This window comes from Saccharothrix sabaoui, from assembly GCF_051756985.1.
In the GTDB taxonomy this organism is placed as follows: domain Bacteria; phylum Actinomycetota; class Actinomycetes; order Mycobacteriales; family Pseudonocardiaceae; genus Actinosynnema.
This window is the reverse complement of sequence record NZ_JBPKJK010000062.1, coordinates 1-48,468: the sequence shown is the minus strand read 5'-3', so window position 1 is coordinate 48,468 and position 48,468 is coordinate 1. Positions and strand designations below refer to the sequence as shown.

At 75.0% G+C, this 48,468-nt stretch carries 43 protein-coding genes; 27 read left to right on the top strand and 16 right to left on the bottom strand.

Going from position 1 to position 48,468, the window contains the following annotated elements; all coding sequences use genetic code 11:
* Positions 1 to 103 precede the first annotated feature (103 nt).
* Complete coding sequence (locus ACR807_RS20560; protein ID WP_438922982.1) at positions 104 to 565, bottom strand: heme-degrading domain-containing protein; 462 nt, start codon at positions 563 to 565, stop codon at positions 104 to 106.
* Positions 562 to 1,581, bottom strand: a complete 1,020-nt coding sequence (locus ACR807_RS20555; RefSeq protein WP_438922981.1) for a Gfo/Idh/MocA family protein — start codon at positions 1,579 to 1,581, stop codon at positions 562 to 564. The genes ACR807_RS20560 and ACR807_RS20555 overlap by 4 nt, the downstream gene beginning before the upstream one ends.
* Before the next feature lie 54 nt (positions 1,582 to 1,635).
* On the opposite strand from ACR807_RS20555, the gene ACR807_RS20550 reads away from it, so the two are divergent.
* Genes ACR807_RS20550 through ACR807_RS20540 form a run of 3 tightly spaced genes read left to right on the top strand, consistent with a single transcriptional unit; the run spans position 1,636 to position 4,470 of the window.
* Complete coding sequence (locus tag ACR807_RS20550) at positions 1,636 to 2,676, top strand: ROK family protein (RefSeq protein ID WP_438922980.1); 1,041 nt, start codon at positions 1,636 to 1,638, stop codon at positions 2,674 to 2,676.
* A gap of 55 nt (positions 2,677 to 2,731) precedes the next feature.
* On the top strand, positions 2,732 to 3,481 hold the full coding sequence (locus tag ACR807_RS20545) for a PP2C family protein-serine/threonine phosphatase (RefSeq protein ID WP_438922979.1): 750 nt from the start codon (positions 2,732 to 2,734) through the stop codon (positions 3,479 to 3,481).
* Positions 3,466 to 4,470, top strand: a complete 1,005-nt coding sequence (locus ACR807_RS20540; RefSeq protein WP_438922978.1) for a hypothetical protein — start codon at positions 3,466 to 3,468, stop codon at positions 4,468 to 4,470. Before ACR807_RS20545 ends, ACR807_RS20540 begins: the two co-directional genes overlap by 16 nt.
* A gap of 138 nt (positions 4,471 to 4,608) precedes the next feature.
* Here ACR807_RS20540 and ACR807_RS20535 read toward each other — a convergent pair whose 3' ends face one another.
* Positions 4,609 to 5,283 carry a winged helix-turn-helix domain-containing protein gene (locus ACR807_RS20535; RefSeq protein ID WP_438922977.1) on the bottom strand — a complete coding sequence of 225 codons (675 nt, stop codon included), beginning with the start codon at positions 5,281 to 5,283 and terminating at the stop codon, positions 4,609 to 4,611.
* 57 nt (positions 5,284 to 5,340) lie between these two features.
* Here ACR807_RS20535 and ACR807_RS20530 point away from each other — a divergent pair, with 57 nt between their 5' ends.
* Entirely contained in the window at positions 5,341 to 6,639 is a 1,299-nt protein-coding gene (locus ACR807_RS20530) for an isocitrate lyase/PEP mutase family protein (RefSeq protein WP_438922976.1), read from the top strand.
* Here the strand turns inward: ACR807_RS20530 and ACR807_RS20525 are convergent.
* Positions 6,620 to 6,982 carry a YybH family protein gene (locus ACR807_RS20525; RefSeq protein ID WP_438922975.1) on the bottom strand — a complete coding sequence of 121 codons (363 nt, stop codon included), beginning with the start codon at positions 6,980 to 6,982 and terminating at the stop codon, positions 6,620 to 6,622. The genes ACR807_RS20530 and ACR807_RS20525 overlap by 20 nt on opposite strands.
* 97 nt (positions 6,983 to 7,079) lie before the next feature.
* On the opposite strand from ACR807_RS20525, the gene ACR807_RS20520 reads away from it, so the two are divergent.
* Both ACR807_RS20520 and ACR807_RS20515 read left to right on the top strand, forming a co-directional pair.
* Complete coding sequence (locus tag ACR807_RS20520) at positions 7,080 to 7,985, top strand: LysR family transcriptional regulator (RefSeq protein WP_438922974.1); 906 nt, start codon at positions 7,080 to 7,082, stop codon at positions 7,983 to 7,985.
* 140 nt (positions 7,986 to 8,125) lie between these two features.
* Positions 8,126 to 10,258, top strand: a complete 2,133-nt coding sequence (locus ACR807_RS20515; RefSeq protein WP_438922973.1) for an NB-ARC domain-containing protein — start codon at positions 8,126 to 8,128, stop codon at positions 10,256 to 10,258.
* Here the strand turns inward: ACR807_RS20515 and ACR807_RS20510 are convergent.
* A complete protein-coding gene (locus tag ACR807_RS20510) occupies positions 10,192 to 11,886 on the bottom strand; it encodes a hypothetical protein (protein WP_438922972.1) in 1,695 nt (564 codons plus the stop codon). The genes ACR807_RS20515 and ACR807_RS20510 overlap by 67 nt on opposite strands.
* Positions 11,887 to 12,070: 184 nt before the next feature.
* Between ACR807_RS20510 and ACR807_RS20505 the strand changes: the two genes are divergently transcribed.
* Positions 12,071 to 12,910 (top strand): helix-turn-helix domain-containing protein, encoded by an 840-nt coding sequence (locus ACR807_RS20505; protein WP_438922971.1) that lies wholly within the window; start codon positions 12,071 to 12,073, stop codon positions 12,908 to 12,910.
* A 165-nt stretch (positions 12,911 to 13,075) separates the two neighbouring features.
* A complete protein-coding gene (locus ACR807_RS20500; RefSeq protein ID WP_438922970.1) occupies positions 13,076 to 13,285 on the top strand; it encodes a DUF397 domain-containing protein in 210 nt (69 codons plus the stop codon).
* 73 nt (positions 13,286 to 13,358) lie between these two features.
* Here ACR807_RS20500 and ACR807_RS20495 read toward each other — a convergent pair whose 3' ends face one another.
* Both ACR807_RS20495 and ACR807_RS20490 read right to left on the bottom strand, forming a co-directional pair.
* Positions 13,359 to 14,645, bottom strand: coding sequence for a PepSY-associated TM helix domain-containing protein (locus ACR807_RS20495; RefSeq protein ID WP_438922969.1), 1,287 nt, complete (start codon positions 14,643 to 14,645; stop codon positions 13,359 to 13,361).
* 73 nt (positions 14,646 to 14,718) lie between these two features.
* On the bottom strand, positions 14,719 to 15,240 hold the full coding sequence (locus tag ACR807_RS20490) for a hypothetical protein (protein WP_438922968.1): 522 nt from the start codon (positions 15,238 to 15,240) through the stop codon (positions 14,719 to 14,721).
* 407 nt (positions 15,241 to 15,647) lie between these two features.
* Here ACR807_RS20490 and ACR807_RS20485 point away from each other — a divergent pair, with 407 nt between their 5' ends.
* Positions 15,648 to 18,326, top strand: coding sequence for a helix-turn-helix transcriptional regulator (locus ACR807_RS20485; RefSeq protein WP_438922967.1), 2,679 nt, complete (start codon positions 15,648 to 15,650; stop codon positions 18,324 to 18,326).
* Positions 18,327 to 18,434: 108 nt separating this feature from the next.
* On the opposite strand, the gene ACR807_RS20480 is transcribed toward ACR807_RS20485, so the two are convergent.
* Positions 18,435 to 19,538, bottom strand: a complete 1,104-nt coding sequence (locus ACR807_RS20480; RefSeq protein WP_438922966.1) for an MFS transporter — start codon at positions 19,536 to 19,538, stop codon at positions 18,435 to 18,437.
* A gap of 65 nt (positions 19,539 to 19,603) precedes the next feature.
* Here ACR807_RS20480 and ACR807_RS20475 point away from each other — a divergent pair, with 65 nt between their 5' ends.
* Positions 19,604 to 20,176: a DinB family protein gene (locus ACR807_RS20475; protein ID WP_438922965.1), complete on the top strand. Its 573-nt coding sequence runs from the start codon at positions 19,604 to 19,606 to the stop codon at positions 20,174 to 20,176.
* 99 nt (positions 20,177 to 20,275) lie between these two features.
* Here the strand turns inward: ACR807_RS20475 and ACR807_RS20470 are convergent, their stop codons facing one another.
* From ACR807_RS20470 to ACR807_RS20445, 6 genes are all read right to left on the bottom strand, one after another.
* The gene (locus ACR807_RS20470; RefSeq protein ID WP_438922964.1) at positions 20,276 to 20,710 is read right to left on the bottom strand and encodes a DUF6194 family protein; all 435 of its coding nucleotides are present in this window, start codon (positions 20,708 to 20,710) and stop codon (positions 20,276 to 20,278) included.
* Positions 20,711 to 20,860: 150 nt separating this feature from the next.
* Positions 20,861 to 22,102 (bottom strand): RNA polymerase sigma factor, encoded by a 1,242-nt coding sequence (locus ACR807_RS20465; protein WP_438922963.1) that lies wholly within the window; start codon positions 22,100 to 22,102, stop codon positions 20,861 to 20,863.
* An 85-nt stretch (positions 22,103 to 22,187) separates the two neighbouring features.
* Positions 22,188 to 22,619, bottom strand: a complete 432-nt coding sequence (locus ACR807_RS20460) for a YciI family protein (RefSeq protein WP_438922962.1) — start codon at positions 22,617 to 22,619, stop codon at positions 22,188 to 22,190.
* A 130-nt stretch (positions 22,620 to 22,749) separates the two neighbouring features.
* A complete protein-coding gene (locus ACR807_RS20455) occupies positions 22,750 to 23,589 on the bottom strand; it encodes an SDR family oxidoreductase (RefSeq protein WP_438922961.1) in 840 nt (279 codons plus the stop codon).
* Between the two features lie 104 nt (positions 23,590 to 23,693).
* On the bottom strand, positions 23,694 to 24,128 hold the full coding sequence (locus ACR807_RS20450; RefSeq protein WP_438922960.1) for a DoxX family protein: 435 nt from the start codon (positions 24,126 to 24,128) through the stop codon (positions 23,694 to 23,696).
* A gap of 75 nt (positions 24,129 to 24,203) precedes the next feature.
* Positions 24,204 to 24,911 (bottom strand): MSMEG_6728 family protein, encoded by a 708-nt coding sequence (locus ACR807_RS20445; RefSeq protein ID WP_438922959.1) that lies wholly within the window; start codon positions 24,909 to 24,911, stop codon positions 24,204 to 24,206.
* A 72-nt stretch (positions 24,912 to 24,983) separates the two neighbouring features.
* Between ACR807_RS20445 and ACR807_RS20440 the strand changes: the two genes are divergently transcribed.
* From ACR807_RS20440 to ACR807_RS20415, 6 genes are all read left to right on the top strand, one after another.
* On the top strand, positions 24,984 to 25,646 hold the full coding sequence (locus ACR807_RS20440; RefSeq protein ID WP_438922958.1) for a TetR family transcriptional regulator: 663 nt from the start codon (positions 24,984 to 24,986) through the stop codon (positions 25,644 to 25,646).
* A complete protein-coding gene (locus ACR807_RS20435) occupies positions 25,643 to 26,281 on the top strand; it encodes an FAD-dependent oxidoreductase (protein ID WP_438922957.1) in 639 nt (212 codons plus the stop codon). The genes ACR807_RS20440 and ACR807_RS20435 overlap by 4 nt, the downstream gene beginning before the upstream one ends.
* A 28-nt stretch (positions 26,282 to 26,309) precedes the next feature.
* Positions 26,310 to 26,474 carry a hypothetical protein gene (locus tag ACR807_RS20430; protein WP_438922956.1) on the top strand — a complete coding sequence of 55 codons (165 nt, stop codon included), beginning with the start codon at positions 26,310 to 26,312 and terminating at the stop codon, positions 26,472 to 26,474.
* Positions 26,475 to 26,553: 79 nt separating this feature from the next.
* Positions 26,554 to 27,573, top strand: coding sequence for an LLM class flavin-dependent oxidoreductase (locus ACR807_RS20425; RefSeq protein ID WP_438922955.1), 1,020 nt, complete (start codon positions 26,554 to 26,556; stop codon positions 27,571 to 27,573).
* Entirely contained in the window at positions 27,570 to 28,862 is a 1,293-nt protein-coding gene (locus ACR807_RS20420) for an NtaA/DmoA family FMN-dependent monooxygenase (RefSeq protein ID WP_438922954.1), read from the top strand. Before ACR807_RS20425 ends, ACR807_RS20420 begins: the two co-directional genes overlap by 4 nt.
* A gap of 11 nt (positions 28,863 to 28,873) precedes the next feature.
* Complete coding sequence (locus ACR807_RS20415) at positions 28,874 to 29,512, top strand: ThuA domain-containing protein (protein ID WP_438922953.1); 639 nt, start codon at positions 28,874 to 28,876, stop codon at positions 29,510 to 29,512.
* A gap of 119 nt (positions 29,513 to 29,631) precedes the next feature.
* Here the strand turns inward: ACR807_RS20415 and ACR807_RS20410 are convergent, their stop codons facing one another.
* A complete protein-coding gene (locus ACR807_RS20410; protein WP_438922952.1) occupies positions 29,632 to 30,903 on the bottom strand; it encodes an ROK family transcriptional regulator in 1,272 nt (423 codons plus the stop codon).
* Between the two features lie 156 nt (positions 30,904 to 31,059).
* Between ACR807_RS20410 and ACR807_RS20405 the strand changes: the two genes are divergently transcribed.
* Genes ACR807_RS20405 through ACR807_RS20385 form a run of 5 tightly spaced genes read left to right on the top strand, consistent with a single transcriptional unit; the run spans position 31,060 to position 38,495 of the window.
* Entirely contained in the window at positions 31,060 to 32,748 is a 1,689-nt protein-coding gene (locus tag ACR807_RS20405; protein ID WP_438922951.1) for an ABC transporter substrate-binding protein, read from the top strand.
* 26 nt (positions 32,749 to 32,774) lie between these two features.
* On the top strand, positions 32,775 to 33,764 hold the full coding sequence (locus tag ACR807_RS20400) for an ABC transporter permease (RefSeq protein ID WP_438922950.1): 990 nt from the start codon (positions 32,775 to 32,777) through the stop codon (positions 33,762 to 33,764).
* A gap of 17 nt (positions 33,765 to 33,781) precedes the next feature.
* On the top strand, positions 33,782 to 35,578 hold the full coding sequence (locus ACR807_RS20395; RefSeq protein WP_438922949.1) for a dipeptide/oligopeptide/nickel ABC transporter permease/ATP-binding protein: 1,797 nt from the start codon (positions 33,782 to 33,784) through the stop codon (positions 35,576 to 35,578).
* On the top strand, positions 35,575 to 36,438 hold the full coding sequence (locus ACR807_RS20390) for an ABC transporter ATP-binding protein (RefSeq protein WP_438922948.1): 864 nt from the start codon (positions 35,575 to 35,577) through the stop codon (positions 36,436 to 36,438). Before ACR807_RS20395 ends, ACR807_RS20390 begins: the two co-directional genes overlap by 4 nt.
* The gene (locus ACR807_RS20385) at positions 36,435 to 38,495 is read left to right on the top strand and encodes a glycoside hydrolase family 36 protein (RefSeq protein WP_438922947.1); all 2,061 of its coding nucleotides are present in this window, start codon (positions 36,435 to 36,437) and stop codon (positions 38,493 to 38,495) included. The genes ACR807_RS20390 and ACR807_RS20385 overlap by 4 nt, the downstream gene beginning before the upstream one ends.
* Before the next feature lies 1 nt (position 38,496).
* Here the strand turns inward: ACR807_RS20385 and ACR807_RS20380 are convergent, their stop codons facing one another.
* Positions 38,497 to 40,617, bottom strand: coding sequence for an alpha-galactosidase (locus ACR807_RS20380; RefSeq protein ID WP_438922946.1), 2,121 nt, complete (start codon positions 40,615 to 40,617; stop codon positions 38,497 to 38,499).
* A 130-nt stretch (positions 40,618 to 40,747) separates the two neighbouring features.
* Here ACR807_RS20380 and ACR807_RS20375 point away from each other — a divergent pair, with 130 nt between their 5' ends.
* From ACR807_RS20375 to manA, 6 genes are all read left to right on the top strand, one after another.
* Positions 40,748 to 43,192: a glycoside hydrolase family 2 protein gene (locus ACR807_RS20375; protein ID WP_438922945.1), complete on the top strand. Its 2,445-nt coding sequence runs from the start codon at positions 40,748 to 40,750 to the stop codon at positions 43,190 to 43,192.
* Complete coding sequence (locus ACR807_RS20370) at positions 43,189 to 44,067, top strand: LacI family DNA-binding transcriptional regulator (RefSeq protein WP_438922944.1); 879 nt, start codon at positions 43,189 to 43,191, stop codon at positions 44,065 to 44,067. The genes ACR807_RS20375 and ACR807_RS20370 overlap by 4 nt, the downstream gene beginning before the upstream one ends.
* Before the next feature lie 9 nt (positions 44,068 to 44,076).
* The gene (locus ACR807_RS20365) at positions 44,077 to 45,057 is read left to right on the top strand and encodes an aldo/keto reductase (RefSeq protein ID WP_438922943.1); all 981 of its coding nucleotides are present in this window, start codon (positions 44,077 to 44,079) and stop codon (positions 45,055 to 45,057) included.
* A gap of 21 nt (positions 45,058 to 45,078) precedes the next feature.
* Positions 45,079 to 46,083 (top strand): Gfo/Idh/MocA family protein, encoded by a 1,005-nt coding sequence (locus ACR807_RS20360; RefSeq protein ID WP_438922942.1) that lies wholly within the window; start codon positions 45,079 to 45,081, stop codon positions 46,081 to 46,083.
* A 195-nt stretch (positions 46,084 to 46,278) separates the two neighbouring features.
* Complete coding sequence (locus ACR807_RS20355; protein ID WP_438922941.1) at positions 46,279 to 47,331, top strand: ROK family protein; 1,053 nt, start codon at positions 46,279 to 46,281, stop codon at positions 47,329 to 47,331.
* 17 nt (positions 47,332 to 47,348) lie between these two features.
* The gene (gene manA / locus ACR807_RS20350) at positions 47,349 to 48,446 is read left to right on the top strand and encodes a mannose-6-phosphate isomerase, class I (RefSeq protein ID WP_438922940.1); all 1,098 of its coding nucleotides are present in this window, start codon (positions 47,349 to 47,351) and stop codon (positions 48,444 to 48,446) included.
* Positions 48,447 to 48,468 lie beyond the last annotated feature (22 nt).

Genomic DNA, 48,468 nt, shown 5'->3' with positions numbered 1-48,468 from the left:
CCGGGGCGTGTTTGGGGCGGCGGGTCAGCCGGGCCGCGAGGTCCTGTTGGACGCGGGTCGTCGCGGCACGGCGGCGGCCGAGGGCGGTCGGCCGGCGCCGGGGTCAGCGGGTGGACAGGAACTTCTCCAGCTGTTCCACCACGAACGCGTGGTCCTCCGCCTGGGGCAGGCCGGACACGCCCACCGTGCCCACCGGGCCCACGCCGGCCACCAGGACCGGGAAGACACCGCCGTGGGCGGCGTAGCGGTCGGGGTCCAGGCGGGAGTCCCGGTCGAAGTCCCGGCCCGCCGCGCGGAAGGACTCGCCGACCCGGAACGAGCTCTGGCCGTACCGGTCGACGACGCGGGACTTGCGGTCGATCCACTCGTCGTTGTCGGCCGACGTGCCGGGCAGGGCGGCGTGGAACAGGCGCTGCGCGCCCCGGCGCACGGAGATCGTCACCGGCAGCGCACGCGCTCGGGCGGCGTCGAGGAGGAACGCGCCCAGCTCCAGCGCCACCTCGTTGTCGAAGGCGCGGAAGACCAACCGGCCCTCCTGGTCGACCAGCTCGTCCAGCAGGCTCACAGCGACACCACCCGTCCCGTCCGGGCGGACCCGAACGCCGCCTCGATCACCTCCAGCGCGCGCACGACCCCCTCCGGGTCCACGGGCAGCGGCCCGCCGGAGGTCAGGGCCGCGACGAGCAGCCGGTAGAACTCGACGTACGCGCCGGGCAGGCCGACGACGTCCTCCTCCGCGCCGACCACGCCCAGCCGGCCGGTCGTCGACAGGTCCTCGAACGGCTTGCCCGCGGCCAGCGCGTCCTCCTGCCGGTCCAGCCCGTGCGACACGTAGGCCGCCTCGGAGCCGAGCACCCGGAACCGCGGCCCGTGGTCGGCCGCCGCGGCGCTCGCCCACAGGTGCGACCGCACCCCCGAGGCGTGCGCCAACGCCACGAACGCGTCGTCCTCCACGGCCACGCCGTCCCGCCGCCGGTCCAGCTCGGCGTACACCGACGTCACCGGGCCGAACAGCTCCAGCGCCTGGTCCACGAGGTGCGCGCCGAGGTCGTGGAGCACCCCGCCCGCCTCCTCGGGCGCACCCGACTCGCGCCAGCCGTCCCGCACCTCCGGCACCCACCGCTCGAACCGCGACTCGAACCGCGCGACCCGGCCCAGTGAACCGGAGTCGACGAGCGACCGCACGGTGAGGAAGTCACCGTCCCACCGCCGGTTCTGGAACACGGTCACCGGCACGCCCCGCCGCTCGGCGGCGCGCAGCACGCGGCGCGCGTCGGCCGGTGACGGGGCGAACGGCTTGTCCACCACGACCGGCACGCCGGCCTCGACGGCGGCGAGCGCGAGCGGCACGTGGGTGCGGTTCGGGGTGGCGACCACGACGAGGTCCAGGTCCAGGGCGAACAGCTCCTCGGCGTCGCCCAGGACGGCGGCGGACGGGTGCTCGGCGGCGACCCCGGCCCGGCGCCCCGGGTCGGTCGTCACCACGGCCGCGAGCTCCAGGCCGGGCGTCGCGGCGATCAGCGGGGCGTGGAACACCCGCCCCGCGATGCCGTAGCCGAGCAGTCCGGTGCGGAGAGACATGAGGCTATTAAAGCAACGCTGTTTAATAAAAGCCAGACGTGCGATGATGGCCACGTGCCCAACTTGCGCTTCCTGCGGGGATACAACGACGCGGTGGTGCTGGGCCTCGCCCGGTCCGGCGCCGTCACCAGGGTGGAGCTGGCCGCGCGGAGCGGCCTCACCCCGCAGGCGGTGTCGAAGGTCGTCAGCAGGCTCATCGCGGACGGCCTGCTCGTCGAGTCCGGCACCCGCAACGTCGGCGTCGGCAAACCCCGCACGCTGCTCGAACTCGTCGCCGACAGCCGCCTCGCGCTCGGCGCCCAGGTCGAGCGGGACGAGCTGCGCGTCGTGCTCACCGACCTCGCGGGCACCGTGCTCGACCGCGCCGTGGCGCCCCTGCCGCACGACTTCGACCCGCCCGCGTTCGTCGGCGAGCTGACCCGCCTGGTCGACGGGATGCGCGACGACCGGCTGCTCGGCGTCGGCATCGGGTTCGTCGGCCCGCTCGACCACCGCACGGGCCTCGTGCACGACCCGACCGGCCTGACCGCGTGGCACGACGTGCCGCTGCGCGCCCTCGCCGAGGAACGCCTCGGCCTGCCCGTCGTCGTGGACAAGGACACCAACACGGCCGTCGTCGCCGAGGCGTGGCGGCGCGGCGAGGAGCTGCGCGACGCCGTCCTCGTCCTCGTCGGCACGGGCCTGGGCATCGGGATGCTGCTCGACGGCCGCGTGCACCGCGGCGTGCGCACGAACGCCGGCGAGTACGGGCACACCACGCTCCAGCTCGACGGCCCGCCGTGCGTGTGCGGGCGCACCGGGTGCGTCGAGGTCCTGCACAACCTCGCCGCCGCGCGCGGCGACCTGGTCGGGGCGACCGACGTCGTCGGCGTCGCCGTGGCCGACCTGGTGCAGCTGCTCGACATCGACCACGTCGTCCTCGCGGGCCGCGCCGTGCTCGCCGAACCCGCCGCCTACCTGGACGGGGTCCGCGCCCGGCTGCCCAAGGACGAGTGGCTCCCGGTGGACGTGTCGATCACCCCGCTGGGTGATGACGTGGTGGCCGCCGGGGCCGCGATGCTCGTGCTGAGCGAGTTCTACGGCCGTCCCCGCTGACCGAATTGGAGATGCCCTGCTCACGGGCACCCGTGCGGGTGATTCACTATCCGGCATGCATGCGCTCCGGTACGCCGTCGGCACGGACCCCGGCCTGCGCCGTGAAGCGAACGAGGACTCGGTCTACTTCAGCGACCGCCTCTTCGCCGTCGCCGACGGCATGGGCGGCCACGCGTACGGCGAAGTGGCCAGTTCGATCGCGGTCGCGGTGCTCGCAGACCTCGACCTGGACGCCGAGGACCCCCTCGGCGAGCTGAACGGCGCGGCCCGGGAGATCGCCATCCGGCTGACCGACCTCGCCGAGGAGAACTTCGACATGCGCGGGATGGGCACCACGCTCACCGCGCTGTGGTGGGACGGCGAGCGGTTCGCGGTCGGCCACATCGGCGACTCGCGCTGCTACCTCGTGCGCGACGGCGAGCTGACCCAGATCACCCGCGACCACACGATGGTGCAGGCGCTCGTCGACGACGGCCGCATGTCGGCGGAGCAGGCGGGCGAGCACCCCGGCCGCTCGATGCTGATGCGCGCGCTCCAGGCAGGCAGCGCCCACGACCCGGACCTGTTCCACCAGGACGCGGCCGAGGGCGACCGGTACCTGATCTGCTCGGACGGCCTGTCCGACGTGGTCGCCCCGGCCGAGATCGCCGAGCTGCTCACCGCGACCGCCGACGGCGACGAGACCGTGCAGGCCCTCATCTCGGCGGCCAACGCGCGCGGCGGGCCGGACAACATCACCTGCGTGGTCGTGGACGTGCTGCCCGCCGGCAACGCGTCGTGGCTGCCGAAGTGGCTGCGCCGCTGATCGTGCCCGCCGACCTGCCACCCACCGTCGACCTGGCCTGGCGCGACGACGAGCTGGAACGCGCCGCCCGCGCCCTCGTCGCGGGCGACACCGCACCCGCCCGCGCGCTCCTCGCCGCCACCCGCGACCCCGAACGCCGCGACCTGCGCGTCGACGTGCTCGGCGAGGCCGGGCAGCACGCGCTGCCCGCGCTGCACTCCGCCGTGGACGAGCGCCACGACGCCGACAGCCTGCTGCTGCTCGGCAGCGCGCTCAACGCCGCCGCGTGGGAGGAGCGCGGCGCGTCGTACGCGCAGTACACCGAGGAGGACCGGCTGGCCCGGTTCCTCGACCTCGCCGACCAGGCCCGCACCGCGCTGCGGCGGGCCGCCGAGCTGGCCCCGGAGGACGTCGCGCCGTGGGGGCAGCTGATGAGCCTGGCCCTGGGCGCGCCGGAGCGCGACGAGGAGGGCGACCAGGTGTTCGCCCGGGTGCAGATGCTGTGCCCGGACCTGGTGTCCGCCAACGAGCACCGGCTCCAGATGCTGACCGACAAGTGGTACGGCAGCCACGAGCGGATGCTGGAGTTCGCCCGCGTCCGGGTGGCCGACCTGGCCGCGGGGCACCCGCTGCTGGCGCTGGTGCCGGCCGCGCACATCGAGGTGCCGCTGCGCGACGCGGAGTCGGTGAGCTTCCGCCGGCGGTGGCGGTCGATCGACTACCTGGCGCGGCGGGTCGTGCGGCTGGAGGTGGCGGCGGTGTCGGACCACCTGCTGGCGGCGGGCGAGGAGCAGCGGGAGCACCCGCGGTGGGTGCGCGCGAACCAGGTCTTCGCCGCCTACTACGCCGGGGTCGAGGCGGTGGCCGGGTTGAAGCGCGAGGACGTGCGGAGGTTCCTCGGGCACGTGGCGGAGGTGGGGGACCGGGCGTCGCGGTGGCCCTGGTCGTACTTCGGCGACCACCACGAGGAGTTCGCCAAGGCGCGCGACCTGGCGGCCCGGCTGACCTGACCTGACGGGTCGGCACGGCACGGCACGGCTCGGCGCGGCGCGGCGCGGTCCGGCGCGGTCCGGCGCGGCGCGGCGCGGCATGGCGCGGCACGGCACGGTCCGGCGCGGGTGGGGTGCGGCGCGGCTCGGGTGGGGCGGTCAGCCGAGCCCGAGCAGGTCGTGCAGCGCCGTCTCCCCGGCGGCGGTGAGGCGGACCGCGCGGCCCGTGCCGATCCGGCGCACCCAGCCCTCCCGGTGCAGGTGGGCGCAGACGTGCGCGCCCGCCGCCCCGGCCAGGTGGGAGCGGCGCTCGGTCCAGTCCAGGCAGGCCCTCGCCGCCGGTCGCCGGGGCGGCGGGGTGAAGCCCAGGTCGGCCAGCCACGCGCGGCCCGCGCCGGTCAGGCCCAGGTCCGCGGTGAGCAGGCCCCGGGCGGTCATGGCGTCGGTCACCGCCACGCCCAGCTCTCCCGCCAGGTGGTCGTAGCACGTCCGGCCCCGGCGCAGGGCCTCGTCCGCGGTGACCGCCCGCAGCCCCGTGCGCCGGGGAGCGGTCGGCCCCAGGTAGGCGAGGAAGCCCTCCACGAGCGCCGCCTGCTCCGGCCCGGCCAGCCGCACGTACCGGTGCCGCCCCTGGCTCCGCCGCACGAGCAGGCCGCCGTCGACCAGCCGGGCCAGGTGCTCGCTCGCCGTGGACGGCGCGACGCCCGCCTCGGCGGCCAGCTCACCGGGCGTCCAGGCCCGCCCGTCCAGCAGCGCCAGCAGGAAGCACGCCCTGGTGCGGTCGGCCAGGAGCGCGGCCAGGCCGGCCAGTTCCTCCGCTGCCACGCCCGCCATTGTGCGCCGCCGTCGCTTCGGCCCTCGCCGAAGCGTCCCGCCCCTAGCGTGACCGCCGTGGACGAACTGCTGAGCGAGGACCACGTGGTCGTGCCGGTGCCCCCGGCGGAGGACGGGGTCGCGTGGCTGCGCGCGTCCGTCGCCCGGTTCAACGGGGGCGAGGCGCACCGGCGCCGGCGCGCCCTCGTGCTCCGGGAGCTGGCCGCGGTCGACCCCGCGCGGTTGCGGCGCGCCGGGGAGCCGGTGGCGGTGCCGGCCCGGGCGCTGGGACTGCCGCCGTCCGTCGCCGGGGACGTCGCGCTCGTCGCCCGCTGCTACCAGCCGCACCTGCCGACGACGCCCGGTGCCGACGCGGCGGTCGCCCGGCTGGTCGCGGCCTGCGGCGGGTCGTGGGACGAGGCGACCGCCAACCGGGTCGGCCTGCTGGTGCAGGCGTGCGACGCGACGAGGGCGATGGTCGCGGGCGCCGAACCGCCGGTGCCGGTGACGCGGCGGGTCGCCCCGGACGGCTCGGTCGTCGAGGTCGACCTGGCCGGCGCGTGGTTCGGCGCCGGGCGGCACGCGTGCCCCGCGCGGGAGCACGCGCTGGCGCTGGTGGACGGCGCGCGGGCGTTCCACCGGCTGCACGAGGACTTCCTCGTCCTGCCGAACGCGTGGGACCACGCGTCGGCCGCCGCCCTCGTCGAGGCCGGTTTCCCGGCGATCGGCACGACCAGCCTGGGCGTGGCGGCGGCGCACGGCCTGCCGGACGCGGCGGGCCGTGCGCGGGCGGAGACGGTGGCGCTGGCCAGGCGGCTCGTGCGGCTGCCCGTGCCGGTCACCGTGGACGTCGAGGCCGGGTACGACGGCCCGGAGCTGGCCGCCGAACTGGCCGGGATCGGCGTGGCCGGCGTCAACGTCGAGGACGGTCGCGGCGCCGGGCTCGCCGACCCCGCCGACCACGCGCGGCTGGTGCGGGCGGTCAAGGGGGCCGCGCCGGGCCTGTTCGTCAACGCCCGCGTCGACACGCACTGGCTCGGCGTGGACCGCGCCTCGACCACCGACCGGGCCCTGCGGTACGCCGACGCCGGCGCGGACGGCGTGTTCGTGCCCGGCCTGGCCGACGAGCGCGGCATCGAGGCGCTCGTGCGGGCGGTGCCCCGACCGCTGAACGTGCTGGCGCAGCTGGACGTCCGGGTGCTGCGCGACCTGGGCGTGCGGCGGGTCAGCACGGGCTCGCTGCTGTTCCGCGCCGCCCTCGGGGAGGCGGTGCGGGCCGCGCTCGCCGTGCGCGACGGCGGGCGCGTCCCCGCCGGGCCGACCTACGAGCGGGTGCGGGGCCTGCACGCCCTCGGCGTCAGCGCGGAGGGGCGGTGAACTCGGGCTGGTCGAGCACGCGCAGCCAGCTCCCGTCTGGCTGGCGGCGGACCACCTGCGCCCGCGCGCCCGCGCCGTCCCGCGGCGGGGTCGAGGTCAGCGCGAGGTCGCCGCTGACCAGCGTCGGCAGCGGCTCCTCCGGCTCGAAGCGGGGGCCGTGCGAGAGCACCTCCGCCCACAGCGCCCGGATCGCCTCGCGGCCCGCGGTCACCCGGCCGGGCGGGTAGGCCAGGACGGCGTCCTCCTCGTAGAGGGCGGCGACCCCGTCCGCGTCGCCCGCGTTCGACCGCTCGACGAACAGGCGGGTGATGTCCTCGGGCCGCACGGCCTTCTCGCGCTCCACGGTGTCCTCCTCGATCGGGGTGGTGGCACCACCAGCCTGCGGCGGACCCGGCCAGAAGTCCAACAGATCGTTCTTCTGGCAACTAGAATCGCAGGTTGTGGAACTTCGGCAGTTGGAGTACTTCGTCGCGGTCGCCGAGGAGCGGAACTTCACGCGTGCCGCCGAGCGGGTGCGGATCAGCCAGTCCGGGGTCAGCGCCCAGGTCCGGCGGCTGGAGCGCGAACTGGGCGCGGAGCTGTTCGACCGGTCCGGGCGGACCGCCACGCTGACCGTCGCGGGCGAGGCGGCGCTGGAGCACGCCCGCGCGGCGCTCGCCTCGGCCGCCGCCGTCGGCCAGGCGGTGGGCGAGGTGGCGGACCTGATCAGGGGGCGGATCGCGGTCGGCATGGTCGTCGGCTGCACGGTCACCCCGCTGTTCGACGCCCTGGCCTCGTTCCACCGGGCGCACCCCGGCGTCGAGGTCTCGCTGGGCGAGGACAGCTCGGACCGGCTGGTCGACGCGGTGCGCGCGGGCGCGCTCGACCTGGCGCTGGTCGGGTCCGCGACCGCCCGGCCGGAGGGGGTCCGGGCGCTGACGATCATCGCCGAACCCCTGGTCGCGGTGGTGCCGCCGGGGCACGAGCTGGCGGCGCGGGGCCGGGTCGGGCTGCGCGACCTGGCCGACCGGCCCGTCGTGTGCATGCCGCCGGGCGCCGGGCTGCGCGCCGTGTTCGACCGGACGTGCGCCGCGCACGGCGTCGAACCGGTGATCACGTTCCAGGCGGGCGCGGCCGACGCCATCGCCGACCTGGCGGCCCGCGGCCTGGGCGTCGGCATCCTCAGCGAGTCGATGGCGGCGGCGTACCGCGACCGCCTCACCGCCCTGGCCATCGTGGACGCCGACGTGCCGTCCCTGCTGCTGCTGGTGTGGCGGGGCGGGGAGGGGCCGGGCGGGGAGGGGCCCGCGGTGCGCGAGCTGCTCGCGCACTGCCGGCGGGCGTTCGCCGTGCCCGGTCCCCGCTGAACGACCCCGCCCCCGACCGATCCGACCGATCCGGCCGAACCGACCGACCGGACCGCCGAACGAGTGAAGTCGGTCGACGGCCTCCCGGCGGGCCGGAGCACCCGGCGATACTGGGTGGTCAACCGCCTCGGGGACAGCAGATGACGCCAGGACCGACGATCCAGGACGGGGCGCCCGCCGCCGAACCGGGGCGCGCGCACAACGAGGTGGCGGGCCCGGTCGGGGGCGGCGTCGTGCAGGCGGGCGTGATCGGCCAGGTGACCCTCGTGTCCGCGCCGCCGCCCACCGCGGTCCCCCGGCAGCTCCCGCCGCCCCCGCACGCCCACGTCGACCGGGACGACTGCGTCCGCGCCCTCGACCGGCTCGCGGCGCGCGACCGGGCCGGGCCCGCCGTGGCCGTGCTCACCGGGATGCGCGGTGTCGGCAAGACCGCGTGCGCCCTGCACTGGGGCCACCGCAACGCGGGCCTCTTCGAGGGCGGCCAGCTCTACGCGGACCTGGCCGCCTACCGCGGCGCCGGCGGCGTGGCCGTCCCCGACGTGGTCGCCGCGTTCCTGCGGGCGCTGGGCGTGCACGCCCAGTACGTGCCCGCCGCCTTCCCCGAGCGCGTCGCGCTGTTCCGCAGCACGACCGCGCGGCTCGGGGTGCTGGTGCTCCTGGACGACGCCGACTCGCCCGCGCAGGTCCGCGCGCTCGTGCCGGGGTCGCCGGGCAGCGTGGTGCTGGTGACCAGCCGGTCCCGGCTGAGCGGGTTGACCGTCGACGGCGCGGAGACGATCGAGGTGCGGCCCCTGGAACCGGTCGCCGGCGCGTCGCTGCTGACGCGGATGGTCGCGGACGGGCGCGCCGAGCACGACCAGGCCGCCGTGCGCGACGTCGTGCGGCTGTGCGCGGGCCTGCCCCTCGCGCTGCGGGTCGCCGGGGCCGAGCTGGGCCGTCGCAAGCGCTGGCCCATCGCCCGCTACGTGCGGCACATCGAGGACGACCGCGCCCGGCTCGACCGCCTCTCCGTGGAAGGGGACCACCTCGTGGAGCACATCTTCGACGCGGCGTACGAGGACCTGCCCGACGCGGCGCGCCACCTCTACCGCGCGCTCGGCCGGCACCCCGGCCCCGATTTCGGGCCCGGCGCCGCCGCCGCGGCGGCCGGCACCACCCCGGAGTCCGCCGAGGACGTGCTCGGCGTGCTGTGCGGGGTGAACCTGCTGGAGGAGTGGGCGCCCGACCGCTACCGGTTCCACGAGCTGGTCCGCCTGCACGCGCGGGCCCGCTCCGACCGGGAGGAGCCACCCGCCGCCCGGGTCGCCGCGGAACGCCGCGTCGTCGGCTGGTACCTGCTCGGTGCGGCCGCGGCCGACCGCGCCGTGCTGGGCGCCTCCCGGTGGCGGCTCGCCGAGCACGACCTCTCCCGCTGGGCGCCGCACCGCGACGCGGCGACGGGCATGGCCTGGTTCGAGGCGGAGCGGGCCAACCTGCTCGCCGCCGTCCGGCTGGCCGCCGACCTCGGCGCGCACGTCGAGGTGTGGCAGTTCTGCGAAGCGCTCTGGGCGCTCTACCACAGCCGGAAGCACTACGAGGACTGGATCGAGGCGCACCGGCTGGGCGTGGCCGCGGCCGTGCGGCTCGGTGACCGCGACGCCGAGTCCCGGATGCGCAACCAGCTCGCGCGTGCCCACGTCGAGCGCCACGAGTTCGACGAGGCCCGCGCGGAACTCGACCGCGCGGCGCTCGTCGCCCCCGGCCGGGAGCGGGGACGGGCGCTGCTCGCCGAGTCGTACGGCCTGCTGCACCGGGAGCGCGGGCTGCACCAGGACGCGGTCGACGCGTTCCGCGCCGCGCAGGAGGGCAACCGCCGGCTCGGCGACCGCCGGGGCGACGGCCTCCAGGGCTACCAGCTCGGCGACGCCCTCGTCCGGGCCGGCCGCGCGGCGGAGGCGCTCCCGGTGCTCCGGCGGGCCTCGGCGCTGCTGGTCGACCTCCGGGACGAGATGGCCGCCGCGCGCGTGCACATCGCCCTGGGCAGGGCGTACGAGGCGCTGCGCCGGTACGCGGACGCGCGGCAGGTGCTCACCGAGGCGGTGACGACCACCCGCGACCGGGACCAGCCGGTGAAGGAGGCGCAGGCGCTGGAGGTGCTGGTCGGCGTCGCCGAGCGGGACCGCGACCAGGTGCTGTTCCGCGACTCCGCCGAGCGCCTCTACCAGCTCTACCGCGCGGCGGGCAGCCCGCGCAGCGACGACGTCCGGCGCTGGATCGCGCGGGGGCGCAGGTGAGCCGCCCGGACCTTGACCTGCACCACGTCCGCGCCGACGCGCACCCACAGCCGGACCAGCGGGTCGGGCGTGAACCCGGCCGCGGTCCAGCAGTGCAGGGCGCTCGCCGCGACCAGGGGGTCGGCGCAGTTCACGCGCCACACCGCGCCGCCCCGGAACGCCACGGTGCAGTGCCCGCCGTCCGTCGCGGCCGCGATCAGCGCGCCGGGGTGGTCGTGGAACACCCCCTCCGCCCAGTCGGCGACCTCGTGCTCGGCCCGCGGTTCGGTGCCGACGAGCACCTCGGCGTTCGCCAGGCGGGTCGGGTCCGCCTCCCGGTCGACGTCGACCACCGGGAACGGGTCCCCCTCGGGGGCGTGCCGCGGGGCTAGGTCCGGGAACCGCTCCACCTCGATGCGCGCCCCGCCCGCGGCGACGTCCACCAGCCGGGTGGTCACCCGGTGGGCGGTGGTGCGGGGGGTCGGCAGGGGGTCGGCGTCGGGCACCGGGTGGACGCGGGCGCGGACCCGGGGCAGGCGCATCAGGTCGGCCGCCACGTCGTGCAGGGCCTGCCAGGCGCCGCCGGGCCGGCCGAGCACGCGGGCCGTCAGCTCCCCGAACCGCTCCGGCACGTGGTGCTCCAGGGCCGACTCGACCTGCGCCCGGACGCCGGGGGCCGGGCCCAGGCGGTCCACGGCCTCCCAGAGCCGCGCGTTGGGCGAGTCCGGGGCGACGTCGGCGCCCCCGTCGGACACCAGCAGGACCGGCAGGCCGAGCGCCGCGCCGTAGAGGGTGACCGAGCCGTGGTCGCCGATCACCACGTCGGCCGCCAGCAGCGTCGCCCCCCAGGACGAGTCGGGCGGGACGACCACCAGCCCGGCCTCGCGCGCGGCGCGGAGCTGGTGGTCCACCTCGAACCGGCTGTCGTGCCCCTCGACGTTCCAGTGGCGGACGAACGCGACGCGGTACTCGTCCGCGGGGAGCAGGGAGAGCAGGTCCAGCAGCAGGCCGGGGGTGGTGGCGAGGGTGGACCGCCCGCCCCAGGTGCTGCTCACGAGCACCAGCTTCTGGCGGGGACCGACGCCGAGCCGCCGCCGGTGGTGCGGCCGGGCCCGCGTGCTCGCGACGAGCTGGTCCATCACCGGGTCGCCGATGACCGCGGCGCGCGGCACCGCTTCGGCGCAGCTCCGGGCGAGCCGGTCGAACTCCTCCTCGTGGGCGAGCCCGACGACGGTCGCCACCACCCGGCCGCGGTGCGTGAGCTGGCTGCGCGCGATGCCCGCCGGTGAGACCTCGTCGCCGGTGGCGAAGGGGACGATGCGGGCGTGCCCCGCGCCGTGGGGGATGACGAAGACCGGGCCGGTCAGCTCGCCGAGCCGCGGCGTCGAGTGGGCGGCGAGGACGAGGTCGAAGGCGCGCGCCCTGGCCTGCTGCCACGGCAGCAAGTGGCACCGCAACACCTTCAGGTGATCTTTGAGCTCACGGGCGAAGCCCGACCCGAGGTCGATGGTGAACTTGATCGCCAGCGGCACACCCGGGTCGAACCCCCGCACGACGGTCAACAGGCGGTCGAGCGAGGTGAAGTTCCGCACGACCACCAACAGGGTCCGTTCCGCCCTGAGGCTGCTTCTCGCGTGGGTAGAGGTCATCTCGCCTCCTGCCCCTGTGGGGTACCTACGCACTGTAGGTAAGCAGAACGATACTAGGCGATGTGCTGTATAGCTAGATGCATGTGTCGTTCTGCTAGATAGCTCTTTGCGAGAGGCAGTCTGCTAGGTAGCAGAGTGCTGGTAGTGTGGGGCGATGAGCAGCCCGACTCGGGGATCGAACCCCGTGGCAGAGCAGTGGCGACTGCGCACGGAGATCAAGAAGGCCAGGGAACGCCGCAGACTGACCCAGAAGGACGTCGCCGCCGAACTCGACTGGTCGCCCTCCAAGGTCGTCCGGATGGAGAACGGGCAGGTCGGCGTGTCGGTCACCGACCTGCGCGCGTTGTTGCAGCTCTACGGCGTCACCGACGAGCAGGTGGTCGGGGAGCTGGTCGACCTCGCCAAGGCCAAGGGCCGGCGGGCCTGGTGGGACGAGTACCGCGACCACCTCGGCCCCACCATGGTCACGCTGCTCGGCCTGGAGGGAGCCAGTTCGCTGGTCCGCCAGTTCGAGGCGCTGGTCGTGCCGGGCGTGCTCCAGACCGAGGCGTACGCGCGCACCGTGCTCTCGCTCTACCACCCGCCGGAGCGGGTGGCCCCGCTCACCGCGGTCCGGCTGGAGCGGCAGAAGATGCTGCTGGAGCAGATCGGCGTCGAGGGGTTCTTCATCCTCGACGAAGCCGCCATCCGGAGGTGGGTGGGCGGCCCGGAGGTGATCCGGGAACAGCTCGAACACCTCAAGGAGGTGAACCGCCAGCCGAACATCACCGTTCAGGTCATCACCTTCGACCGCGGCGTCCACCAGGGAATGCACGGGTCGTTCTCCGTCTACGAATTCCCGTCCGGCGACCAGGACCGCGCGGTCTTCGTGGAAAGGCCGGGCGGCACGAACATCGTCCAGAACGACCCCGACACCGCGAAGTCGTACGTCGAGACCTTCATGGAGCTGGAGCGGTTGGCCGTGCCGGCGGCGGAACTCGACCAGGTCGTCGACCGGGTGCTCGGCGAGATGCTCGGCGGATAACGACGCCCGACCGCGTCGTCCCAGGTCATTCCACGGCGACGGGCTTGCTCCCCGTGCCGGGAGCAAGCCCGCTCCCTCTCTCGGCGGTAGTTGCCCTCTTGCCCGCGTGGATACGCTCGAATGGACCGCGTCCACGTCGGGGCATTGCGGGCAGGGGGACACCTGGTGACTTCGGGAGAATCCGGTCGGCTCGTCCGGGGTGTTCCGGAGCGGACCGAGTGGCGCAAGAGTTCCGCGTCGAAGGACGGCAGTTGCGTCGAGGTGTCGTTCTCCCCCGACCGCGCCCTCGTGCGTGATTCCCGCAATCCTGCGGGCGGCCCGCTGCGCTTCCCCGCGCACGCGTGGCGCGCATTCCTCGGCGACGTCCGCCGCTGACCCGCCGCCTCGCGCGGTGGGCGGTGGCGCGGTCGGCGACCCGGCGGGGCCGCCGACCTGCCCGTCCCGCTCCCTACACCGTCTCCGACTGCGGCTCCGGCGTCGCCGCGACCTTCTTGCGGCGCGCCCCGACGGCCGCGTCCACCAGCAGGAACGCCAGCAGCGACAGGCCGAGCAGCGGTACGAACCAGCCCACCAGCGCCGCCACGACCAGGACCGCGACCAGTTGCGCGCGCGGCACCTTGCGCCACTGGCCGCGCGGCACGGGCCGGCCGAAGCCGCGGGTCGGCCGGCGCAGCCACCAGACCCGGTAGCCGAGCACGACCAGCGTCACCAGGCCGAGGCCCAGCAGGAGCAGCAGGACCTGGTTGGGCCAGCCGAACAGGCTGCCCATGTGCGCGTCGATGCCCCACCGGGCCAGCTTCGCCATCAGCGGGTAGTCGCTGAACCGCACCTCGTCCACGACCGCGCCGCCGGTGACGGCCACCGCGTCCACCTGCGTGGGCCAGCCGCGGTCGATCTCGGTGACGTGCCACGGCATCCCGGCCATCGGCGGCGGGGTGACCTCGACCAGGCCCGCGTCGATGCCCCCGACGCCCCGCGCGGCGGCCACGACCGAGTCGATCTCACCGGTGGCGGGCGGGATGGGGTTGGTCATGTCGTGGCCCGCGTGGTCGCCCGCGCCGAGGGACGGGGTGCTCCAGTTCAGCGCGGCGCGCAGCGCGGAGACGTTCTCGCCGGCGTAGGTCGACCAGGTCAGGCCGGTGGCGGACAGGAACAGCGCGCCGACGAGCACCCACAGGCCGAGCGTGGCGTGCCGCCTGGTGGTGGTCTTGACGCGCTGCGCGCGGCGGCGGCTGAACCACAGGAACACGCCGCCCAGCGCGACCGCCCACAGCCAGGACGCGGCCAGCTCGCTGTAGAGCCTGCCGGGTTCGCCGAGCATCAGGTTGCGGTGGACGGCGTCGATCGTGGTGCGCAGCGGCAGCACGCCGCTGGTGCCGTAGGTGTCGAGCGTGCCGACGACCCGCGCGTCCGCCGGGTCGACGAACACGGTGGGCCGGGCGTCGCCGTCGCCCGCGAACAGCACGCGGGTCGTGGCGCCGGGTTCGGGCGCGGGCCGCACGGCCACCGGCACGTCGCCCTGCCGGGCGTCCACGGCGGCCTTCACCTGCTGGGACAGGGGAACGGACCGGGACGACTCGGGCACCCGCAGGTGGTCGGCGTACAGCACCGACTCCAGTTGCGGCGTGGCCGCGTACAGCACGCCGGTGAGGGCGGCGACCAGCACGAACGGGCCGACGAGCACGCCGGCGTAGAAGTGGAAGCGCAGCACGAGGCCGCGCCAGGACTCGGACATGGGGAGGCTCCTGGGTACGGGGAGTCGCCACCGGTCCCGGTTCGGGGCAGTGGCGCGGGGGAGGGACGCGTACCTAGGGGCGGGGCGGGCCGCGGCGGGGGACCGCCCGGCGGCGCAGGACGTCCGACAGCGGGTGGTCGGGGTGCGCGGCGATGGGGATGCGCAGCGGCGCCGCGGCGGGCGCCGGGGCGAGGCGGCGGGGCAGCACGGCCGCCAGGGCGGCGGCCAGCCGGAACACGGCGCCCTCGAAACCCGCGAGGGCGGAGACGACGACCGCGGTGGCGACCGCGTGGGTCAGCAGCATCGACGGCGCGGGCGCGATCTCCCGCTCGTGCCCGGACAGCACGGCGAGGAACACGTGCGCCGCCACCTGGACGACGCCGACCAGGCAGAGCAGTTCGCCGACGCCGAGCCTGCGGTCGGTCAGCGGCACGCACGTCCAGCCGATGGCCAGCGCGAAGACCAGCACGTGGGGCAGGGACGGCAGGTGGCCGCCGCCGGACGCGTGCGCCAGGACGGCGAGCAGGCCCGCGGACACACCGACCGCGCCGCAGCGCACCACGCGCGCGGCTCCTCGGGTGGGGGCCGGTGCCACGATTCCGCAGCGTAGCGGCCGGACGGGTGCGGAAGAAGGCCCGAGGGGAGGATCGCGGCAGGGCCCGCCGGACCACGTTGTCCGGGCGACCCCCATTCACCGCTCGTCACGCCTATTCGCGTGGAATACCGCGCCCTCAGTTGTAGGGCAATCCGCCGAACGGGGCGGTGGCCATCGCCGCGGCCGTGGTGAAGGTGGTGACCAGCAGGACGGCCATGAGCACTCGTCCGATTCGCATGCGTTCTCCGGTCTACTGGGGACGGGGAATTCGACGATTACCCTCGCAGCACTCGTCGAGGGGTGGAGGGTAATCGACGTGAACAAACGGCGGGCCACGGGGGCATTCAAGTTAATTCGAAATAAAGTAACACCTTGTTAACGCCGGCTTAGCGTCGTATTCTCGCGGTGTGCGCGCCGTCACACTCCGCCTCGCCGGGCGCGAGCGGGAACTGGGCCGCCTCCTGGCGCTGGTGGACGACCTGTCCCAGGGGCGGGGCGCCGCGCTGCTCGTCGAGGGCGAGGCCGGGATCGGCAAGACCGCGCTGGTCAAGGCGGCCTGCGAGGTCGCCGCGGCCAAGGGCTTCCGGGTCTGCCGGGGCGCGGGCGACGAGCTGGGCCGCCCCCTGCCGCTGCTGCCGCTGCTCGACGCGCTGGCCGCCGGCCGCGCGGAGAGCTCCGCCGTCACCGCCGAACGCCTGCTCGCCCGGGTGGACGACCTGTGCGCCATCGGCCCCGTCGTGCTGGTGCTCGACGACCTCCAGTGGGCGGACAAGGCGAGCGTGGCCGTGTGGCGGTGGCTCGCCGAACTCGTCCACCAGCTCCCGCTGCTGCTCGTCGGCGTGCTGCGGCCCCTGCCGCGCCGCGACGACGTGGCCGCCCTGCGCAAGGGCGTGGAACGCCTCCCGCTGCCGCGGCTCGACCCGGCCGCCGTGGTCGAGCTGGTCGGCGCGCTCGCCGGCGGCGCGCCCGACGAGGCGCTGGCGCGGCTCGCCGAGGACGCCGGCGGCAACCCCCTCTACCTGGTCGAACTGGTCGAGGCGCTGCTGCGCGGCGGCGTCGTCGAGGTGGACGCCACGGGCGTCGCGCGGCTCGTCGAGCTGGGCGTGCCGCCGTCGCTGTCGGCCGCCATCGCCGACCGCATCGGGTTCCTCGGCGAGGACGTGCGGCGCGTCCTCGTCGCCGCCGCCCTGCTCGGCGTGGACTTCCCGGTCGCCGACCTGGCCGCCGTCCTCGGCCGCCGCGTGGTCGAGCTGCTGCCCGCGCTCCAGGAGGCGACCGTGGCGGGCGTGCTGGTCGACGGCACGGCCGGCCTGTCGTTCCGGCACCCGCTGGTGCGCACCGCCCTGTACGACGAGGTGCCCGAGGCGGCGCGCGGCGCGTGGCACGTCGAGGCGGCCCGCGCGCTGGCCGACACCGGCGCGGGCGTGGACCGGGTGACCCGCCAGCTCCTCGCCGCCGACGACCGCGTCCCCGACTGGGTGGCCGACTGGCTCGTCGCGCACGGTTCCACGCTCGTCGCGCACGCCCCCGAGGCCGCCGTCGACCTGTTCGGCCGGGTGGTGACCTCGCCGAGCGCGGGCGGGCGGCGCGTCGTGCTGCTCGCCCACCTGGCCGAGGCGCGGTTCCGCTGCGGCGACCACCACGGCGCCGAGTCGGTCGCGCTGGCCGGCCTGGAGCACGGCGTGCTCGTCGACCTGCACTGGACGCTCGCCCAGTGCCGCAGCATGACCGGCCGCTCCGCCGAGACGCTGACCGAGGTGGACCGCGCGCTGGCGCTGCCGTCCCTGACCCCGTCGGACCGCGCCCGGCTGCTCGTGCTCGCCGCCCGCGCCCACTGGGACATGGGGCAGCTCGACGACGCCGAGCGCCTCGCCGCGGCGGCCCTGGCCGACGGCGACGGCGACCGCTGGGCCACCAGCTGGGCCCTGCACGTGCGCACGATCGTGGCCATGGTCCGGGGTCGGATGGTCGAGGCGCTGCCGCTGTTCGACCGCGCCCTCGCGGTCGCGATGGGCGAGCCCGCGACCTCCGACCTGCGGCTGCTGCTCCAGGTCAACCAGGCCGTGACGCTCGGCGAGCTGGACCGCGGCCCGGAGGCCATCGCCTCGGCGCAGGTCGTCCGGCACGCCGCCGACCAGGTCGGCAACCTCGTCCGGCTCGCCCAGGCGCAGAGCGCGCTCGGCCAGCTCCTGCTCGACGCCGGGCGGTGGGACGAGGCGCTGGTCGACGTCGACCTGCTCGCCGACGACCTCAAGCACCCCCTGGCGTCGCGCTGCGACCACGGCGTCGCCGCGCTCATCCACCTGCACCGCGGCGACTCGGCGGGCGCCCGCCGCCACCTCGACTCGGTGGGCGCCGGGCTGGAGGGCCACGTGGTCGGCCCGCTGGCGCTGGCCGTGAGCCTGGAGCTGGAGCAGGCCGGGAAGGTGTGCGAGGCGCTGGCCGTGCTCGACGCGGGCTGGGAGTCGGTCGAGGACCTGCTGCCCGACGCCGCGCGGCTGGCCGTGGAGCTGGGCGAGGACGCGTCCGCCGTCGTCGCGCGGGCCGAGGCGCTGGCGGTCGGCCCCGCCGTGCCGCACCGCCGCGCCTCCGCCCTCTTCTGCCGCGCCCTGGTCGACGGCGACCCGGACGGGCTGCTGCGCGCCGCCGAGGAGTACCGGGTGGCGGGCCGCCCGCTGTTCCGGGCCAAGGCGCTGGCCGCCGCCGCCGTGCTGTTCGCCGCCGCGGGCGACCGGTCGTCCGCGCGCTCCGCCATGGGCCTGGCCGTGGAGGTGCACGAGGAGCTGGGCGCGGAGTGGGACACCACCCGCCTGCTGGCCCGGCTGCGCGAGCACGGCGTGCGGCGCGGCGCGCACGCCAAGCACCGCCGGGCCACGCACGGCTGGGACAGCCTCACGCCGATGGAGCTGAAGGTCACCGACCTCGTCGTGGCGGGCCTGTCGAACCGGCAGATCGGCGAGCGCCTGTTCCTGTCCGGCCGCACGGTCGCCACGCACGTCTCGCACGTGCTCGCGAAGCTCGGCGTCCGCTCCCGCACCGACATCGCCCGCGAGGCCGCGGGCCACCGCCGTCAGGGCCGCGGGTAGCGGTCCCGCGCCCACTCCGCGTACGAGCGGGGCGGGCGGCCCAGCACGGCGGCCCAGCACGGCGGCCCAGCACGGCGGCCACGCACTGCCGGCGACGGGCGGGCGCGGTCAGAGGCGGGCGGTGCGGACCTTCGACGCGGTGATCCACACCGCCTGGCCCACCAGGCCCGCCACCGCGGTCCACAGCACCGGGCGCGGGCCCAGCGAGTCCACGAGCAGCCCGCCCAGGGGCGCGCCGAGCACGACCGCGCCCCGGTTGACCGACCGCATGGTGGCGTTCATCCGACCGCGGAGGCGGTCCGGCGTGATCGTCTGGCGGTAGCCCATCTCCACCGGGCCGTCCAGGCCGATGGCGAGGAAGAACAGGAACTGCGCCGCGCACAGCACCACGAGCCCCGGCGCGCCGGTGCCGGCGAGCGGGAACAGCGCGCAGCCGGCCGGCGTCACCCACCGCCCGACCACCAGGACCACCCCGACCCCGAACCGCTCGCCGGCGCGGGTGGAGAGCGACGCACCCAGCACGCCGCCGAGCCCGCCGACGGCGAACGTGACGCCGAACGCGAACGCGTCGAACCCCAGCTCGTCGAGGACCAGCGCGGTCGAGGCGACACCCGCGGCGGCGGTGAAGAGGAACCACACGTGCGAGGTGAGGGCGAGCGGGGAGAGGACGGGGTGCCGGTAGACCCACCGCACGCCGTCGCGCAGGTCGTCCCGGAGCCGCCGGAGGACGGGCCCGCGCCGCTCGACCCGGACCGGCTGCTCCTCGCCGCGCAGGGACAGCAGCAGCACCCCCGACACCAGGTACGACACCGCGTCCAGCAGGAACCCGAGCGGCGCGCCGAGGGCCTTCACCAGCGCGCCGAACACCGCCATCAGCACCGCCGGCACCGGCAGGGCGAGCAGGTCGAGCGCGAACAGCAGCGGGACCAGGCCGAGCACGACCGCGCGCGCCAGGTCCGCGCCCACCAGCAGCGGCAGCCGGCGGACCCGGTCCACCACCACGCCCGTGACGAGCCCGAACAGCAGGTACGGCAGCCAGCGCGCGGCCTCCACCACGCCCAGCGCGGTGACCGACGCGCCCATCACGTCGATCACCAGCACCTTCAACGCCAGCGCGGTGACGTGCGCGCCGACCAGCGACACCGTGTCGGCCGCCCAGAACCGCGCGTAGTCGCCGTTCCCGCGCAGGTCGCCGGCGGTCGCGTTCCCCATGGCCCCAGACTGCCGGCCGGTCCGGACCCGACCGGGGCGCGGGGCGGTGGTGCAGGCTCGTGCCCATGATCGACGATTTCGCGAAGGACCACCTGCACGGCGACCTGCGGGAGGTCCGCGAGGAGCTGCTCGGGAAGCTCGACGGGGTGTCCGAGTACGACGTCCGCCGCCCCCTGACCGCTACCGGGACCAACCTGCTGGGGCTGGTCAAGCACCTGACCCTGTCGGAGGCGCGGTACTTCGGCGAGGTGTTCGGCAGGCCGTTCCCCGAGCCCGTCCCCCGGTGGGACGACCTCGACCGGCGCGGTGCCGACATGTGGGCGACCGAGCACGAGACGCGCGAGGAGATCACCGGCCGCTACCGGCGTGCGTGGGAGCACTCCGACGCGACCATCGCCGCGCTCGCCGTCGACTCGCCCGGTCACGTGCCCTGGTGGCCGCGGCCCGACGTGGTGCTGTTCACCGTCCTGGTGCACGTGCTGACCGAGACCAGCAGGCACGCCGGCCACGCCGACATCCTGCGCGAGCAGCTCGACGGGGCGGACGTGGCCCGGCAGGGTCGGGACGCGGCCTTCTGGGCGGCCCGGCGCGCGGAGGTCGAGCGGGCGGCCGGGGCGGCGGGTCGGGACGGGGGGTGACCGGGGTGCGGGCCCGGAACCCGCTGCCCCGGCCGCGCTGATCGCCCCGGCCGCCCTGATCGCCCCGGCCGCGCTGGCCGTGTCCGTCGCGCCCGACCGTCAGCTCCGGGAGCGGCGCGCGTGGTTGGCGTGCTTGCGGGCGGCGAAGGCGTGCGCCTCGGCCAGCAGCGGCCGCACCGCCTCGAACGTGGCGTCGCCCGGGGAGACGACGCACACCCAGTGCTGCCCGCCGTAGACCGGGTGCGGCATCAGCACGTCCCGCGCGGTGTGGTCGACCTCGTCCGGCAGCGAGCCGACCACCGCCGCGAAGCCCGCCCGGGTCAGGCCGATGTTGAGCCGGTAGTCGTCCGTGCCGTCGAGCGCGGAGCTGTCGTCGTGGGCGTCGTTCGTCACGATCGTGGCGAACGGCACCTGCCGCTCCGGCGGGAGGTCGCCGTCCGGGTCGTAGAGGAAGAACGTGTCGCCGCCCGCGACGGGTGCCCGCACCCCGTCGAAGGTCTCGTTGACGTACCGCGCCACCTGCTCAGCATCCATGCTTGAAGCATTTCATTGAACTGCTTCTTGGGACTTCCGAAGCACTACCGCCAGGAAGCGCCCCGGAAACCCTCAAACCGCACCTGAACCGCTCGGTCACGGCCCGCCGCCCGCCGCCCGCCGCCCGCCGGCCCCGGCCACCGGCCCCGGTCAGCAGGCGTCGGCGCGGGCCAGCAGCAGGGCGCGTTCCCGGCTGTTGCGGGTCATGTCGGCGGCCCTCTCGAACTCCGCCCGCGCCTCGGCGCGCCTGCCCAGCTTCACCAGCAGGTCGCCGCGGACGCTCGGCAGCAGGTGGTAGCCCTTCAGGGCCGGCTCGTCGACCAGTTCGTCCACCAGCTCCAGGCCGATGGCGGGGCCGAAGGCCATCCCGCACGCGACCGCGTGGTTCAGCTCCACGATCGGGGAGGGCGCGACCAGCGACAGCGCCTCGTACAGGCCCGCGATCCGGGTCCAGTCGGTCTCCTCCGGGGTGCGCGCCCGCGCGTGGCACGCCGCGATGGCCGCCTGGAGCGCGTACGGCCCGGCCATCCCGCGCAGCGCCTCGGCCCGCTCCAGCGCGGCCAGCCCGCGCCGGATGAGCAGCTGGTCCCAGCGCGCCCTGTTCTGCTCCAGCAGCAGCACGGGGTCGCCGTTCGGGCCGACCCGCGCCCTGGCCCGGGACGCCTGGATCTCCAGCAGCGCCACCAGTCCGTGCACCTCGGGCTCGCGCGGGGCGAGGCCCGCCAGCACGCGGGCCAGCCGCAGCGCGTCCTCGCACAGCGCCGGGCGCATCCAGTCGTCGCCGGCGGTGGCCGAGTAGCCCTCGTTGAAGATCAGGTAGATCACGCCGAGCACGGACGCCAGCCGCGCGTCGCGCTCGTCCTCCGCCGGAACCTCGAACGGGACGCCCGCCTTGGCCAGCGCCTTCTTCGCCCGCACGATCCGCTGCGCGACCGTCGCCTCGGGTACCAGGAAGGCGCGGGCGATCTCCTCGGTGGTCAGGCCGCCCAGCAGGCGCAGGGTCAGCGCGACCTGCGCCTCGGTCGACAGCACCGGGTGGCAGGCGGTGAACACCAGGCGCAGCAGGTCGTCGTCGATGTCCCCCACGCCGGTGCTCGCGTCCGGCGCGTGGTCCTGCTCGGTGTCCCGGCCGATCTGCTCCAGCTTGCGCTGGTAGTTCTGCCTGCGCCGGATCTGGTCGACGGCGCGGTTCTTCGCGGCGGTCATCAGCCACGCGCCGGGGTTGCGCGGGATGCCGGTCTCCGGCCACTGCTCCAGGGCGCTGACGAGCGCGTCCTGCGCCAGTTCCTCGGCCAGGCCCACGTCGCGCACCATCCGCGCCAGGCCCGCGATCACCCGCGCGGACTCGATCCGCCACACCGCCTCGACCGCGCGGCGCGCGTCGGTAGCCATCACGGTCCAGGATCAGACCAGCTACCGACGCGCGTCGGCAAGGCGGTCGCACGACGCGAGCCGCGGCGCGGGGCGCGCGGGGGCCTCAGCCCTGCTTGACGCCGTAGCCCTGCTCCGCGCGCAGCTCGTTCTCGCGGTCGACCAGCTCCTGCGGCGCGTTCGCGAACTCCTCGGACTCGAAGACCTGGCGGATCTCGATCTGGGACTGCGCGCCGGTCGGGTTCGGCACCCGCTTGACCCACTCGACGCACTCCTCCAGCGACTTCACCTCCAGCAGCCAGAACCCCGCGATCAGCTCCTTGGTCTCGGTGAACGGACCGTCCACCACGGTGCGCCGGTCGCCGTCGAAGAACACCCGCGCGCCCTTGGCGCTGGGGTGCAGGCCCTCGCCGGCCAGCAGCACGCCGGCCTTCACCAGCTCCTCGTTGAAGGCGCCCATCGCCAGCAGGTCCTGCTCGGTCGCCTCGGCGCCGGCCTCGGTCTCCTCGGTCGCCTTCACGATCACCATGAAACGCATCGACTTCTCCCGTTCGGTTCACCAGCCCGGTCCATCCTGGCCGCTACTGGTGCGACGAACGGGCCGAACGGTGGATCGACACGGTCCCCGGATTTTTTCGACGGATTTTCCGGGGACCCGCCCGCGCTCGTCAGGTGATCGGGTTGCCGCCGGTCACGCCGACGACCTCGCCGGTGATGTAGCTCGACTCGGCCGACGCCAGGAACACGTACAGCGGGGCCAGCTCGGCGGGCTGCGCGGCCCGGCCCAGCGGCGTCTGCTCGCCGAAGCCCTCGACCGCGTCGGGCGGCATGGTGGCCGGGATGAGCGGCGTCCACACCGGACCGGGCGCGACCGAGTTCACCCGGATCTTCCGGTCGGCCAGGTTCTGCGCGAGGCCCTTGGTGAAGTTCACGATCGCCGCCTTGGAGGTGGCGTAGTCGAGCAGCTGGTAGGACGGCTGGAACGCCTGGATCGACGACGTGGTGATGATCGACGACCCCTCCGGCATGTGCGGCACGGCCGCCTTGCACAGCCAGAACATCGCGTACACGTTCGTCTTGAGCACCCGGTCGAACTGCTCCGCGGTGATGTCGAGCAGCCCGTTCTCCTGCGACATCTGGTACGCGGCGTTGCTGACCAGCACGTCGATGCCGCCGAAGGCGTCCACCGCGCGGGCCACGACGTCCGCGCACCGCGCCTCGTCGGTCAGGTCGCCCGGGACGGTCACCGCCTTGCGCCCGGCGTCCTCCACGAGGCGCGCCGTCGCGCGGGCGTCCTCCTCCTCCTCGGGCAGGTAGGACAGCAGCACGTCCGCGCCCTCGCGGGCGAACGCCAGCGCGACGGCCCGGCCGATGCCGGAGTCGCCGCCGGTGATCACGGCCCGCTTGCCGGTGAGCCGGCCGGTGCCCCGGTAGCTCGCCTCGCCGTGGTCGGGGGTGGGGTCCACCTGGTCGGTCAGGCCCGGGTGTTCGATCTTGGTCTCCGCCATGGCTGTGGGGTGCCCAGCGGAGCGGTCCTTGAACACGCCGCGGACCAACGCCGCCGGCGCACCCCCCGACCCGGGGAGGTGCGCCGGCGGACCCGTCGTCGGGGCTACTTGCGCAGCGCCCGCCGGAGGGTGAACGCGCCCGGCCCGAGGACGGAGATCAGCAGGAACGACCAGCAGTACACGGCGGCCAGCTCGCCGGTGTTGTGGATCGGCAGCAGCGCCACCGGCTGGTGCACGGTGAAGTAGGCGAAGGCCATCACGCCGGACAGCACGAACGCGGCGGGCCGCGCCCACAGGCCGACCAGCACGAGCACCGCGCCGACCAGCTCGATGACGCTGCCGTACCAGCCCGGCCAGGAGCCGAACGGGACCGCGGTGCCCTGGCCGTCGACACCGCCGAAGAAGCCCAGGCCCATCAGGCCGTGGAAGCCGAACAGGAACGACACGACCAGCCGGAACGCGCCGAGCGCGAGGTCGTTGCGCTTGGCGGTGCGGGCGGCGGTGTCGGTGGTGGCGGTGTGGGTCTCGGTGGTGGTCATTTCGGTCCCTCCTCGGTCGTCTGCCAGGGCGACGAACGGGGACCCCACCGGATCGACACGGCGGCCGGGTTTTCCTCAGGATTTTTTCGGCAGGTCGACCTGGAGGGTGAACCTGCTGGTCGGAGGGGGTAGCGGTTGGCCCCGGCGGAAGAAGCGGACCCGCCGCGGGTCCTCGGCCTCGGCGCGCATGGCCTCCAGGTCGGCCTCGGTGGGGACGCGGGCGACGGACGGTCCGGGCCGGTGGTCGAGCGGCGGCGCGGGCGGCAGGTGCTCGTCGGGCAGCGGTGGCGCGTCGACCCGGCAGGCGACCAGGCCGGGGGTGTCCGGGAGGTCGGGCGGGCACACCTCGCCGGGCCACGCGTAGTCGAGGTCGTCCGGCACGCCGGGGAACAGCGGGCGGTAGTGCTCGGGGTCCTTGCGCAGCAGCGACGAGCGGTGGCTGAGGTGCAGGGCCTCGTCGCCCAGCCACGGCGGCAGCAGGCCCTCGGCCAGGCACCACGACCAGGTGGGCTCCCGGCCGCCGTGGTAGTCGAGGAGCACGGCGCGCACGCCGTCCCGGTGGCCGCGCCGCCGCCACTCGTCGCACACCGCCACGCCGTAGGCGACGAGCGCGGGCGTGAAGCCGCGCCACATCTGCACCGCCGGGTGCCGCTTCCAGCCGTACTCGGGCCACACCAGGGCCCGCAGGACCTGCAACGTCTCCACGCGCTGCTTGCCCAGGCGCCGGGTGTCGAGCGCGGCGGCGCTGCGGCCGAACGTCGGGTACGGCAGGAACGTCTGCACCCGCCCCGGTTACCCCGGCCGGCGGCCGGCACGCGCGATTCCAAGAGACCGCCGGGCTGTTACCCTGATCGGGTGGAGTTCCAGCGCGCGCGCAGGCCCGAGCAGGTGGCCCAGCGCCGCCGCACGATCCTGGAGACCGCCTGCGCGATGCTGCGGGAACGCCGGGTCGCGGACATCAGCCTGCGCGAGCTGAGCGACCGGGTGGGCCTGGCCAAGTCGAACGTGCTGCGGTACTTCGACAGCCGCGAGGCGATCTTCCTGGAGGTCCTCGACGAGGAGTGGGGCGCCTGGCTGGACGAGGTCGAGCGCCGCCTGCCCGAGACCGGCGGACCGGTCGCGGTCGCCACCGCCCTCGCGTCGTCGCTGGTCGGCCGGGACCTGCTGTGCGAGCTGGTCAGCGGCCTGGGCGGCGTGCTGGAGCGCAACGTGTCCCACGACTCCGCGCGGGCGTTCAAGCTCCGCGCGCACGCGCGCACGGCCCGGCTGGCCGACCTCGTGCGGACCCGCGTGCCGGTCCTGGACGACGCCGCCGCGCGCCACTTCGCGGGCGCGGTGCTGGTCATGACGGCCGGGCTGTGGCCGTACGCGAACCCCACCGAGGCGGTCGCCGCCGTCCTGCGCGAGATGGGGTCGCCGCCGGCCGCCGAGCTGTTCGCCGACGGCCTGCGCGAGGGGCTGGTCAACCAGCTCGTCGGCCTGGTGGCCCGCGCGGGGGACGCGGGGGCGGGCACGTGATCGACGTCGTCGTGGTCGGCGGTGGGGCCATGGGGTCGGCCGCCGCGTGGCAGCTCGCCTCGCGCGGGGCCGAGGTCGTGCTGCTGGAGCGCTTCGCGCCGGGGCACGCGTTCGGCGCGTCGCACGGCGCGTGGGTGCCGGCGGCGGCCGGGTCGCCCGGCCGCGTCCTCACCGCGGCCGAGGCGACCGGGCGGTGGCCCGGTTTCCGCTTCACCGGCCCCGTCTTCTCCCACCCCCGCTCCGGCCGCGTGCACGCCGACCGCGCCGTCGCGGCGCTCCGGGCCGCCGCCGCGCACCACGGCGCCGAGGTGCGGCACGAGGCGCCCGTCGTCGCGCTGCGCCCCCGCGACGGCGGCGTGGACGTCGTCACCGGGAACGGGGTGCTGCGCGCCCGCCGCGCGGTGGTGGCCGCGGGCGCGTGGACGCGCGCGCTGCTCGACGGGCTGGTGCCGCTGCCGCCGCTGACCGTGACGCAGGAGCAGCCCGCGCACTTCGCGCCGCCGGCCGGGCACGAGTGGCCGCCGTTCATCCACCACGGGCCCGAGGCCGTCCACGGGCTCGCCACGCCCGGCGAGGGCGTGAAGGTCGGCCTGCACGGCGGCGGACCGGTGGTGGACCCCGACCGGTTCGGGTGATTTCCTGCTCGACCGGCACGGTCCGCTGGTGGTCGCCGCCGGGTTCTCCGGGCACGGGTTCGAGTTCACGCCCGCCGTCGGCCGCGTGCTCGCCGACCTCGTGCTCGCCGACCTCGTGCTCGCCGACCTCGTGCTCACCGACGCGCCACCGGAACCGCGCTGGATTATTCCCGGCGCCGCCGGACCGGCCTGAGCTTCCCAGGGTGTGGTCGGCCCGCCGCCCGCCCCCCGACCTGACGCAGAATCCGGTCAGGTGAAGGGAAGGGGCGACGATGGCACAGGGCTTGCACCTCGCCGTGGCGCTGGACGCCGGGGAGCGCGACGGTGACGCGCGGTTCACCTCCGGCTTCTGGGGCGACCTGGTGCGGGAGGCGGAGCGGGGCCTGCTGGACCTCGTGACGATCGAGGACGACCTGGGGCCGGACGGGCGGCTGGACTCGGTGCTCGTCGCGGCCCGCGTCGCGCCGCTGACCTCGCGCATCGGGCTGGTGCCCACCGCCGTCACGACGCACACCGAGCCGTTCCACCTGTCGAAGGCGGTGGCGACGCTCGACTACGTGAGCACCGGGCGCGCGGGCGTGCGGGTGCGGGTGGCGCCGCCGGAGCACGCGAAGCACTTCGGGCGGCGCGGGACCGGGCTCGACGACCTGCCCGCGCTGCTGGCCGAGACCGCCGACTACGTCGAGGTGCTGCGGCGGCTGTGGGACAGCTGGGAGGACGACGCGGAGATCCGCGACGTCGCCACCGGTCGGTTCGTGGACCGGGACAAGCTGCACTACGTCGACTTCGAGGGCGAGTGGTTCAGCGTGCGGGGGCCGTCGATCACGCCGCGCCCGCCGCAGGGCCAACCGCCCGTCGCCGTGCTGTCGCACCAGCCGGACGTGCTCGCACTGGCCCGGGGCAGCGCGGACGTCGTGTTCACCACGCCGCGCACGGTCGACGAGGCGCTGGCCCTGATCGCCGAGGCCCCCGGCCCGGTGCACTTCGCGGACGTCGCGGTCGGGTTCGGCGGCGACGTGTCGTCCCCCGACGCGCTGGAGTTCGCGGGCACGCCCGCCGACCTCGCCGACCTGATCACCGAGTGGCACGCGGCGGGCGTCCCCGGCTTCCGGCTGCGGCCCACCTCGCCCGCCGACGACCTGCGGCTGATCACCGACGAGGTGGTGCCCGCGCTCCAGCGGCGCGGCGTCTTCCGCACCGCGTACACCGCCACCACGCTGCGCGGCCACCTCGGCCTGCCCCGCCCCGCGAACCGCTACGCCACCGCCGCGACCGAGAGGACCGTCGGGTGAAGCAGATCCACCTCGCCGCGCACTTCCCCGGCGTCAACAACACGACCGTGTGGAGCGACCCGGAGGCCGGCAGCCACATCGAGTTCTCCTCCTTCGCCCACCTCGCCCGGACCGCCGAGCGCGCCAAGTTCGACTTCTTCTTCCTCGCCGAGGGCCTGCGGCTGCGCGAGCAGGGCGGCCTGATCTACGACCTGGACGTGGTCGGCCGCCCCGACACGTTCACCGTGCTGTCCGCGCTCGCCGCCGTCACCACGCGCCTCGGCCTCGCGGGCACGATCAACTCCACGTTCAACGAGCCGTTCGAGGTGGCGCGGCAGTTCTCCTCCCTCGACCACCTGTCCGACGGCCGGGCCGCGTGGAACGTGGTCACCTCGTGGGACGCGTTCACCGGCGAGAACTTCCGGCGCGGCGGGTTCCTGCCGCAGGAGCAGCGCTACGAGCGGGCCGAGCGGTTCCTCGACGCCGCGTCCACCCTGTTCGACTCGTGGCGCTCCGGCGGGGAGTTCGCCCACCGGGACGAGCAGTTCGACATCTCCGGCCGCTTCGGCCTGCCGCGCTCGCCGCAGGGCAGGCCGGTGATCCTCCAGGCGGGCGACTCCGAGGAGGGCCGCGAGTTCGCCGCCGCCAAGGCCGACGCGATCTTCTCCCGGCACGCGACGCTCGACGCGGGCCGGGCGTTCTACGCCGACGTGAAGGGCAGGCTGGCGAAGTACGGCCGCGCGCCCGAGGACCTGGTCGTGCTGCCCGCGGCGACGTTCGTGCTCGGCGACTCCGACGAGGAGGCCCGGGAACTCGCCCACGAGGTGCGGCGGCAGCAGGTGAGCGGGCAGACCGCGATCAAGGTCCTCGAACAGCTGTGGAACCGCGACCTGTCCTCCTGCGACCCCGACGGCCCGCTGCCGTCCGTCGACCCGCTCGTGGACCCCGGCGGCGAGCACATCGCGCGCGGCCGGGCCAGCGTGCGGATGCACCGCGACCCGCTCGGCACCGCCCGGCAGTGGCGCGAACTGGCCGAGGCCAAGGGGTTGTCGATCCGCGAACTCGTCATCGAGACCAGCGCGCGGCAGTCGTTCGTCGGCTCGCCGTCCACCGTGGCGGCGCAGATCGACGACCTCGTGCAGGCCGACGCGAGCGACGGGTTCGTCCTCGTCCCGCACGTGACGCCCGGCGGCCTGGACGACTTCGCCGACCGCGTCGTGCCGCTGCTCCAGGAGCGGGGCTCGTTCCGCGCCGACTACACCGGCCCGACCCTGCGCGACCACCTGGGGCTCAAGTCGCCGCCCGGCTAGGGTGCGTGGTCGTGAGAGCACTCGTGGTGCGGGGCGGCTGGGCCGGGCACTCGCCCGTGGCGGCGACCGACGCGTTCCTGCCGTTCCTGCGCGACGCCGGGTTCGCGGTCGACGTGTCCGACTCGCTGGAGGTCTACGACGCGGCGCTGCCGTCCTACGACCTGGTCGTGCAGTGCTGGAGCGACGGCGAGCTGAGCGACGACCGGTTCGCCTTCCTGGAGGCGGCCGTGCGGTCGGGCACGGGCCTCGCCGGGTGGCACGGCGGGCTGGTCGACGCGTTCCGCGGCACGCGCGGGTACATGCGGCTGGTCGGCGGGCAGTTCGTCGCGCACCCCGGTGACTTCGTGGACCACCGGGTGGAGATCACCTCGACCCACCCGGTGGTGGCGGGCCTGTCCGGGTTCGCGCTGCGCACCGAGCAGTACTGGGTGCTGGCGGACGGGCTCAACGACGTGCACGCGACGACGACGTTCGCGCCCGCGGACCCGTGGCACGCGCCGCTCACCGTGCCCGCCGTGTGGACGCGCCGGTGGGGTGCGGGGCGGGTGTTCGCCTGCACGATCGGGCACGCGCCCGAGGACCTCGCCGTGCCGGAGGTGCGCACGATCGTGGAACGCGGTCTGCTGTGGGCGGCCCGCGCCAAGGGCTGACCGCGCTAAGGACTGACCGCGCCAAGGGCTGACCGGGACCGGCTGACCGGGACCGGCCGGCCCTGCCCGGTCCAGGCGCTGCCCGGTTCCGGCGCTGCCCGGTTCCGGCGCCGCCCGGTTCAGGCGCTGTCGGCGGGCAGGGCGGCGGGTTCGGAGTCGGCCAGGTTCTCCGGCAGCCGCAGCCCCTCGTGCAGCGGGACCAGCTCGGACTGGAGCACGAGCGCCGCCGCGCCGATCGCGGACGCCGTGGCGGCCGAGCGGGACAGGCGCACGTCCACGGTGTGCGCGGCGCGGGAGAAGAAGGCGCGGTCCAGTTCGTCGCGGACCACCGGCAGGTAGACCGAGCCGGCGATGGCGAAGCTCGGTCCCGTGAGGACCAGGACCTCCAGGTCCATGATGTTCGCCAGGGTCCGCGCGGCCACGGCGACGCAGCGGGCCGAGCGCTCCAGGATCGCCAGGGCCGACGGCTCGCCCCGGCGTGCCGCCCGGCTGACCGCCGCGAAGTCCGACGACACCGACCTCGTCCGACCGGTCAGGCCGGCGGAGCGGGCCAGCACCGGGTCCGCGCGCGCCGCCGCCACCACGGCCGCCGGGCCCGCCAGGGCCTCCACGCAGCCGCGCGCCCCGCACCAGCACTCCGGGCCGTTCGCGTCGACGCAGATGTGCCCGATCTCGCCCGCGTTGCCGCTGCTGCCCCGGTAGGTGATGCCGTTGATGACGAGGCCCGCGCCGATCCCGGTGCCCATGTAGAGCGCCGCCGAGATGGCCGTGCCGCCGATGCCGCCCGACCAGTGCTCGCCGAGCGCCGCGGCGGTGGCGTCGTTGTCCAGCACCACCGGCAGGCCGGTGGCGCCCTGCAACGCCTGGTCGAGCGGGAAGTCCTCCCACTTGCGCATGGACGGCGGGGTCAGCCCCATGCCGGTGGTCCCGCTGAGCGGCCCGGGGGAGACGAGGCCGAGGCCGAGGACCCGGGTGTGGTCCACGCCCACGCCGTCGATCAGGGACTTCACCTCGGCCGCCATCCGGCCGACGACGGTCCGCGGCTCGGCCGCGCCCGCGCCGGCCCGCGAGATGCGCGCGACGACGGACCCGCCCAGGTTGGTCAGCACGTACGTGATGCCGGCGTGGTCCAGGTGCACGCCCACCGCGTAGCGGGCGGAGTGGTTGAGCTGGAGCAGCACCCGCCGCTTGCCGCCGGTGGACTCCGCGCGCCCGGTCTCCACGACCAGGCCCTCGTCGATCAGCTTGCGGACGACCGTGGAGATGGTGGCGCCGGTGAAGCCGGTGGCGTTGATGAGGCCGACCCGGCTGATCGTGCCCGCCGCCCGGACCACGTCGAGCACGGCTGCCTTGCTGCTCGCGTGCTGCGTCGCCCGCGTCGGTCCGCTCACCAGGCACCCCGCGTCCGTCTTAGTTCGTTCGTCGGACGAAGGGTAGCAACTTGGCCGGCAGATGACGGCCAGGTGTTGACTTCGTTTCTTCGTTGACTTAACAATCTCGGTCAACGCGGGACCGCGGCCGGTCTCGGGCCACGAGAGGAATCAACGATGTTCCTGAAGGCAAGGCGCCCCTCCCGAGCGCGTGCGGCGGCGGCCGGACTGGCCGCGGTCGCCCTCCTGGCGACCGCCTGCGGCGGGTCGGACGCGGCGAACGACGCGGACAAGGACACGCTGGTCGTCTACACCGGGCAGTCCGGTGACTGGCAGGTCAACTTCAACCCGTTCTCGCCCACCATGCTCGAAGGCCCGGGCACGATCTTCGAGCCGCTGTTCTTCTTCAACAACATCCGCGACGTCGAACCGCGCCCGCGCCTGGGCAAGAGCTTCACCTGGAACGAGGACGGCACGAAGCTCGACGTCGTGCTGCGCGACGACGCGAAGTGGACCGACGGCGAGAAGTTCACCGCCGCCGACGTCGTCTTCACCCTCGACATGGTCAAGAAGAACGCCGCCATGAACGGCACCGGCTACAAGGGCACCGCCACCGCGGTCGACGACGCGAACGTCACGATCACGTTCGACGAGCCGTCGTTCCTGGAGGGCCCGCAGGTCCTGGGCCGCATCTGGATGGTCCCCGAGCACAGGTGGAAGGACCTCGCGACGCCCGCGACCGACGTGGTGAAGGAGCCCGTCGGCACCGGCCCGTTCCAGCTGGAGGACTTCAAGGCCCAGGCGTTCACGCTCAAGGCCAACCCCTCCTACTACGAGGGCGAGCCGGCGCTGAAGAAGGTCCGCTACCTCGCGCTGTCCGGCAACCAGTCCGGCGAGGCCGCCCTGCGGCAGGGCCAGATCGACTGGCAGACCGGCCCCGTGCCGGACATCGCCAACGTCGAGAAGAACTACCCCGGGTACAAGGCCATCACCGTCCCGATGAACCAGACGGCCCTGTTCACCTGCTCGAACGCCGCGCTGGGCTGCCAGGGCCCGCAGACCGACGTGGCCGTGCGCAAGGCGATCTACTACGCCATCAACCGCACCCAGGTCAACCAGCTCGCCTTCGAGAACACCTCCAGCGAGATCTCGCCCGGTGCCGCGCTGGTCGAGCGGGACAAGGACGTCGTCTCCGCCAAGCTCCGGGAGAAGACCGCCCCCATGCAGCCGGACGCGGCCAAGGCCACCTCGCTGCTGGAGGGCGCGGGCTACGCCAAGGGCGCGGACGGGATCTTCGCCAAGGACGGCGAGCCGCTGGCCATGACGCTGAAGGTCGTCGCCGGCTGGACCGACTACATCACCGCCGTCGACACGATGACCCAGCAGCTCCAGCAGGTCGGCATCAAGATCACCGCCCAGCAGGTGTCCTGGAACGAGTGGTCCGACGCGCGCGGTCGCGGCCAGTTCGAGCTGCTGATCGACGCCCTGCACCAGGGCCCGGCCCCCGACCCGTACTACAACGCGTCCTACTTCTTCAGCACCGCCACGACGGCCGAGGTCGGCGAGGTCGCGAACCCGAACTTCTCGCGCTTCGCCAACCCGGCCGTCGACGCCGCGCTGACCGCGCTCAAGGGCATCGACCCGAAGGACGCGGCGGCCCGCCAGCCGCACTTCGACACCATCCAGACCGAGATCGAGGCGGCCATCCCGTACATCCCGGTGCTGACCGGCGGCACGACCAGCGAGTTCAACGCGAAGAAGTTCACCGGCTGGCCCACCCGGGACGACCTGTACTCGTTCCCGGCCGTCTGGGCGCGCCCGGAGCACTCGGAGATCTTCCTCAAGCTCAAGCCCGCCGGTCGGTGACCGCGCACTAGGGGACAGGCGGACCGATGAGGTACTACGCACGGAAGTTCGCGTTCTACCTGGTCGCCCTCTGGGCGGCGCTGACGCTGAACTTCTTCATCCCGAGGCTCATGCCGGGCAACCCGGTGGACATCCTCATGGCGAAGCTCGCGCAACGGGGCGGAACCGTGGACCCGTCGGCCCGCCGGGCGTACGAGCTGCTGCTCGGCACGAACAGCGGTGAGCCGCTCGTCGCCCAGTACTTCTCGTACCTGGGCAACATGTTCCGCGGCGACCTGGGCATCTCGGTGTCGGCCTTCCCGACGCCGGTGTCCGAGATCATCGCGGGAGCACTGCCCTGGACGCTCGTGCTCGTCGGCATCGCGACGTTCCTGTCGTTCGTCTTCGGCATCGCCCTGGGCACGTTCGTCGGCTGGCGGCGCGGCACCTGGCTGGACAGCCTGGTGCCCGCCACCACCGTGCTCGCCGCCGTGCCGTACTTCTGGCTGGCGCTGATCCTGGTCGCCGTGCTGGCCTCGGCGCTGGGCTGGTTCCCGCTGCTCGGCGGCTACGACGTCGTCCTGTCGCCGGGCTGGGACGCCGACTTCATCGGCTCCGCGATCTACCACGGCACGCTGCCCGCGCTGACCATCGTCCTCTCCTCGGTGGGCGGCTGGCTGCTGGGGATGCGCAACATGATGGTCTCCGCCACGGCGGAGGACTACGTGCTGACCGCCAGGGCCAAGGGCCTGCGCGACTCCCGCATCATGATCAAGTACGCGGCGCGCAACGCGGTGCTGCCGTCCGTGGCGGGCTTCGCGATCTCGCTCGGGTTCGTGGTGTCCGGCTCCGTGATCACCGAGCAGGTGTTCTCCTACCCCGGCATCGGCTCGAAGCTGCTCCAGGCCGTGCAGAACAACGACTACGCCCTCATGCAGGGCATCTTCCTGGTGATCACGGTCGCCGTGCTCGGCGCGAACCTCGTGGTCGACCTGCTCTACGCCGTCATCGACCCGCGCACCCGCGTCAGCGGCTGAGAAGGAGAGCGGACACCGTGACCAACCTCAGTCCCGTGACCGTCGCACCGCCGCGCGGCCGGTCGGGCTGGCGCTCGATGCTGCCGCGCTGGTCGCCGAAGCTGGCCGTCGGCCTCGGGCTCATCGCCGCCATCACCCTCCTCGGCCTGGTCGGGCCGCTGCTGGTGGGCGACCCGAACGCCATCCGCGACACCGGGCTCACCCCGCCGGGCGGCGAGTTCTGGCTGGGCACCACGCTGACCGGCCAGGACGTCCTCGCCCAGATCGCCCACGCCACCCGCGGCTCGCTGTACCTGGGCCTGCTGGTCGGCGTGATGGCGACGTTCCTGTCCGCCCTGTTCGGCATCGTCGGCAGCTACGTCGGCGGGTACGTCGACGAGGCGTTCTCGCTGTTCTCCAACGTCATGCTGGTCATCCCCGGCCTGCCGCTGGTGATCGTGATCTCCGCGTTCGTGCCCGCCGACCAGCGCGGGTCGTGGACGATCGCGGTGGTGCTCGCCATCACCGGCTGGGCCGCGTCCGCCCGCGTGCTGCGCGCCCAGACCCTGTCGCTGCGCAACCGCGACTACGTGGCCGCGGCACGGGTGGCGGGCGAGAAGCCGTGGCGCGTGATCACCGTCGAGATCCTGCCGAACCTGCTGCCGCTGCTGGCCTCGCAGTTCGTGTTCTCGGTCATCTACGCGATCCTCAGCGAGGCCGGCCTGTCGTTCCTCGGCCTGGGCGCGTCCAACTCGTCCACGCTCGGCACGATGCTCTACTACGCGCAGAACGGGTTCGCCCTCCAGCGCGAGGCGTGGTGGTGGTTCGTGCCGCCGGGCCTGATCATCGCCCTGTTCGGCTGCGGCCTGTCGCTGGTCAACTTCAGCATCGACGAGATCATCAACCCGAAGCTGCGCGACATCCCCCGCCGCCGGGCGGCCGACGTCGTCCGCGCGCCCGAGCCCGTGGCGCGCCCGGACGACGACGTGGTGCTGACCGTGCGCGACCTGTCGGTCGTCTACCGGGTCGACCGGCCCGTGCACGCGGTCGAGCGCGTGTCGCTCACGCTGCGCCGCGGCGAGATCCTCGGCCTCGCGGGCGAGTCCGGCTGCGGCAAGACCACGCTCGCCTACGCGGTCAACCGGCTGCACCGGCCGCCCGCCGAGGTGAGCACCGGCTCGGTCACGTTCCACGACCGCGACGGCGGTGACGTGGACGTCCTCGCGCTCGCACCGGGCGAGCTGCGGGCGTTCCGCTGGTCGAAGCTGTCCATGGTCTTCCAGGGCGCGATGAACGCCCTCAACCCGGTCATCACCGTGCGGGCGCAGCTGGAGGACGTGCTCACCACGCACCGCCCGGGGATGACCCGGGAGCAGCGCCGGGCCCGGTGCGAGGAGGTGCTGGAGCTCGTCGGCGTCGACGTGCGGCGGCTGACGTCCTACCCGCACGAGCTGTCCGGCGGGATGCGGCAGCGCGTCATGATCGCCATGGCGCTGCTGCTCGACCCGCAGGTCATGATCATGGACGAGCCGACCACCGCCCTCGACGTGGTCGTGCAGCGCGGCATCCTGCGCGAGATCCTGCGGCTGCGCGACGAGATCGGCTTCGCCGTCCTGTTCATCACGCACGACCTGCCGCTGCTGCTGGAGCTGGCCGACCGCATCGCCGTGATGAAGGACGGCGAGGTGGTCGAGTACGCCACCGCGCGGGAGGTGCACGAGAACCCGTCCCACCCGTACACGCGGCAACTGCTCGACTCGTTCCCCAGCCTGACCGGCGAGCGCGGCGCGTTCGTGCGGTCCGGCGAACCCACGGCACCCGGAGGCGTCCGATGACCGCGTTGGAGGCGAAGGGGCTGGTCAAGGACTTCCACGTCCGGGTCGGCCTCAAGCGGGTGAAGCTGCGCGCGGTGGACCGCGTGTCGTTCACCCTCACCCCGGGCCGCACGGTGGCGCTGGTCGGCGAGTCCGGCTCCGGCAAGTCCACCATCGCCCGGATGATCGCCCGGCTGGAGAAGCCCACCGGCGGCGACATCGCGGTCACCGACGAGGCCGGGCGGCGGGTGCCCGACCGGCGCTACCGCGACCACGTGCAGATGGTGTTCCAGGACCCGTTCGCCTCGCTCAACCCGTTCCACACCATCGCCCACCACCTCGAACGACCGCTCAGGCTGCACGGCCGGCCGCACGGCCGGGACGAGGTGGTCCGGCTGCTCGACCGGGTGTCCCTGCCCGGCCGCGACATCGCCGACCGCCGCCCGCACGAGCTGTCCGGCGGCCAGCGGCAGCGCGTCGCCATCGCCCGCGCCCTCGCGCCCGGCGCGAAGGTCGTGGTGGCCGACGAGCCGGTGTCCATGCTGGACGTGTCGATCCGGCTCGGCGTGCTCAACCTGATGGCCCGGTTGCAGCGGGAGGAGGACCTCGCCGTCCTCTACATCACGCACGACCTCGCCACCGCCCGGCACTTCTCCGACGACATCCTGGTGCTCTACAAGGGCCGGGTCGTCGAGCGCGGGCCCGCCGACGAGGTGATCCTGAACCCGCAGCACCCGTACACGAAGATCCTGGCGTCCGCCGCGCCGAACCCCGACGCGCGCGGTCGCGTGCTCGACATCGACCCGGCCGAGGTCGAACGGGCCGGCGCCGCCGCCGCGTACGACCACGGCACCCGCCGGTGGGAGGAGGCGACCCCGTGACGCTGACCTGGTCGACCGGCGCGGTGCGGCTCGTGCTGCGCACCGGCGACGGACCCGTGAGCCTGCTGTCGCTGCGCCCCGACGGCCCGGTGGACGGCGTCGGCGTGCCGCTGGTCGAGGTGCAGGCGCTCGGGCACGGCCGGTTCCCCGGCAGCCACCGCTACGCCGACACCACGATCGGCGCGCGGCTGCGCTACCGGGAGCACCGGGCGTCGGCGGACGAGCTGCGCGTCGTGCAGCACGACGAGGTGACCGGCCTCGTCGTCACGTCGGTGTTCCGGGGCGTGGCCGGCGTGCCCGCCGTGCGGACGTGGACCGAGGTGGCGGCCACCGGCGACCCGGTGCACCTCCAGGCCGTGACGTCGCTGTCCACCGGGGCGTTCCTGGTCGACTCCGGCCGCGCGGTGGACGACGTGGACCTGGTGCACGGCGACTCGGACTGGGTCGCCGAGTCCCGCTGGCACCGCACGCCGCTGCGCGAGGCCGGCCTGGTCGCGATGGACCCGGCCGCGCACCACCACGCCTCGCGCAGCCGGTTCGCGCTGACCTCGCGCAGCTCGTGGTCCACCGGCGAGCACCTGCCGTCCGGCGCGCTCGTGGCCCGCGACGACAGCTGGGCGCTGGCGTGGCAGGTCGAGCACAACGGCGCGTGGCACTGGGAGGTCGGCGAGACCGTCGACGGGGCCTACCTGGCGCTGCTCGGCCCGGCGGACGGCGAGCACCAGTGGGCGCGGGTCGTGACGGCCGACGAGGGCTTCACCACCGTGCCCGTGTCGGTGGCCGTCGCCGCCGGCGGGGTCGACGAGGCGTTCGCGGCCCTGACCCGGCAGCGGCGGGCGACGCGGCGCGACCGGCGCGCCCCGCACCTCCCGGTGGTCTTCAACGACTACATGAACACGCTGATGGGCGACCCGACGACGGACAAGCTGCTGCCGCTGGTCGACGCGGCGGCCGACGTCGGCGCGGACTGCTTCTGCGTGGACGCCGGCTGGTACGACGAGGACGGCGGCTGGTGGGACAGCGTCGGCGAGTGGCGGCCGTCCCGCACCCGCTTCCCCGGCGGCCTCGGCGAGGTCACCGAGCACATCCGGTCGCGCGGCATGGTGCCCGGCCTGTGGCTGGAGCCCGAGGTCGTCGGCACCCGCTCGTCGCTCGCCCGGACCCTGCCCGACGACGCGTTCTTCCAGCGGCACGGCGCGCGCGTCGGCGAGCACGGCCGGTTCCACCTGGACCTGCGCCACCCGGCCGCGGTCGCGCACCTGGACGAGGTGGTCGACCGGCTCGTCGGCGACCTCGGCGTCGGCTACCTGAAGCTGGACTACAACATCATGCCGGGCGCGGGCACCGACGTGGGCGGCCTGGCCCCCGGCGACGGCCTGCTCGGCCACAACCGCGCCCACCTGGCGTGGCTGGACTCCGTGCTGGCCCGCCACCCCGGGCTGCTGCTGGAGAACTGCGCGTCCGGCGCGATGCGGATGGACTACGCGCTGCTGTCCAGGCTGCACCTCCAGTCCACGTCGGACCAGCAGAACCCGTTGCTGTACCCCAGGATCGCCGCCGCCGCGCCCGCGTCCGTGCTGCCCGAGCAGTGCGGGAACTGGGCGTACGCGCAGCCGGGCATGACGCCGGACGAGGCGGTGTTCACCCTGGCGACGGGCGTGCTGGGCCGCCTCTACCTGGCCGGCCGGGTGGACCTGATGGACGAGGACCGGCGGGCCCTGGTCCGCGAGGCCGTGGCGGCGCACAAGGCGCTGAGGCCGGAGATCGCCCGCTCCACCCCGTTCTGGCCGCTGGGCCTGACCTCCCGCCCCGGCCCGTGGGTGGCGGCGGGCCTGCGGGGCGCGGCGACGCACCTGGCCCTGTGGCGCCTGCCGGACGCGCCGCCCGACGTCGCCCTCCCCGTGCCGCACCTGCGCGGGCGGTCCGCGGAGGTGACCCCGGTGTTCCCGCTGTCGGCGCCGTCGTGGGACTTCGGCTGGGACGCCGCCGGCGGCGTGCTGCGGGCCCACCACGACGGCACCGCACCGGCCGCCGTCGTGGTGGCGCTGGGGGCGTGAGTCACACCGCCGTCGCCCGCAGCAGCACCAGCCGCTCCGGGTACTGCACCGGGGCCTGCACGCCCGCCGACCCGAGCACCCGGCCCGGCAGCACGACCCCCTCCGGGGTCCACCACGGCAGCCGCACGCCCCAGTCGTCCGCGTTCCCGTCCGGCACGTCGCCCGGCGCGAGGGGCCGCACGCGGTAGCGGCGGTCGGGGGACAGGCCCGGCAGGCGGACCGGGCCCGGCGGGTACGAGGCGGACGTCGCCACCGACACGATCGCGAACACGGCGTCCGAGCCGTCCTCGGCCACCACGCCGTGCACGTCGAACGCCGGGTCGGGGTGGTCGCCGTGCACCGAGGTGCCCGTGTGCAGCAGGCCGCGCAGCGACTTGTGGAGCGCCACCCACTCCGCCAGGCGGGCCCGCTCGTCCGGGGTGGCCGCGGTCAGGTCCCACTCGACGCCGAAGTGGCCGAACAGGGCCGTGCCCGCCCGGAAGTCCAGCGGGTGCCGCCGGTGCGTGGTGTGGGACGACGCCGCGCCCACGTGCGTGCCCATCAGCTCCAGCGGGATCAGCGCGTTCGTCCAGCGCTGCGCCGACTGCCGCTCCAGGGCGTCGATGCAGTCCGACACCCACACCCGGTCGGTGCGCTCCAGGACCTCCAGGTCCACCCGCGCGCCGCCGGACGAGCACGACTCGACCTCCACGCCGGGGTGGCGGGAGCGCAGCTCGTCGAGCAGCCGGTAGACGGCGAGCGTCTGCCCGTGCACGCCCGCGCGGCCGGTGGGGCGGTGGCCCGCGTCGACCAGGTCCCGGTTGTGGTCCCACTTCAGGTACGACACCGGGTAGGTGGACAGCAGGTCGTCCAACCGCTCCAGGACGTACGCGTACGCGCCCGGCTGGGCCAGGTCGAGCACCTGCTGCGACCGCGCCGCGCCCGGCAGCCGGTCGCCCGCCGCCATGAGCCAGTCGGGGTGCGCCCGCGCCAGGTCGGAGTCGGGGTTGACCATCTCCGGCTCGACCCAGATGCCGAACTGCATCCCCAGGCCGGTCACGTGGTCGGTCAGCGGCGTCAGCCCCTCCGGCCACACCTCGTCGGACACGTACCAGTCGCCCAGGCCGCGCTTGTCGTCGCGGCGCGAGCCGAACCAGCCGTCGTCGAGCACGAACCGCTCCGCGCCGATCGCCGCCGCCGCGTCCGCCAGCGCCGTGAGCCGCGCGAGGTCGTGGTCGAAGTACACGGCCTCCCACGTGTTGACCACGACGGGGCGCGGCGACACCGGGTGCGTCGGGCGCGACCGCAGGTGCCGGTGGAACCGGGCGGACACCTCGTCCAGGCCCACGCCCCACGACGCGTACTGCCACGGCGAGGTGTAGGTCTCGCCGGGCGCCAGCACGACCTCGCCGGACAGCAGCAGCTCGCCCGAGCCCAGCAGCGACACCGAGTGGTACGTGCGCTCGGCGAACGTGCGGTGGTTGCCGGACCAGGCCGTGTGCACGGCCCAGACCTCGCCGGTGCGGTTGCCGAAGCCCTCGACGCCCGCCGCGAGCAGGTACGCCGAGTCGTAGCCGGTGCGGCCGGTGCGGTTCTCGCGCACGCGCAGGCCCTGCGTGAAGCGGGTGCGCTGCGGGCTGCGCTCGCGCGTCCAGCGACCGGTGAAGTCCAGCAGCTCCACGGCCTCGGCGGGCACCGGCAGGGTCAGCGAGACCGCGTCCACCGCGAACGGCCCGGAGCCGGTGTTGGTCAGCGACGCCCGCTGCCGCAGCAGGCCGGACGGCAGCAGCTCGACGACCAGCTCCAGCCCGAGCCCGGCCGCCTCGTCGACGGCGCGCACCAGCGGCCCGTCCACGGACACGACGCGGAACGCGGTGGAGAAGTCGCGGCCGTCGCGGTTGCCGGTGACGCCGGGCGTGCCGAGCCAGCCGGCCGACTGCTCGGGCAGCACGGCCACGTCGACCGCCCCGTCCACGGAGAACCCGATGGGGTGCGGCGCCTGCGCCAGCACCACCGCGCCCAGCTCGGCGTCGGTCAGCTCGCCCAGGTCCGCGCCCCAGTGGCGGACGCGGGGGAGGGTGCCCCCGGAGAAGTCGAGGACCACGCTCACCCCCGCCGCCCGCAGGTGCGTCACGTCCGCCACTCGTGGCCTCCCTCGTCGACGATGAAGCTCGTTGACTTACTTTAGTTGCTGGCGTAAGAATCGCCATACCTTGATGTTCACAAGGCGGAAACCCACCGCCGCGCCGGGAAGCGCCGGGAAAAGAGGAACGATGATCCGCACGACCTTGCACGACGGGTGGCGCCTGCGCGCGGTGGGCGGGCCGGTCCCGGACGGCGTCGCGGACCGGGAGGTCCCGGCCGCCGTCCCCGGCAGCACGCACCTCGACCTGCTCGCGGCGGGCCTCATCCCGGAGCCCTACCTCGACACCAACGAGGCCGAGCTGGCCTGGATGCACCGCGCCGACTGGCGCTACGCCACGACGTTCGAGGCCGGCGCGGCGCGGGACGGCGAGCAGGTCGAGCTGGCGTTCGACGGCCTGGACACCGTGGCGACCGTCGAGCTGAACGGCCACGTCCTCGGCAGCACCGCGAACATGCACCGCTCGTACCGGTTCGACGTGCGCGACGCCCTGCGCGACGGCGCCAACGAGCTGGTCGTCACCTTCCGCTCCGCCCTCACCCACGCGGAGGAGCAGGAGAAGGCGCTGGGCGCGCGCGACCGCGCCTACGGCCACCCGTTCAACGCGGTGCGCAAGATGGCCTGCTCGTTCGGCTGGGACTGGGGCCCCGACCTCCAGACCGCGGGCATCTGGAAGCCGGTGCGGCTGGAGCGCTGGTCCGACGCGCGCTTCCGCGAGGTCCGCCCGCTGGTCGCGGTGGACGCCGACGGCACGGGCCGGGTCGAGGTGCACGTCGCCGTCGACCGCGCGCGGGACGCCGACCTCGCCGTCGTCGTCTCCGTCGGCGGCGCGGAGCGGCGGGTCGCGGTGACCGGCGACACCGCCTCGGTGACCGTCGAGGTGCCGGGCGTCGACCTCTGGTGGCCGGTCGGCTACGGCGACCACCCCCTCTACGACCTGCGCGTCACCCTCGAAGCGGACGGCGCCGAGGTCGACGCGCACCACCGCCGCGTGGGCTTCCGCACGGTCACCGTGGACACCGAGCCCGACGAGGTCGGCACCCCGTTCACCTTCGTCGTGAACGGCACGCGCGTGTTCGCCAAGGGCGCCAACTGGATCCCCGACGACCACTTCCTCACCCGCATCACCCGCGACCGCCTGGCCCGCCGCGTCGACCAGGCCGTGACGGCGAACATGAACCTGCTCCGCGTCTGGGGCGGCGGCATCTACGAGACCGAGGACTTCTACGACGTCTGCGACGAGCGCGGCGTGCTGGTCTGGCAGGACTTCCCGTTCGCCTGCGCCGCCTACGCCGAGGAGTCCCCGATGTGGGAGGAGGTCGAGGCCGAGGCCCGCGAGAACGTCGCCCGGCTCACCTCGCACGCCTCCCTCGCGCTGTGGAACGGCAACAACGAGAACCTGTGGGGCTACCGGGACTGGGGCTGGCAGGAGCAGCTCCAGGGCCGCACCTGGGGCCTGGGGTTCTACCAGGAGCTGCTGCCCGCGATCGTCGCCGAGCTGGACCCGACCCGGCCGTACTCGCCGGGCAGCCCGTACAGCCCCGGCGACCTGCACCCCAACGAGGACACCCACGGCACCCGGCACGAGTGGGAGGTGTGGAACCGCGTCGACTACACCCACTACCGCGACCACACGCCCCGGTTCTGCTCGGAGTTCGGCTTCCAGGGCCCGCCCACCTGGGCGACCCTGACCAGGTGGGTGCACGACGAGCCGACGACGCCGACCTCGCCCGCGTTCCTGCTGCACCAGAAGGCCGAGGACGGCAACGGCAAGCTGGACCGCGGCCTCGCGCCGCACCTGCCCGCGCCCGGGTCCTTCGAGGACTGGCACTGGGCGACCCAGCTCAACCAGGCGCGCGCGGTCGCGTTCGGCGTCGAGCACTTCCGCTCGCACTGGCCGCGCACGGCCGGCGCGGTCGTGTGGCAGCTCAACGACTGCTGGCCGGTCACGTCGTGGGCCGCGGTGGACGGCGACGAGCGCCCCAAGCCGCTCTACTACGCGCTGAAGCACGCCTTCGCGCCGCGCCTGCTCACCGTGCAGCCGCGCGCCGGCCGGGACGCGCTGGTCGCCGTCAACGACACCGACGCGGTCTGGACCGGTGAGGTGGCGGTCACGCGGCAGACGTTCGCGGGGGAGGCCCTGGCGACGGCTACGATTCCGCTCGACGTGCCGGCGCGGTCGGTGGCGACGCTGGAGCTGGCGGAGGACCTCGTGACACCCGCCGACCCGAAGGGAGAGGTGCTGGTCGTGAGCACGGCCGACGCGCGCGCCGCGCACGTGTTCCGGGAGGACCTGGAACTGGCCTACGACCCCGCCCCGCTGACCGCCGAGGTCACCAGGGTCGACGGCGGCTACCGGGTGGACGTCGCCGCCTCCTCGTTCGCCCGCGACGTCGCGCTGCTGCCCGACCGGGTCGCCGAGGACGCCGTCGTGGACGACGCCCTGGTCCCGCTGGCCGCCGGCGAGTCGCACTCGTTCCTGGTGCGCACCTCCGCCGAGCTGGAGGACCCGGCCGCGCTCACCGGTCCGCTGGTGCTGCGCTGCGCCAACGACCTGGGCGCGGTGCGGACGTGACCGCCGGCTCCGCCCCCGGCGACCCGGCGGGCCCCGGCCAGGCGAGCACCGGGTCGGTCGGCCTGGTCCTGGCCCGGCCCGCGCGGCTGCTGGGCGCGGAGCCGTTCTTCATGGAGTTCATCGCGGGCATCGAGGAACGCCTGGCGGAGGACGACCGCTCCGTCCTGCTGCACGTCGTGGCCACCGAGGACGCCGAGATCGCCGCCTACCGCCGGTGGGCGGCGGGCGGCGTGGTCGACGCGGTGGTGGTCGTGAACCGCACCGTCGACGACCACCGCCCGGCCGTGCTGCGGGAGATGGGCCTGCCCGCGCTGTTCGTCGGCGAACCGGACGAGCTGGCCGTGCCCGCCGTCCGCTCGGACGACGCCGGGCCGGTCCGCGAGGTCCTCGCGCACCTGCTGGAGCTGGGCCACCGGCGCATCGCGCGGGTCACCGGCCCGCGGACCTTGTTGCACACCAGGGCGCGCACGGCCGCGCTGCTGGAGGGCTGCGCGGCGGCGGGCGTCGAGCCCGTCGTGCTGGAGGGCGACTACTCCGAGGAGTCCGGGGCCAAGCTCACCGCGGCGCTGCTGGGCGCCGCCGAACCGCCCACCGCGATCCTCTACGACAACGACGTGATGGCCGTGGCCGGCCTCGGCGTCGCCAAGGAGCTGGGCTTCGCCGTGCCCGACCGGCTCAGCCTCGTCGCCTGGGACGACTCGTCGCTGTGCCGCCTCGCCTCGCCCGCGCTCACCACGATGAGCGTGGACGTGCACCAGTTCGGCGTGACCGTCGCGGAGTCGGTGCTGGAGCTGGTCGGCGGCGGCGACGTCGCCGAGCGCTGGTCGCCCACCGCGACGCTCGTCCCGCGCTCCAGCACCGCCGCACCGCTCTAGAGGGAGACCATGACCCACCAGCCCGCCGCCGAGCGCTACGAGTCCATGCCCTACCGCCGGTCCGGCCGCAGCGGGCTGAAGCTGCCCGCCGTGTCCCTGGGCCTGTGGCACAACTTCGGCCACGACCGGTCGCTGGACGGCCAGCGGGCCATCCTGCGCCGCGCGTTCGACCTGGGCGTGACCCACTTCGACCTGGCCAACAACTACGGCCCGCCGCCCGGCAGCGCCGAGGAGAACTTCGGCCGGGTCTTCGCGCAGGACCTCGCCGCCCACCGGGACGAGATCGTCGTCTCCACCAAGGCCGGCTACCTGATGTGGGACGGCCCGTACGGCGAGTGGGGCTCCCGCAAGCACCTGGTGTCCTCGCTGGACCGGTCGCTGGGCCGGCTCGGCCTCGACCACGTCGACGTCTTCTACCACCACCGGCCGGACCCGGACACGCCGATCGAGGAGACGATGGGCGCGCTCGACCACGTCGTCCGCTCCGGCAAGGCGCTCTACGTCGGCGTCTCCAACTACTCGGCCGAGCAGACCCGGGAGGCCGCGGCCGTGCTGCGGCGCCTGGGCACGCCGCTGCTGGTCCACCAGCCGTCGTACTCGATGCTCAACCGGTGGGTCGAGGACGGCCTGCTGGACGTGCTGGACGAGGTCGGCGCGGGCAGCGTCGCGTTCTCGCCGCTGGCCCAGGGCGTGCTGACCGACCGCTACCTCGACGGCATCCCGTCCGGCTCGCGCGCGGCGGGCCCGTCGCCGTTCCTCAGCGCCGACCGGCTCGACGAGGCCACGCTGGCGAAGGTGCGGGCGCTGGACGGGATCGCGAAGGGGCGCGGCCAGACGCTGGCGCAGCTCGCCATCGCCTGGGTGCTGCGCAACGTCACGTCCGCCCTCGTGGGCGCGTCGAGCGTGCGGCAGCTGGAGGACAACGTGGCGGCCACCGCCCGGCTGGACTTCGACGCCGACGAGCTGGCCGAGATCGAGCGCCACCTGTGACGGCGCGGTGGTGACGGCGCGGTGGTGATCAGGACCGTCCAGGTCGGACTGGGCGCGTGGGGCACCGACTGGGCCGTGCGCGTGCTGCCCGAGGCGCCGGAGCTGGCCGCGGTCGGCTTCGTGGACACCGACCCGCTGCGGCGCGCGGAGTTCACCGCGCTGACCGGCACGCCGGCGTCGGCCGCCGTCGACTGGTCGGCCGACTTCGACGCGGTCCTGGTCACCACCTCCCTGGGCGCGCACGCCCCGGTGGCGCGGGCCGCCCTGGAGGCGGGCCGGCACGTGCTGCTGGAGAAGCCGCTCGCGCTGGACCTGGCCGAGGCGGTGTCGCTGGTCGAGCTGGCCGAATCGCGCGGCCTGGTGCTGCTGGTGTCCCAGAACCACCGCTTCTTCCCGGCCGCCGCGGTCGCGGAGGAGGCGTTGCGGCACGTCGGGCAGGTCCGCAACGCCCGCGTGTCCTTCCGGCGGGACCACCGCTTCCAGGCGCTCGGGCCGTCACCGGACACCTCGGTCCTGCACCAGGTCGCCGCCCACCACTTCGACCTGGTCAGGTACCTGCTGGGCGAGGTCGCCGCCGTCACCGCCCACCGCTGGCGGCGGGGCCAGGACCCGGACGTGCTGCTGTCGTCGTTCTCGGCGACCCTGGAGCTGGCCGGCGGCGCGCTGGTCGAGTACAGCGCGTCGACCAGCAGCCAGGCGACGACGACCCCGTGGTCCGGCGAGTGGGTGGTCGAGGGCGACGGCGGCACCGTGGAGTGGTCGGGCGAGAGCCGGGTCAACCTGTCCCGCGTGACGGTGCACCGGGCCGGCCTGCCGCCGGAGACCGTGCCGGTGGAGGCGCTGCCGTCGAAGGCGGGCGTGGGCGACCGGGTGGCCGTGGTGCGGGACTTCGCCGACGCCGTCCACGAGGGCCGGGCGTCGGCGCTGTCCGGTCGGGCGAACCTGGGCACGCTGGCCGCGCTGCTGGCGGCGTGGGACAGCCTCCAGCGGGGCGGCGCCCGCGTCGAGGTGCGCGTGCCGGGGTGAGGCGGTGACCGGGTGGTCCCGCCACCGGGGGTGCGCAGCCTCGGGCTCACCGTCCCGGGTTCACCGTCCTGGGCGCACCGCCGCCGAGGGCGTCGCGCAACCGCTTCAGCAGGCCGTCACCGGCGCTGATGACCTCGGGAACCGCCTCGGTCGGCCCTCTTGACGTAACTTTGCTTAACCGCTTAACTAAGTTCCATGCGCCACGCACGCGAGCCGGTCGCGCTCGCCCTCGACATCGGCGGCACGAAGCTCGCGGCGGCCCTGGTCGGGGCGGACGGCGCCGTGCTCGCCCGCCGCGCCGCGCCGACCCCCGCCGGGGACGCGGACACCGTCTGGCGCGGCCTCGCGGGGGTCGCGACCGAGGTGCTCGACCACGCCGCCGCCCTCGGACGGGAGGTCCTGGGCGCGGGCATCGCCTCCGCCGCGCCGATGGACCTGCGCACGGGCACCATCAGCCCGGTCAACATCCCGGGCTGGCGCGACTTCCCGATCACCGCCCGCGTCGCCGCGCTCGTCCCCGGCCTGCCGGTCCGGCTCGGCGGCGACGCGCTGTGCATGGCCCTCGCCGAGCACCGCCACGGCACCGGGCGCGGCAGCTCGTGCCTGCTCGGCATGGTCGTCTCCACGGGCATCGGCGGCGGGTTCGTCTTCGACGGCCGACCCCACTTCGGCACCACGGGCAACGCCGGGCACGTCGGCCACTTCGTGGTCGACCCCGCGGGCCCGCCGTGCGGGTGCGGCGCGCGGGGCTGCTCGGAGGCCGTCGCCAGCGGGCCGTCGATGGTGCGCTGGGCGCTGGAGCAGGGCTGGCGACCGCTCGGCGGCACGGCCGACGGCATCGCGCTCGCCGCGTCGGCCCGGGCGGGCGACCCCGCGGCGCGGGCCGCGTTCCGGCGCTCCGGGGAGGCGGTCGCCCGCGTCGTCACGGTGGCCTCGGCGCTGTGCGAGATCGACCGGGTGGTGATCGGCGGCGGCGTGGCGCAGGCGTGGGACCTGCTGGGACCCGCCGTGGTCGAACCGCTGGCCGCCTACTCGGGACTGGACTTCATGCGCCGGGTCGAGGTGCGCCCGGCGACGCTCGGCGTGGACTCGGGCCTGATCGGGGCCGCCGCGCTGCTCGCGGTCGACGCGGTCGACGCGGTGGGCGCGGTGGGCGCGGTGGGCGCCGTCGACGCGGTCCGGGCGGCCGGCCCGGCCGGCGCGAGTGGCGTGGACGGGCGGGTCCCGTCGCTGCCGGTGGTGATCTGACCGTGCGGGGGAGCGCTGTGCGCAGGCTGGACGCCGTCGTGCGGGAGTACCACTGGGGTTCGCGGACCGCGCTGGCCGGGATGCGGGGCGAGCCGTCGCCGAGCCCGGTGCCGCAGGCCGAGCTGTGGGTCGGCGCGCACCCCGACGACCCGTCGCGCCTGGCGGACTGCGGGGTGCCGCTGGACGTCCACCTCGCCGCCGACCCGGCCGGGCTCCTCGGCCCGGAGTGCCTGGCCGCGTTCGGCCCGAGGCTGCCGTTCCTGCTCAAGGTGCTGGCCGTGGACGCGCCGCTGTCGCTCCAGGTGCACCCGGACCGCGAGCGGGCGAGGACCGGGTTCGCCGAGCGCGGCTACCGCGACGACCGGGCCAAGCCCGAGGTGCTGGTGGCGCTCACCGACTTCGAGACGCTGTGCGGGTTCCGCGAGCCCGCCGCGACCGTGGCGCTGCTCGACGCCCTGGGCGTCGCGGCGCTGGGCCCGGTGCGCGACGCGCTGGCCGCGGGCGACACGGCGGGAGCGCTGCGCCGGGCGCTGCACGGGGGAGCGGACGTGGTCGACGAGGTGGCGCGGGCGGCGGCGGGGGTGCCCGCGCTCCGGCACGTCGCGGACCTGGCCGGGGTCCACCCCGGTGACCCGGGCGTGGTCGCGGCCCTGCTGCTCGACGCGGTCACGCTGGAACCGGGCCAGGCCGCGTACGTGCCGGCCGGGGTGCTGCACGCGCACCTGCGCGGCGTCGGCGTGGAGCTGATGGCCAACTCGGACAACGTCCTGCGCGCCGGGCTCACGTCGAAACCCGTGGACGTGCCGGGGGTGCTGGAGCTGGTGGACCACCGCGCCGGACCGGCGGGGCTGCTGGACGGCGAGGTCGACGGTCCGGTGAGGACGTACCGGACGCCGGACCCGGAGTTCCGGCTGCACGCCGTGCGGGCGGGGGCCGTGCTGCCCGGCCGGGGGCCGCAGCTCCTGCTGTGCACCGGCGGTTCCGTCGTGGTGACCCGCGCCGGCGAGGCGGTCGCGCTGCGCGGCGGCGAGTCGGTGTTCCTGCCGCACGACGAGCGGAGCGCGGCGGTGGTGGCCGGCGACGGCGAGGCGTTCTGGGCCACCGTCGGGGGGTGAGCGGTGCGCGCGGGTGCGGCGG

Coding starts and splice junctions, on each gene's coding strand:
- ACR807_RS20555 (WP_438922981.1), bottom strand. CDS start 1,581: ATGTCTCTCCGCACCGGACTGCTCGGCTACGGCATCGCGGGGCGGGTG.
- ACR807_RS20545 (WP_438922979.1), top strand. CDS start 2,732: ATGCATGCGCTCCGGTACGCCGTCGGCACGGACCCCGGCCTGCGCCGT.
- ACR807_RS20535 (WP_438922977.1), bottom strand. CDS start 5,283: ATGGCGGGCGTGGCAGCGGAGGAACTGGCCGGCCTGGCCGCGCTCCTG.
- ACR807_RS20515 (WP_438922973.1), top strand. CDS start 8,126: ATGACGCCAGGACCGACGATCCAGGACGGGGCGCCCGCCGCCGAACCG.
- ACR807_RS20510 (WP_438922972.1), bottom strand. CDS start 11,886: ATGACCTCTACCCACGCGAGAAGCAGCCTCAGGGCGGAACGGACCCTG.
- ACR807_RS20495 (WP_438922969.1), bottom strand. CDS start 14,645: ATGTCCGAGTCCTGGCGCGGCCTCGTGCTGCGCTTCCACTTCTACGCC.
- ACR807_RS20480 (WP_438922966.1), bottom strand. CDS start 19,538: ATGGGGAACGCGACCGCCGGCGACCTGCGCGGGAACGGCGACTACGCG.
- ACR807_RS20475 (WP_438922965.1), top strand. CDS start 19,604: ATGATCGACGATTTCGCGAAGGACCACCTGCACGGCGACCTGCGGGAG.
- ACR807_RS20470 (WP_438922964.1), bottom strand. CDS start 20,710: ATGGATGCTGAGCAGGTGGCGCGGTACGTCAACGAGACCTTCGACGGG.
- ACR807_RS20465 (WP_438922963.1), bottom strand. CDS start 22,102: ATGGCTACCGACGCGCGCCGCGCGGTCGAGGCGGTGTGGCGGATCGAG.
- ACR807_RS20460 (WP_438922962.1), bottom strand. CDS start 22,619: ATGCGTTTCATGGTGATCGTGAAGGCGACCGAGGAGACCGAGGCCGGC.
- ACR807_RS20455 (WP_438922961.1), bottom strand. CDS start 23,589: ATGGCGGAGACCAAGATCGAACACCCGGGCCTGACCGACCAGGTGGAC.
- ACR807_RS20450 (WP_438922960.1), bottom strand. CDS start 24,128: ATGACCACCACCGAGACCCACACCGCCACCACCGACACCGCCGCCCGC.
- ACR807_RS20425 (WP_438922955.1), top strand. CDS start 26,554: ATGGCACAGGGCTTGCACCTCGCCGTGGCGCTGGACGCCGGGGAGCGC.
- ACR807_RS20405 (WP_438922951.1), top strand. CDS start 31,060: ATGTTCCTGAAGGCAAGGCGCCCCTCCCGAGCGCGTGCGGCGGCGGCC.
- ACR807_RS20400 (WP_438922950.1), top strand. CDS start 32,775: ATGAGGTACTACGCACGGAAGTTCGCGTTCTACCTGGTCGCCCTCTGG.
- ACR807_RS20390 (WP_438922948.1), top strand. CDS start 35,575: ATGACCGCGTTGGAGGCGAAGGGGCTGGTCAAGGACTTCCACGTCCGG.
- ACR807_RS20375 (WP_438922945.1), top strand. CDS start 40,748: ATGATCCGCACGACCTTGCACGACGGGTGGCGCCTGCGCGCGGTGGGC.
- ACR807_RS20365 (WP_438922943.1), top strand. CDS start 44,077: ATGACCCACCAGCCCGCCGCCGAGCGCTACGAGTCCATGCCCTACCGC.
- ACR807_RS20355 (WP_438922941.1), top strand. CDS start 46,279: ATGCGCCACGCACGCGAGCCGGTCGCGCTCGCCCTCGACATCGGCGGC.